Below are 56,012 nucleotides of genomic sequence, written 5' to 3' on the forward strand. Positions count from 1 at the left end.
GAAGAGCACCTCGGGGCGCAGGATGAGGCTGGAGATCAGGTCGAGGCGCCGGCGCATGCCGCCGGAGTAGCCGGTGACCTGCCGATCGGCGGCGTCCATCAGGCCGAAGCGTTCGAGCAGCTCGTCGGCCCGCCGGTGTGCCTCGCGCCGGGACAGGTGGTAGAGGCGCCCGAACATGCGCAGGTTGCCCCGGCCGGTGAGCTTCTCGTCCACGGCGGCGTACTGGCCGGCGAGCCCGATTCTGGCCCGCACCTGGCCGGCCTCGCGGACGACGTCGTATCCGGCGATGCGGGCGTGCCCGGCATCGGGGTCGGACAGGGTCGCCAGGATGCGTACCGCGGTCGTCTTCCCGGCGCCGTTCGGCCCGAGCACGCCGCAGACCGTTCCTTTCGGCACGCTCAGGTCCAGTCCTCGCAGTGCGTGGGTGTCGCCGAAGGACTTGTGCAGCCCCTCGGCGATCACGATCGGCTCCGCCATGTTCCCTCCACTGGGTACGTTGTACGCGGTTTCGGGTCAGGTTAGATTACTGGGTACCATGTACGCAACTGGGAGGAGGAGACGGTGGCCGACGCCGAGTACGTGAACATCTGGATGCGGCCCGAGCGCCCCGCGCGCGGGCCGAAGCCGGTCTACAGCCGCGCGCAGATCACCGAGGCGGCGATCCGGATCGCCGACGCCGAGGGGCTGGAGGCGGCCACCATGCGGCGGATCGCCGCCGAGATCGGCGCGGGCGCGATGTCCCTCTACCGCTATGTCCCGAGCCGCGACAACCTCATCGAACTCATGGCCGACCGGCTGCAGGGCGAGATCGACGTCACCGGCATGCCTTCGGGCGACTGGCGCGCCGACCTGACCCGCTACGCCGACGGGCTGCGGGCCATGTGGCTGAGGCACCCGTGGATCGCCGCGGTGCAGCGGTCACTGCCCAGCTTCGGCCCTAATCAGCTGCTCTTGGTCGAACGGCTGATGGGAGTGCTCGACGCCTTCGTCTCCATCGACGAGAACCTCGGCCTCATGGCCATTCTGGGCGGCTACGTCGAAGGCACCGTCCGCGAGGAGATCAGCTCGGCCGAGGAATTCCGCCGCAGCGGGCTCAGCGAGTCGGAGTGGATGGCGCGGAGCTCCTCGTACGTCGACCGACTGGTGAAGAGCGGGGACTACCCGATCTTCACCAAGATCGTGATGGAGGCGCGCCAGCCACACCTGAGCCGCGACGACCAGTTCCGGCACGGGCTCCAGCGCGTCCTCGACTGCATCGCCGCGGCCCTGCCCTAGCAACGCGTTCAACGCCCAACGGCTGTCAGACCGCCCGGGCGATGCAGATGCGGGCGTTCAGTCGCGGTCCCGCCTCGTAGAACATGTACGACACACCGTCCTGGGTGCCGAACGACGGCGCCGCCACCCTGCCGTTGTCCGAGGGAATCGGCGAGTGGAAGACGCCGAGGTGCGTCTCCTTGTCGAAGGCGTTGCCGACCTCCGTGATTCGCATCCTGCCGTCGTTGCCGTGATAGGCCACGTAGGTGGTTCCGTTGCGTTTGACCAGGGTGGCGCCGGAGATGTCGGTCACGCCGTCGGGTTCGGGGTTCACCAGCGGGGTCGCGCTGAACTGCCAGCCGTCCCAGCCGTTGGGCGACCAGCCGTAGAAGATGCGACGGCCGTTGCGTACCCCCATGAAGGTCATCACGTACTTGTTGTTCCGGCCGGGCAGCGCGTGCTCGAAGACCCGCGCGTAGGAGGTCTCCGAGGTGCCGGGCACCAGGCGGGTGCTCAGGATCGGGGTCTCGTCGGTGAAGGTGATGCCGTCGGTGGAGCGGGCCACGCGCGTGGTGTAGTTCTCGCCGTGGAAGTAGCAGAAGAACTGCCGGGTGGCGGCGTCCCAGGTCACGTGGGGTGAGGACACGTGTGAGACCGTGGTGGTCGGCAGGCGGTTGTCGATGATCGGGTTGCCCGAGTAGTCGTCGAAGGGGCCCGCCAGGGAGTCGGCGAAGGCCACGCAGATGCCGCCCGGATCCTCGTGCGGGGCGTAGTAGAGGTAGTAGCGCGATCGGGGGTTGCTGAGCTTGTCGTACACCCCTCTGATGCAGGGGAAGATGAACTCCCCCGTCGGGTTGTGGCTGAGCGGCAGGGACAGGGCGTCGCGCAGGTACCGGTAGGTCGGCATCCCGGCCGGGCCCGCCGCCGCGTTCGCGGCCGGTCCGAGACCCAGGCCCGCGGCCACGCCCGCTGCCGCGCCCAGTAACACAGTCCGCCGTCGGATCATTTGGACTCCTTCACGCTGCGTCGCGGTGCGGATTCACACGCTCTCCCCCGGCGGAGTGATGCGTCAAGATGCTAATGCGAATTAACTTGGGAAAATCCACGCTTGACAGCACGGGGTGCCGCGCGAAAGATAGGGCCCCACCAAGTTGCTAATGCGCATTGCCGAATCATGGGAGAACACGTACGGTGACTGGCTCAGGCCGACGTCTCACGCAGCAGGACATCGCCAAGATGGCCGGCGTGAGCCAGACGACGGTGTCCCTCGTGCTCAACAAGCGCGGCGACGCCGAGGTGCGGATCGCCCCCGAGACCCGCGAAAGGGTCCTGCGGGTGATCAAGGAGACCGGCTACGTGGCCGATCCCGCCGCGCGGCGGCTCGCCGACGGCCGCAACCGCATCCTCGGTGTGTTCACCTATGAGGCGGTCTTCCCCACCGAGAGTGCCGACTTCTACCACCCGTTCCTGGCCGGCATCGAGGAGTGCGCCGAGGAGATCGGCTGCGACCTGCTGCTGTTCACCAGCGCCAGGGCGATCTCGGGGGCGCGACGGCAGATCTTCAACGAGGAGAGCCGCGTGCGGCTGGCCGACGGCTGCCTGCTGCTCGGCCGTACGGTCGACCGTGACGACCTGGCCCGGCTGCTGGCGGAAGGGATCCCGTTCGTCTCCGTCGGCCGCCGCGACGACGCGGGCGGGCCGGTGCCGTACGTGGGGGCCGACTACCCGTCGGCGGTCCGGGCGCTGGTCGGGCGGGCGGTGGCACTCGGTCATCGGCGGCTGGCCTACGTCGGGGCGGGCACGGGCGGCGAGTCCAGGGCCGACCGTCTGCGCGGGTTCCACGAGGGTGTGGCGGCCGGCGGCGCCGACGGCCGGCACCTCCCGCCCGAGGCACCCCTGGAGGACCTGGTCGCGGCCGGGGTGACGGCGGTCTTCGTCGAGGAGTACGCCGACTGCGTCGCGCTCGCCAGAGCTGCCGGGGAGCGCGGCATGGAGATTCCGCGCGACCTGTCCATCCTCACCCTGGGCGCGTTCACCCGGCCGGTCCAGGCCGACACCGACTTCACGGGCTTCCGCATCCCTAGGCGCGAGATGGGCCACAGAGCCGTACAACTGCTGGCCGAAGTGCTGGGGAGGGGCGGGAGCCCGCAAGAACTGCTCCCTTGCGAGCTGATCGCCGGAAGCACGCTGGCTCCGGCCCCCGGAATGTGACAGGAGATTTCCCCAAGTGGTTGAGATATCGGCAGACGCGGCCATCGTCGGCGGCGGGCTGGGCGGCGTCGCCGCCGCGCTGGCCCTGCTGCGGGCCGGCCGCACCGTGGTCCTCACGGAGGAACACGACTGGCTCGGCGGCCAGCTCACCAGCCAGGCCGTCCCGCCCGACGAGCACTCCTGGGTGGAGCGGTTCGGCGTCACGGCGAGCTACCGGGCCCTGCGCGAGGGCATCCGGCAGTACTACCGCCACCACTACCCGCTCACCGAACGGGCGCGGGCGCAGCGGGAGTTCAACCCGGGAGCCGGTCACGTGAGCCGCCTGTGCCACGAGCCCAGGGTCGCGGTCGCGGTGATCGAGGCGATGCTCGCCCCCTATCGGGGCTCGGGCCGGTTAAGGGTGCTGCAGCCGTACCGGCCGGTGGGCGCGGAGGTGGATGGCGACCGCGTCACATCGGTACGGCTGGCACACCGCGACGATGACGCCGAGCAGGTCGTGGTGCGCGCGCCGTACGTGCTGGACGCGACCGAGACCGGCGAACTGCTGCCCCTGACCGGCACCGAGTACGTCACCGGATTCGAGTCGCAATGCGAGACAGGCGAGCCGAGCGCGCCCGCCGAGGCGCAACCGCTGAACATGCAGGCCGTCTCCGTCTGCTTCGCGGTCGACCACGTCGACGGCGACCACACGATCGACCGGCCCGCCTCCTACGACTTCTGGCGGGCGTACGAGCCGCCCTTCTGGGGCGACAAGCTGCTGTCGTGGCGGTGCCCGAACCCGCGCACCCTCGCGATCATGGAACGTTCCTTCACCCCCAACCCCGACGACGACCCCCAGCTCGTCGAGGCCGACCAGCGCGTCAACCCGGGCGACGCCAACCTGTGGACCTTCCGCAGGATCGCCGCGCGCCGCAACTTCACGCCGGGCGCCTACGCCAGCGACATCACCCTCGTCAACTGGCCGATGATCGACTACCTGGAGGGGCCGGTCATCGACGTGCCGGACGCGGACCGGCACCTGGCGGCCGCCCGCGAGCTGTCCCTGTCGGTGATGTACTGGCTGCAGACCGAGGCCCCCCGCCACGACGGCGGCACCGGATACCCGGGTCTGCGGCTGCGCGGCGACGTCACCGGCAGCGCCGACGGGCTCGCCCAGGCCGCCTACATCCGCGAGTCCCGGCGCATCCGGGCCCTGACCACCGTCACCGAACAGGACCTGTCCGTGGCGATACGCGGCGACAAGGGCGCCGTCTCCTATCACGACTCCGTGGGCGTGGGCATGTACCGCATCGACCTGCACCCGTCGACCGGCGGCGACAACTACATCGACGTCGCCTGCTCCCCGTTCGAGATCCCCCTCGGGGCGCTGGTCCCGCAGCGGATGACCAACCTGCTGCCGGCCGGCAAGAACATCGGCACCACCCACATCACCAACGGCGCCTACCGCCTGCATCCGGTGGAGTGGAACGTCGGCGAGGCGGCCGGCGCGCTCGCCGCCTTCTGCCTGGACCAGGCCACCACGCCGCACGCCGTGCGCGCGGACGACCGGCTCCTGGCCGACTTCCAGCAGCGGCTCGTCCGCGACGGCGTGGAGCTGCGCTGGCCCGACGTCACCGGCTACTGACGCCGTCATCAACGCCAGAAGGAGAAACCCCCATGAAAGCACCCGGGAAGCTGGCGGCCCTTTCGCTGACCGCCCTCCTCGTGGCCACCGCCTGCGGCAACGGCGGCACCGCGCCGGCCGCGCAGGGCCCACAACCGCTGCGCATGTCGATCTGGACCTCCAACGAGGCCCACCTGAAGCTGTTCAACGACATCGCCGCCGAGTACCGCAAGTCCCACCCGCAGGTCGGCAAGATCACCTTCGACCCTATCCCGTTCGAGAACTACACGACCACGCTGACCACGCAGATCGCCGGCGGCAATCCCCCCGACATGGCGTGGATCATGGAGAACTCCGCCCCGGACTTCGTCGGCTCCGGCGCCCTCGTCCCGCTCAAGAGCAAGATCGAGAACGTGGGCGAGCTGGTCCCGGCCGCCACCCGGCTGTGGGAGCGCGAGGGAGAGCTGTACGCCTACCCGTTCTCCACCTCGCCGTTCGGCGTCTTCGTCAACACCGACCTGGTCAAGGCCGCGGGCCAGAAGCCGCCGCGCGAGCTGATGAAGGCCGGCCAGTGGGACTGGGAGCACGCCAACCAGATCAACAAGGCCATCGCGGCGAAGGGCAAGAACGGCCTGACCATCCTCAACTTCGACTACAAGGCCTGGGACAACCTCGCCACCATCTGGCAGGGCTGGGGCGCCAAGGCGTGGAGCGACGACGGCGGCACCTGCCAGTTCAACGCGCCCGAGATGGTGGAGGCCATGACGTTCGTGCACAAGGCGATCTTCACCGACAAGTCCATGCCGGGGCCGGGCACCGCCGTCGACTTCTTCTCCGGTGACACCGCGATGGCCGTCGCCCAGATCTCCCGCGCCGCCATGCTGAAGGACGCGACGTTCAAGTGGGACCTGGTGCCGCTGCCCGCCGGGCCGAAGGGCAAGTACGCGGTCATCGGCCAGGCCGGGATCGGCGTACTGAAGAAGTCGCCGAGGGCCCAGCAGGCCACCGACTTCCTCGCCTACTTCGCCAACGCCGCCAACGCCGCCAAGCTCGCCGCGTACTTCCCACCCGCGCGCAGCTCGCTGCTGACCGCCGACACCATGGCCAAGACCAGCCCCATGCTGAGCGGCGACCAGCTCCAGGAGGTGGTGATCGACGGCATCCAGAAGGGCGTGGTCAAGCCCAGCCACACCGGTCAGGCCGAGCTCGCGCAGACCGCCAGGGCCGCCCTCGACCCGCTGTGGAAGCCGGACGCCGACGTCAAGGCGGTGCTGGACGGCGTGTGCGCGAAGATCCAGCCGCTGCTGGGCGGATGACGTGGTGGCTTCGGACCTCGGCGAACGGGTGGCCGCACGCGCCGCCACCCGGCGCCGCCCCTACTGGACCATCCCCCGGCGCGACGCCCTCGTCGGCTATCTGCTGATCTCGCCGCAGCTCGTGGGCAGTGTGCTGTTCGTCCTGGTGCCGCTCGGCCTGGTGGTCTACTACAGCCTCCAGGAGTGGAACGTACTGGCGGGCACGTTCGAGTACATCGGCGGCGAGAACTACGCCAAGCTGCTCACCGACCCGAAAATGGGGCAGGTGCTGACCAGCACCGTGCTCTTCTCGGCCGGTCTGGTCGTGCTCAACCTCACTCTCGCCCTCGCCCTGGCCATCCTGCTCAACCAGCGGCTGCGCGGCACCACGTTCTTTCGCACGCTGTTCTTCTCGCCGGTGCTGGTGTCGCTGGTCGCCTGGACGATCGTCTGGCAGTTCCTGCTCCAGCAGGACGGCGGCGTCAACGGCGTGCTCGGCGTGGCGGGCGTCGAGGGCCCCAACTGGCTGCGCGGCGAGAGCACGGCCCTGCTGTCGGTCATCGTCGTCCAGGTCGTCAAGAACGTGGGGCTGAACATGGTCCTGTTCCTGGCGGCGCTCCAGGGCGTGCCCCGCCAGCTGTACGAGGCCGCGCAGCTCGACGGCGCCGGTGCCTGGACCCGCTTCCAGCGCATCACGGTGCCGCTGATCAGCCCGACGATCCTGCTCACCTCGATCATCACCGTGGTCGGGTCGCTGCAGGTGTTCGCCCAGATCGCCGTGCTCACCCAGGGCGGGCCCGGCATGTCGACCACGGTCCTCGTCTACTACCTGTACCAGCAGGCCTTCCAGTTCCGGCACCTCGGCTACGGCGCCACCCTGTCGGTCCTGCTGTTCCTGATCGTCGCGGCGCTGACGCTGCTGCAGTGGCGGCTGCGCCGGAAGTGGGTCTTCCATGAGTCGTAGGGTCAAGCTCGCGCTATATGCGGTGCTGTGCGTGTTGTGCGTGCCGTTCGTGTTCCCGACCTGGTGGATGGTCACCTCGTCGGTGAAGCCGATCAGCGACATCTTCGCCTTCCCGCCCGCGCTGCTGCCCTCCAGGTTTGACTTCTCCACCTATGGCCGGGTCTTCGAGCTGCAGCCGTTCGGGCAGCAGTACCTCAACAGCCTCTACATCGCGGCCGTGGTGACCGTCGGCACGATGGCGGTGGCCGCGATGGCCGGCTACGCCTTCGCCCGGATCCGCTTCCCCGGTCAGAACGTGCTCTTCCTGGTCGTGCTCGTCGGCCTGCTGATCCCCAGTGAGGTGACGATCGTCCCGCTGTTCCAGATGTTCCACGGGGCGGGGCTGACCGACACGCACTGGCCGCTGATCCTGGTGCCGATCCTGGGCGCGCCCAGCGTGCTGGCGACGTTCATCATGCGGCAGTTCTTCATCACGCTGCCCGGCGAGCTGGAGGAGGCGGCCAGGGTCGACGGGCTCGGCCGCTTCGGCACCTTCTACCGGGTGGCGTTGCCGCTGGCCAGGCCCGCGCTCGGCGCCGTCGCCATCTTCACGTTCCTGCACTCGTGGAACCTCTACCTCGAACCCATCGTGTTCCTGTCCACCCCGTCGAAGTTCACCCTGCCGCAGGCGCTCACCCAGTTCGTCGACGCCTACGGCTCGCCCCTATGGAACGTGCAGCTCTCCGCCGCCACGATGACCGCCCTGCCCATCCTGGTCGTCTTCGTACTGGCCCAGCGGCAGTTCATCGAGGGGCTCGCGCACACCGGTCTGAAAGGCTGACCATGCTCCCTCCCCGAACGCTCCCTCGCCGAACGCTCTCCCGCCGCACCCTCCTCCGCGCCGCCGCGCTGCTCCCGGCCGTGCCCGTGCTCGCGCCCGGCACCGCCTACGCTGCCGTCCCCGACCTGCCGCCGCTGCCCGGTCTGGACCGCAGGTCGTTCGCCCCCCACGAGCAGCGTTTCGCGCCGTACCTGGCCACGCTCGCGCCCATGGTCAACGACATGGACGACACCGGCTTCTTCGCCGGCGGCTGGTGGCGGTCGCCGGCCGCGCCGTACAACGCCCGCGTGCAGGAGCACGTCTTCACGCTGGCCTGGTTCCACGCCAACGCCCGCCCGTGGAACCCGTACGCCGGGGACGCGAACCTACTGGCCGCGCTCGACGCGGCGCTCGGCCACTACCTGTCGCTCCAGCACGCCGACGGCTCCTTCCCCGAGTACAACCGGAACGAGCACGGCCTTGCCCCCACCGGATTCGGCCTCGGCTACCTCGCCAAGACGCTGCGGATCCTGCGCGCGACCGGGGCGCTGCCCGCCCGGCAGGCCCAGATCGCCGCCGCTTTACGGACGACGATGACGTGGTTCCTCGACCCCGCCAACCGCACGGTCTGGCAGGAGCCGCTCAACTACGCCAACCAGACCAGCTCCGGCCTGGCCGGGGCCACGCACGCGCTCAAGCTCGACCCGGATCCCGCGCTCGCCACGAGCCTGCGCGAGGCGTTCGCCAGGATCGCCGCGACCGGCGTGAGCTCCGCCGGCTTCTTCCACGAGGAGGGCGGCCACGACATGAACTACAACTTCGAGGTCATGCTGCCCGAGCTGGCCGACGCCTACCTCCACAGCCAGGACCCGCACCTGGTGGACATGGCCCGCAAGTTCACCGGCTTCCTGTCCTACAACCTGCTGCGCGAGCCCGACGGCGCCGGGTACATGGTCAACGTCGCGCCGTCGACCCGTACCAGTGCGCGCTGGTACGACGAGGTCCGGCCCGATCCCGACCGGACCGCGCTCAACTGGACGTTCACCCGTCAGGTGCCGCTGCTGTCGGCGTTCATGACCGCCCGCGAGGACCTCGCCGACGCCCGCACCGCCTGGGCCGCGTCCACCGAACCGGTGACACCGCTCGCCAAGCAGGACACCTCACCGCGCATCCTCACCCACGGCCTGTACGGCGAGGGCTTCCCCACCCGGCGGCAGCGCGCCGCCGCCATCGCGGACCTGCCCTACCTGCGCTCGCAGGACTTCGTCGAACTGCGCAGGGACAGGGGCCAGGACTTCCTGTACGTCCGCAAGCCCGGCCTGTACCTGGGCGGCTACTTCGGCGACCGCGCTTCCCGCGCCCGCACCGGCCTGACCTTCCTGTGGCATCCCGAGGCCGGCACGATCATCTGCGGGCTCAACGACAACAACTACGCCTGCTGGTCCACCGTCTTCCCCGGCCAGGTGCCCGACTCCAACGGCGACCTCCCGGCCGCCTACTTCCGTGGCGCCCCCGGTGGCAGCGAGTGGACCGGCGGCCCGCCCCCCGCCGCCTTCGGCATCCGGTACGGCAACGCGAACGTCACCACGGACGTCCTGGTCACTCGCCAGACGATCCGGCGTACGGTCAGGGCCAACGCCGCGGCCACCGAGCAGATCCCCCTCATCCTCCGGCCCGAAGACGTCCTCACCTTCACCGACGGCACGCGAGCCACGTTCGGCGGCTCGACCACCGCCACCGCCGACGGCTTCGACGTGCGCCGGGGCCGCACCACGATCCGCTTCCGCTGGGACACTCCCCTGCAGGCGACCGTCGCGGCCGGCAGCGTGCGCTACTTCCGAGACGGCGCCCGCCGCTTCCACGCCCTCCGCATCCCCCACCAGGGCACATTCGACCTCAAGGTCATCATGGGCTGACGCGAGGTAGTTGTGAGCTGGATCACGGTTGAGGTTGACCTTAGGTCAGGGTGCAAGCTCGTCGCAGCGGCGAGACGCCGAACGGACATAACAGATTTGAAGGAGCAAACCACCATGTCCATCACCCTTTCCGACCAGGACAAGAGCACCCTCCGGACTGCCGCGTACGGCGCCGTATCGCTGATAGCCGCAGCCACCGGCTCGCCCCACAAGACCGCCACGAATGCCACCATCGCCCTGACGTCGGCGACCGGCCTGGTCGGACACGTGCTCGCCGCGAAGACCAAGGACATCGACCTGAAGGGCAAGACCGTCGCCGAACTCGCCGACCGAGTGCTGCCGGCCCTGACTTCGGCCATGAAGCTGCTCGGCAAGCAGGCTCCGGCCGAAGCCGACAACTTCCGCGGCACCATCCTCCTCGCCGTCGAAGCCGCCCAGGTCCACCCGGACAAGCCCAGCACCGTCACGGCCGAGATGGCCCGCAAGATCGCCGCTGCCCTCGACACCGCCGGGCAGGATCGCCCGGAGCTGCAGAAGGCGATCGAGGAGGTCGTCGATTCCGGTTTCGTCGGGGTGTCGCTGCGCGTGCACGAAGAGCGGGGCGAATGGGCCGGCAGCGCCGGGGCGGCCGAGCTGGGCGGGGCCGCCAAGCCGCCGACGAACGGGCACATCCGGATCGGCAGCAACACCAAGACCTTCACCGCGACCCTGGTACTGCAGCTGGTGGCCGAGGGCAAGATCGACCTCGACACCCCGGCAGCCCGCTACCTGCCCGAACTCGGGCTCGACGAGCGGATCACGGTGCGAATGCTGCTGCAACACACCAGCGGGGTGTTCAACTACACCGGCGAGGTCTTCGACGACGGGACGATCGTGCTGGGGATCCCCATCCCCTACAGCACCACGGGCGGAGAGTGGCTGGACAACCGGTTCACGACCTACCGGCCGCAGGAGCTGGTGGAGCTGGCGTTGTCCAAGCCGGCCCGGTTCGAGCCGGGGACGGGCTGGAGCTACTCCAACACCAACTACGTGCTGGCCAGACTGCTGATCGAGAAGGTCACCGGCCGCTCGCTCGCCGAGGAGATGCGGCGGCTGATCCTGGAGCCGCTCGGCCTGTCGGGCACGATCGTGCCCGACGCCTCGCCGGAGATCCCCGAGCCACACGCCCACGCCTACTACCGCTACCAGGACAAGACGGTCGACGTCACCCGCCACAACCCTTCCTGGGTCTCCACCGGCGGCGACATGATCTCGACCACCCAGGACCTCCACACGTTCATCTCCGCACTGCTGGGCGGCAAGCTCCTGCCGCCCCCGCTGCTGGCCGAGATGTGCACCCCGCACCCGACAGGCATCCCGAACATGGACTACGGCCTGGGCGTGTTCGTGGTGACCACGGACGACGGCGGCACCCTCATCTCCCACAACGGCGCCACCGTGGGCCACGCGGCGCTGATGTACAGCACCCCCGACGGCAGCAAGACCCTCACCGCCGCGCTGAACTGCGTGGACGACGCCGACATGGCCATCGGGGCAGCATTCCAGAGCGCCCAGCAAAGGCTCCTCCACGAGGTGTTCCGCGGTGGGCGGGCCGACCCGGCTCAGCCGGCAGTCTGAGCACAGGGCAGGCTGGGCAGATGCGGAACGGAGTCACGATCGGGCAGGCGGCGGCATTCGTCGGCGTCACGGTGAAGACAGTGCGGCATTACCACAAGCTCGGCCTGGTCGAGGAGCCGGAACGCGACGGCTCCGGCTACCGGCGGTATGGATCGGCCGAGCTGCTGCGGCTGGTGCAGGCCCGGACGCTGGCCGCCGCCGGGGTGCCGCTGGCCGAGATCGGGTCCCTGCTCGACGCCGACGCCACGCTGTTCGCCGCCGCGCTCGCCGACGTCGCGCGGCAGCTCACCGAACGGATCGAGGAGTTGACCGCGCGGCGTGACACGCTGTACCGGCTCGCCGATGGTGACCGGGCCCTGCTGCCCGACCGCGCTGTGGCGCTGCTGGAACAGATGTCCGGCCACGGATTCTCCGCGGACGAGGTGGCGGCCACCAGGGAGGGCTGGGTGCTGGCCAAGGCCCTGGTCCCAGAAGGCTTCGACGACTACCTCGCCCATTTCGAGCACGCCCTCGAAGACACCCGGCTCGTCGCCTTGACCAGGCGCGCGGCCGAAGCGGTGTTCTGGGAGCCGGACGACCCCCGCATCGCTGAGCTCGCCACCGCCGCGGCCGACCACTACCTCGCCAACCCCGCACTGCTGAGGACCGTGACCGGCCTGCAAGCCCGTACCGAGGCCGCGGCCCGGTACACGCTGATCGCCCACCACGGCGAAGAGCGGACGCCGGCCGCGGCGCGACTGGCCGCGCTCTTCGAGGCCGAGCTCCGCGCCGCCGGCATCCACATCCCCAGACCGGACCCCCACTGACCGGCCGCCCGCTCCACCTGTACGGCTCTTCACGCATCACGCCTCCGCGATGTACGCTTCGTAAAGTACGTACTTGACGATAATTGCGGAGTTGGCGCCAGTGGAGCCTCAGGAGAGTGAGTTCGTCGATCGGATGGGGCTGGTCATGGAGCGTCTGGGCGGGACGCGCACGATGGGCCGCCTGTACGCATGGCTCATGATCTGCGACCCGCCCGACTGTTCGCTCACCGACCTGGCGGCGGAGCTCGGGGTGAGCAAGACCGCGGTCAGCACGGTCGCCAGGCAGCTGGAGGTCAGCGGGATGATCGAGCGCGTGCCCACGGCCGGCCGCGAGCACCGCTACCGGATGATCGGCGGCGGATGGGCGGAGGTCATGCAGGTCCAGCTCGCCGGCGTGCGGAAGAGCCTGGACACGCTGGACTTCGGGCTGTCGTTCCTCGGCGAGGAGCCCGGACGGCGCGCCCGGGTGGCGGAGACCCGCGAGTTCTTCGCCTTCGTCCTGTGGGACGGCGAGGGCATGCTCGAGCGCTGGGCGGAATACCGCAAGAAATCGTCCTGACGTACACCTCGACAGAGAGATCCTCAACCAAGGAGAGGCAATGGCCGACTTCGTCGAGCGGTACGACGTCCCGAAGCAACACTTCTGGCTGCACGGGCCCCGATCGGGCCCGCCCGTCGAGTTCGACGCGCAAGCCGGGATGTGGAACGTCTACGGTTACCCGGAGCTGCAGGAGGTCATCGGCGACCCCGCGACCTTCTCCTCCGACACGATGCGGATCGTCCCCAAGGGCATGCTGCCGGAGGAGGGCTTTTCGCTGGAGGGCTTCATCACCCAGATCGACCCGCCAGAGCACGGCAAGCTGCGCAAACTGGTCAGCAGCGCGTTCACCCGCAAGGTCGTCGCGGATCTCGAACCGCGGATCGCCGCGATCACCCACGAACTGCTCGACGCGGCGCAGGAGCGCGAGCGGTTCGAGTTGGTGCGCGATCTGGCCTATCCGCTGCCGGTCATCGTCATCGCCGAGCTGCTGGGGGTGCCCACCACTGATCGCGATCTGTTCAAGCAGTGGGCGGACGGGCTGTTCCAGCGGGACGCCAAGGTCTCGCTCAACCAGTCTGCCGAAGAGCGGAGCGCGAGCCTCGAAGCCACGATGAAGCCGTGGCGGGAGATGAGCGACTATCTCGCCGGCCACGCCGCCGAACGCCGCCGGCAGCCGCGCGCCGACCTGCTCACCAGGCTGGTCGAGGCCGAGGTGGACGGCGAGCACCTGCCCGACGATCAGGTGGTCAACTTCGCGATCGTGCTCCTGCTGGCCGGGCACATCACCACGACCATGCTGCTCGGCAACACGGTGTTGTGCCTGGACGCCTTCCCCGCCCAGCAGGACAGGGTACGCGCCAACCGCGACTCGGTCCCGGCCGTCATCGAGGAGTCGCTCCGGCTCCTCACCCCGTTCGCCGCCCTCGGCCGTGCCACCACGCGCGAGGTCGAGCTCGGCGGGGTGACGATCCCGGCCGATCAGATGGTCATGTGCTGGATCGCGACGGCCAACCGGGACCCCCGGCAGTACCCGAACCCGGGAGTGTTCGATCCTGATCGCGATCCCAACCCGCATCTCGCGTTCGGCCGCGGCATCCACTTCTGCATCGGCGCTCCCCTGGCCCGGCTGGAGGGGCGGGTCGCGCTGAACATCCTGCTCGACCGGTTCGATCCCCTGCGTACCGATCCAGCGGACCCTGTGGAGTTCATCCCCACGCCGACCATGAGCGGGGTACGGCGCCTTCCGCTCCTCTAGAAGCGCGTGGTTCGCTGGGGCGGGGCGCGCCCCGCCCCAGCGAACATGGAGCGGCGACGCGGGACCCCCGCTACCACGTCGTCCTCGCGACTCCCGGTGGCAACGACCTGATCTGCGACTCCGGTCTCACGCTGCGCAGCCAGGACACCATCGAGCGCATCACCGGCCCGCTCGACACCCTGGTGGTCTCCGGCGGCGTCGGGCACGAGGAGGCGGCCGGCGACCGGCGGCTGGTCGGGCACGTTCGCCGCCTGGCCGAGGTAAGCAGGCGGGTCGCCTCGGTGTGCACGGGCGCGAGCGTGCTGGCCGCCGCGGGACTGCTGGAGGGGCGGCGCGCCACCACTCACTGGAGGTACGCGGGCACGCTGGCGGCCCGGCATCCCGGGGTGACCGTGGACCCCTGCCCGATCTTCATCAGGGAGGGGAAGGTGTCCACCGCGGCGGGCGTCACCAGCGCACTCGACCTGACGCTGGCGTTCGTCGAGGAGGACAACGGCTCGACGCTGGCGCGTACCGTGGCCCGCGGTGTGGTGACCTATCTGCAGCGGCCGGGCGACCAGGCGCAGATGAGCATGTTCGTGGTGGCGCCCCCGCCCGAGCACCCCCTGGTGCGGAAGATCGTCGACCACGTCACCGGCCATCTCGACGGCGACCTGAGCGCGGCGGCGCTGGCCGTCCGGCTGAACATCAGCGAGCGGCACCTGACCCGCCTCTGCCTGGAACACCTCGACCTGACCCCCGGCCGGTACGTCAGGAAGGCCCGTACCGAGGCCGCCGCGCAGTTGCTCACCTCGTCGTCGCTGCCCACGGCGGAGGTGGCGGCACGGTGCGGGTTCGGCTCGGCGGAGAGCCTGCGGCAGGCGTTCGTGGCCCAGTACGGCCTCTCGCCGTCCCAGTACCGCCGCCACCGCGCGCACCAGGCGGGCTGACTACGTGCGCAGCCGCGCGTTGAGCCGTGCGGCCTGTCGCGTGAGGTGGTCGCGTTCGGGGAGGCTGGACGCCGATCGGGCGGCTTCGGCGTAGAGCCGGGCCGCGGTCACCGGATCACCGTCACGCTCGTGCAGGTACGCCGAGACGGCGGTGTAGCGGGGCAGGGCGGGGTCGAGCTCCGCCAGGGCGGCCAGGCCGGCCCGCGGGCCGTCGGCCTCGCCGACCGCGACGGCCCGGTTGAGCCGGGCCACCGGGCTGTCGGTGAGGCGTACCAGTTCGTCGTACCACTCGACGATCTGCACCCAGTCGGTCTCCTCGGCCGTCTGGGCGTCGGCGTGGAGCGCGGCGATGGCGGCCTGGGCCTGGAACTCGCCCAGGCGGTCGCGGGTGAGGGCCGTCTGGAGTACGTCGACGCCTTCGGCGATCAGGCGGGTGTTCCACAGGCCGCGGTCCTGCTCGGCGAGAGGCACGAGCCTGCCGTCGGGGCCGGTCCGTGCCGGGCGCCGGGCGTGGTGCAGCAGCATGAGCGCGAGCAGGCCCGCGACCTCCTCATGGTGGGTCTTGGCCGCCAGCTGGCGAGTGAGCCGGATCGCCTCGCCGGCCAGGTCGACGTCGCCGGAGTAGCCCTCGTTGAAGACCAGGTAGAGCACGCGCAGCACCGTGGCGACGTCACCGGGCTGGTTGAACCGGACATCCGAGACGGTCCGCTTGGCCCTGCTGATCCGCTGGGCCATGGTCGCCTCCGGCACGAGGTAGGCCCGCGCGATCTGACGCGTGGTCAGGCCGCCGACCGCGCGCAGCGTGAGCGCGACGGCCGAAGCCGGTGTCAGGGACGGGTGCGCGCACAGGAAGTACAGCTGGAGCGTGTCGTCCACCGCCTCGGCCGGGCCGGGCACGGGCTCGTCCTCGACGCGTACCTCGCGATGCCGCCGGGAGGTATCGGCGCGGGCGGCGTCGAGGAACTTACGCCAGGCCACCGTGACCAGCCAGCCCTTGGCGTCCCGCGGTGGGTCGTCCGGCCACACACGTACGGCCTCGACCAGGGCGTCCTGCACGGCGTCCTCGGCCGCCGCGAAGTCGGCTCCGCGACGGACGAGGACACCGATCACCGCGGGCACCAGCTCCCGCAGCAGCGACTCGTTCACTCGGTCACCGTGGGCGACTCGCCGTAGAACGGGCGCACCTCGAGCCACTCGTGGATCGGCTTCCCACCCGCGCCCGGAGCCGCGGACAGCTCGCCGGCCAGCTCGATCGCCCGCTCGTAGGTCTCGACGTCGATCACCATCCAGCCGGCGATCAGGTCCTTGGTCTCCGCGAACGGGCCGTCGGTGACCGGCGGCCGCCCTTCGCCGTCGTAGCGGACGAACGTGCCTCCCGGGGCGAGTGCCTGATGGTCGACGAGCTCGCCGGTGTCCTCGAGCCGGGCGGCGAAGTCACGCATGTACTGAATGTGGGCCGAGAACTCCTCCGGCGTCCACTGGTCCATCGGCACGTCGTTGACCGCTGCCGGTGCGCCTCGGTAGTGCTTGAGCAGCAGGTACTTGGCCATCGTGTTTTCTCCTTGGTGCGGTATAGGTCATGGTGTTTCTCTTCGGGGAGGGTTCTCGACATCCCACGCGCGGCGCTCAGGCGCGCTGACGCTCCTCCCGCTGCCGGACCAGCTCCTCGACCGCGCTCGGCAGGGTCGTCTCGAAGTCGATCAGCTTCGCCCACGTCGGGGTCACGACGATCCGGACCATGCCGTCGTAGAGCGAACGCACCTCCGCCTCCCACTCAACCCGTTGCTCGGGTGTCATCTGGTAGCTGCCGTTCATCTGGAGATACTCGTCCGGGATGCCCTCGACGACGTCCAGCTCGGCCCGACCGCGGATGAGCAAGATCTTGGGCGGGTGCACCTCGGTGTCGATCGTCAGGGCGACCATCGGGTTCTCGCGCAGGGCCGGGAGCTTCGGCGCGTTCGTCGACGTGCACATGACGACCTCCGAGCCGTTCCAGGTGAACGCGATCGGGACATTGCGGGGTGTGCCGTCCTTGGCGACGTAGGCCAAGCGGGTCAGGTCGCGGGCCAGCAGTTCCTGGCTGATCGGCCGGTTCAGGACTTCGATGATCTCGTTCGGTCGCATGGCTGTTCCCGTCCCTTAGCTGAGCTTCTCGCCGAGCGCGACGATGATGCCTTCGGGGCCGCGGACGTAGCAGAGCAGGTAGCTGTCCTCGTACCGGGCCACCTCACCGACGAGTTCGGCGCCGTGAGTGCGCAGGCGGGCAACGACGTCCTCGATGTCGTCGACGGCGAACATGACGCGGTGCATGCCCAGCGTGTTGTGCGGCGGGTTGTGCGGTCCGGCGCTGATCGCCGCGGGGGCGTGGTATTTCGCCAGTTCCAGCCGGCCGGGGCCGTCCGGGATCCGCATCATCGCGATGTCGCAGCGGACGCCGTCGAGTCCGACGGTTCGGTCCGCCCAGAGGCCCTCGATCTGCGCCTTGCCCTCCAGCTCCATGCCGAGTTCAACGAAGAACGCGATGGCAGCCTCAAGGTCGTCGACGACGATGCCGACGTTGTCCATCCGCTGAATCGTCATGGTGGTTCTCCTTCTTCGTCGCGCGGCCCGTCGTGGCCGCTGATGTCCCTGGGACGGAGCCCGACCTACGATCTCGACACGCTGAAGCGTGCTGATTTCTAGAACCTTCTTCTGGCTGCTACCCGGCCCGCCGACCAGTTCCTTTCTTCGCTGTGCCGGCCCGCTTGCTGTCCCGGATGACGGGAGCGCTTTCGATCTGCCGGACTCCCGGCAGGCTTCCTATGCCGCCCTCGAGGTAGTCGTACAGTGCTTCGGCGTCATGGCAGGCCACGAACACCAGCAGGTTGGTCGGACCGGTGGTGGCGGCGGCGAAGGCGACCTCGGGATGCGCGGCGATCGCCTCGGCGGCGCGGCGGAGCGCGGACGGCTCGACCGTCAGCCAGAGCATCGCGACCATCTCGAACCCCAGGTGAAGAGGGTCGACGTCCACGTCGAAGAACAGCGCGCAGCCGCCGCGCAGCTGTTCCAGCCTGCGCTTGGCCGTCATCTCCGACCAGCCGGTGGCCCGGGCCAGCTCCGGATACCCGGCGCGGCCGTCCCGGGCCAGAGCCGCCGCCAGCTGTTCGTCGCCTTCTTCCAGGAGGACCCGCCCGTGCTGTGCCGGCGGCGGGTGCCGCGGGCTGAGCGCGGCGATCTGTTCCGGCCCGAGAGAGTTGGCGCGGCCGTGCCAGCCGGTGGGACCGCCGGCGAAGACCCGCAGCAGGCAGTGAGCCGTCACCCCGACCACTCTTGGCGTTCGCGGCAATTGCCCAAAGAGCAGCGCATCACGCTCGTGCGGGCTGCGTGCCTGGATGACACTGACGATCTGCGTACCGCCTGAGGTGAGGCTGACCCAGGAGGTGTCCGGCCGGCGGGCCAGGGCGTCGGCGATGGGGATGGCCGAGTCGGGCGTGACCTGGATCCGCACGATCCACTGCACCCAACCCAGCCGTCGTGCGTCCAGCTGGCCGACCACGTTGAGCAATCCGGCGGAGCGCAGCCGGCGGTAGCGGCGCGCGACCGTCTGGTCGGACACGTGCAGCACCGATGCGATGCGGCTGAAGGGCGCGCGTCCATCCACGTGCAGCGCGTGGATGATCGCACGATCGAGCTCGTCCAGGACCGGGGCAACCACCGTGGTCAGATTAGCGTGACCTGGATGCCGAGGAAGGTGGTGACAAGGGTGTTCACCGGTCACACCGCCATGAAGGCCAGCGCCGCGCCGCGCGCCTGGGCGGCTCCGACGAAAAACCCGTCAGGAAGCTCGCGGGTGGTGAACCCGTTGCCTTCCACCAGGGCGCGGGCCGCGTTCACGTCTTTGACCGCCACGGTCTGACCGGCCATGTACGGCAGCGCGGGCACCGGCTCATCGGGCCGCATCTCCCGGAAGGCGGAGACCGCGACGATCTCCACCCTCCCCAGCGGGAGCGACAGCACGCGCAGCGACCCTTCGGCCGCCGGCTCGACGTCCAGGATGAGGGCGTAGCGGGCGACGGTGTCCTCCAGGTCGGCGTCGTCCACCGCGAGCAGCACGCTGTGCAGGTGGGTGGCTCCATTGGCGTGCTCGAGGTAGCGGGACTGGTGGATCAGCTCGGGCGTCAGATGGTGCGCGGCGTGGATCAGCCCTTCGGGCGTGCGGGCACGGTCCAGATGAACCGCCTGGAAGCGGGCGGTCGCCACCCCGTCGGGGGTCTCCACGTCTCGCTGCAGCGGCAGCACCCCGGAGGAGGACAGGCCGGCCGCGCGCAGCCGCTTCTCGGTGACCGCGACGTCGGGGCAGCCGAAGGAGTAGCCGTGCAGGCCCTCGTACTGCTCGATCAGCGGGCGGATGTTCCAGGGGTCGACCGAGCCGTCCCCGTACAGGCCGAGCAGTTCCAGGTAGGTACGGCCGAACAGGGCGCACCGGTTGCCCGCGCCCATGGGCCGGCGCTCACCGCCGGGACGGTCGGCGCCCATGTGCATGGACAGCGGGCTGAGGGTGAAACCGAGCGCCTCGTACGTCGCCGCGGTGGCGTCCATGTCGGTGGTGTAGAGGACAGAGTGATCGATCCGGTCGATGTCGTGAGTAGCCATGGAGGACAGGCTGCTGCCACGGCGGCAACGGGTTCCAGCCAGCGGCGTCCGATCGTTATTTTTCGACATCGAACGACCGGCCGTGATGGAATCCGACACTTTTCCATGGTTCAGCGGCTGTCGTAGCGGTGGCGGGCGGCTTCGATCTCGTCGTTGTGGTCGGTGGCCCACTGGACGAAGGCGTACGCGGTCTCGCGCATCTTCTCGCCCAGCGGCGTCAGCTGATATTCGACGCGGGGCGGCATCTCGGGATAAGAGGTGCGGGTGAGCAGGCCGTCGCGCTCCAGGTGCCGGAGGGTGAGGGTGAGCATCCGCTGGGAGATGCCGGGGATCTGGTCGTACAGGGCGCCGAAACGAAGAGGCCCGGCGGCGAGGATCCCGATGACGAGGATGGACCATTTGTCGCCGACGCGGTCGAGGGTGTCGCGGATGCCCTGGCCGTTGTCGGGCCAGGACGCGCAGGGGTGCGGTGGGGTCCGGGCCGCCACCATGCGCGGGTCTGGATCTTGGCTTGCGAACATCAATGTGCCTTTTGTACGGGTCGCAGGGGTTTCCTATCGTGAAGCTACTTACAGATCGTAACGAATGTGGGGTAGCTGCATGTCTTCCACCATCGCCGTCGTCGGTGCCGGGCCGGGTCTGGGCCGGGCCATCGCCCGCCGGTTCGGTGCCGCCGGGCACCCGGTCGCGCTGATCTCCCGTACCCGGGCCAAGCTCCAGCCGATCGCCGACTCCCTGGCCGCCGAGGGGATCACCGCCGGGGTCTACCCGGCCGACGCCACCGACAGCGCGGGGCTGACCGCCGCGCTGGAGGCCGCCGCCACCGACCTCGGCCGGATCGGGGTACTGTCCTACAGCCCGGCCCCGACCTGGGACCACAGCTCCGGCTCGATGCCGGACACCGCGGCGATGGGCTACACCACGGCGTTGGAGACCACGCCGGAATCGACCCGCTCCCAGGTCGACCTGATCGTCGGCGGCGCGCTGACCGCCGCGGCGGCGGTTCTGCCCGGGATGCGCAAGGAAGGCGACGGGGCGCTGCTGTTCACCACGGGCGCCTCGGCGATCATTCCGATGCCGATACTCGGCAACGCCGGGATCGCCCAGGCGGGCCTGCGGCACTGGGCGCGTTCCATCCAGGGCGACCTTGCCGGCGAAGGGGTCTATGTCGGGCACGTGTGCGTGGGCGTCGCGATCGTCCCCGGCGGAGGTGAAGGCGACCCCGACGCCATTGCCGAGCGGTGGTACCAGCTCGCCCAGGCCCGCGACACCTTCGAGACCACGATCGGCTTCTGACCGGTCGGCCCGCCGCCCACGACCCTGCCCGAGCGGGAAGGGTCGTGGGCGGGATGAGTGTCCGACAAGGCGGGCACGTACCTTCGCTAGCGATTTCCCAGCAAGGCGACGCTGAGCCCGCAGATCGCCTGGATCAGGTTCTCGCCCAGGCGGCGCCAGGACTCTTCCGCGGCCGCCGGATCGATACGCCCATGCGCCAGGTCGTACTCCACTTCGGCGCACATGTGCACAGTGAGCTGGCGAATCATCTCGTGATGCTGTGCGATCAACGCGCGATCATCATCGCGCCACTGCACCCGCCCCAACTCGTCCAGCCGGCGAACGGACGGCAGCTTCCCATGCGCCTGGATCGCGTACTCCCGCAGATTGGGCTCCACGATCACCTGAGCCAGGAACCGCCCGTACCAGGATGGAGTGCCCAGTTCGATGTGGTGCTCGATGTTCGGCTGGATGTGGCAGCGGATCCGCTCCTCGAGGGGCACCTCCCCCACCGCGCCCAGTGCCTCCACCATCGCGACCCGGTGCTTCTCGATCCTGGCCATATGCCGTTCCAGGATCGCGATGATGAGCTCGTCGCGGTTGTTGAAGTGGTACTGCACCGCCGACTTGTTGCGCTGGCCGGCCGCCTCCCCGATCTTCGTGACCGACACGCTCGCGAACCCGTGCTCGGCGTAGAGCCGCTCCGCGGTACGCATCAGCTTGTCCCTGGCAAGCACCGAACGGGGAGAAGCCATGGCGGCCGATGGGAAGGAGGTCATCCTGCCCTCCAACTTGGGAGACCTATTAGTAAGGCAATCACCTTACCGGCCTGCTGAGGCGTCTTCTGCCGGGCAGGCGGGTCAGTCGTCGATCGCCTGGTAGAGGGTGGTCCAGAAGTCGTGGATGACCCGCGCCGAATCCGGGGTGGACATCCCGGTCTGGGTGAGCAGGATGCCGACGAGCTGGTTGTGCGGGTCCGCGTATGTGGTGGTGCCGCTTCCGCCGTCCCAGCCGAACTGGCCGACGGGCGCGTAGTCGCCTCGGTAGGCGCGCACCGTCATCCCGAAGCCCCAGCCGCCGTGCTGCCCCTGGCCGTGTGAGAGGTGGACGACGCTGCGGGCCCAGGTCTGCAGGGCGGCCGTCTGCTCGGGCGTGAGGCGGTTGGTGGTCATCAGCTCGACGGCGGGCCGCGACAGGATCCGCTGGGTCCCGTGCGTCCCGTGGTTCAGCAGCATCCGGAAGTAGGCGTGATAGTCGTCGACGGTCGAGTCGAGTCCGCCGCCGCCTGACTGGAACGCCGGAGGCCGGCTGTGGTGTCCCCCTTCGACCTCGTCCTCCACGTGGAACTCTCCGGTCTGCCAATCGGGGGCGTACAGGGGCGGCAGCCGGTCGATCTTGTCGGCGGGCACGTGGAACCCGGTGTCCTTCATCCCCAGCGGATCGAAGATGCGTTCGCGCAGGAACGACTCGAACGACTGACCCGTGACCCTGGCCACCAGCACGCCGAGCACATCGTCGCTGACGTTGTACAGCCACCGCTCTCCGGGCTGGTACATCAGCGGGAGCGTACCCAGGCGGCGCATCCACTCATCCGGTCCCGGTCCCGGCAACATCCATCCGTCCTCCTGGCCGTAAACCCCCTGCTCGAAGAACGCGCTCATCATCGGAGCGGTCCGCGCCGTCATGTCCAGTCCGAGCCCGCACGTGGAGGTGAGCAGATCCCGTACGGTGATCGGCCGCCGCGCCGGCACGGTGTCGTCCAGTGGGCCGTCGGCCCGCTTCAGCACCTTCCGGTCGGCGAGTTCGGGCAACCACGGATCGACCGGGTCGTCCAGTCGCAGCCGGCACTCATCCAGCAGGACCATCGTCGCCGACGCTGCGACCGGCTTGCTCGTCGAGGCCATCCGGAAGATCGTGTCCCGGCGCATCGGCGCGCCACCGTCATGGCGCATCGTCCCGATCGCTTCGACGTGTGTCTCCTCGCCCCGGCTGACCAGGGCGACGAGCCCCGGAATCTTCCCGGAGTCGACATGTCGTGCCAGCACCTCGCGCAGTCTGCGCAGCCCCGCTTCGGAGAAGCCGCTGTTGCTCTGTCCCATCATGAAGCCCCTTACGTTTGATCTTGCGAGACCCGTCCCGGCGCGGCCCCGTTCGGCGTGGCACCCACCATCGCCGACCGCTCTGATACCGGGCCGTCGCCGTCCTGACACGGCCGCTGACAGGATCGCCAGGACGATGCCCTCCAGGGTTCCGAGGCCCGGCCTTGAGCAGCGCCGTCTCGACCACCTCAGCGTCCCGGTCCCGTGCCGAATCGCGGCCGCGCGGCGAGTTCGATCAGTGACGACGATCGCCGGCGAAGGCCATGTCAAGCCAGGTATGCGGGGCCTCGCTGGTGAGCAGGGTGCGCTCCCGGGCGGTGATGGTGTCCATGGCATCCCGGGGTACGGCCCCGCAGAACTCCTCGCCGCGTTCGATGTCCACCAGCAGGTAGACCGGCTGGTCTGGAAGCTCGGCCTCAGCGATGGCGACGAATCGTTCCAGGGAGCCGGGCACGCAGGTGAGGTTCCCGGTCGTCGCGGCGAGGTCGCGCAGGGGCGCGGCCAGAGACTGGAAGTGCTCAGGCGTCAAGCCCGCCATCGCCGGGTACTCCCGTTCGATCAGATTGCGGACCTGGCGGTCGAATTCTGCGGCTGCGTCGATTGTTGTCATGCGATCCTTTCGGCGCCGCGGTGGTCAGAGGGCGCCGGTTTCCAGCGCGGTCCAGGGCGCCGTCCGGGCCGAGGGTGATGGCGTGCGGGCGGGCAGTCCGGTCGGTGGGTCAGAGGCTCTTCTCCAGTCCGTGTTCGGCGGCGATGCGGGCGATGTCGGCCGGGGTGCCGGCCATGATGGTGCGGGCGTGCTCGGTCACCAGGTCGGCGGGCCAGTCCCACCAGGCGGCCCGCAGCAGCCGTTCGACGTCGGTGTCGGCGAAGCGGCGCCGGATGGTCCTGGCCGGGTTCCCACCGACGATCGTGTACGGCGGGACGTCGGCGGTGACCACGGCGCCGGCCGCGATGACGGCGCCGTCGCCGATGGTCACCCCGGGCATGACGGTGGCCTGGTAGCCGAACCACACGTCATTGCCGACCACGGTGTCGCCCCGGCTGGGCATGCCGGTGACGATGTCGAGGGTGCGTTCGGTCCACTCGCCGCCGAACATGGTGAACGGGAAGGTGGACACACCCATCGTCGGGTGGTCGGCGCCGGCCATCAGGAAGCGGGTGCCGGAGGCGATCGCGCAGTACTTGCCGATGATCAGCCGCTCCGGCCCGTAGGCGTACAGCACGTTGCGCTGCTCGAATCCGGTCGCGCCGTCGGGATCGTCGTAGTAGGTGTACTCGCCCACCGTGATGGTCGGCGAGCTGACCAGCGGTTTGAGGAAGACCACTCGCTCGTGGGCGGGCAGCGGGTGCAGGGTCATCGGGTCGGGCGCCAAGAGGGGTTCCTTCGTGAGTTGAGGTCAGCCAGGGCCTGGGGCTCAGCGATAAGGCCTGGTGATCATTTCGATGGCGTGCCCGGCCGGATCCTTGAAGTAGACGCCGCGTCCGCCGTGTTCGGTGTTCGTCTCGCCGCCGGCGGGTCAGCGGTGTTCGGGGGCGACCCATTCGACGAACTGGACGATCAGGCCGTTGGGGTCGGTGACCTGGAACAAGGCTTCGCCCCAGGGCTCCTGACGCAGCGGCATGGTGATCTGCGCTCCGGCGTCACGCAGCCGCTTTTCCTCCTCGGCCAGGCCGCCGGAGAGGGTGAAGGCGAGGATCAGACCGCTGGCACGCTGGTCGCGCTGCTCGGGCGGCAGCACCTCGATGCCGCGGACGAGCAGGACGATGTCGACCGCGTCGTCGCGCGACAGGGAGGCGAAGCCGTCGGCGGCCTGCTGCACGGTGTAGCCCAGGTAGGTGGTGAAGAACGCCTGGGAGGCGGCGACGTCGTCGACGGTCAGCGAGACGGTGGAAGCGATGAACTGCAAGGGATCTCCTCTGGTGCGGCGGGGTGGGGTGGGGGTCAGTAGCTGCGGCGCCGGGGGACGATGCGCGTCCCCCGGACTTGCTGCGATGCACGGATGCTGTGGTCGGACGGCGGACGACGCAGTTCGGCGCCGTGCAGCGGGGCCCGCTCGGGCTGCTGCGACCGGGGCTCAGGAGCGGCGGCGTCGCGGGGGTGCTTGCGCATGGGCGTCCTCTTTCAGATTTGGCGTTCCATCGTCATAAACTTACGACGGAGGTAAAGTTAGCCCAAGACTTCCAAGGGTGTCAACATAAAGATGCTACGAGGGTAAGATTGCGTCATGGCTACCCAGACTCCCGCCCCGACCGCCGGGCTGCGCGAGACCAAGAAGCACGAGACCCGGCAGCTCATCTCCGACCACGCGACCCGGCTGTTCATCGCCCAGGGCTTCGAGCAGACGACCATCGCCGAGATCGCCGCCGTCGCCCGCGTCGCCAAGAAGACCGTCACCAACTACTTCCCGCGTAAGGAAGACCTGGCCCTGGACCATCAGGAGGAGTTCGCCGCCTCCCTGGCCCGTGCCGTCACCACACGACGCCCAGGAGAATCAGCGCTGGCCGCGCTGCGCCGCGCGTTCGCCGACGCCGTGGCCACCCAGGACCCGGTCGCCGGATTCTCCGGCCAGAAGTTCGCCCGCATGATCGCCGACAGCCCCACCCTGACGGTTTGCCTGCGCGGCCTGCACGACCAGCGGGAACACCACCTCGCCCAAGCGCTCGCCGACATCACTGCCGCCCCGTCCGACGACATCTCCGTACAGACCACCGCCGCCCTGCTGGGCACCGTCCACCGCGTACTGTTTCACCGCATCCAGACCCTCACCCTGGCCGGACACCCCAACGACCAGATCGCCCACACCATCGCCGCCGAAGCCACCCAAGCCTTCGACCTGCTGGAGCCCGCCCTGGCCGACTACGCCTCCGCCTGATGTGAGTCATCGGGCCTGCTGCTGTTCGGGCAGGCTCGGCGCCAGGGCTGGCCGGGCACGTGGTCGGCGGGGATCTGGACGCGCAGCCGCTTGGCCGGCCGGGGGCACCTGGGTGAAGCGGCCGGTGCGGTAGGTAGGTACCGGCCCGTGACTAACAAGATCCACGAAAACGGCGCTGGCGATGATTTTGTCGGCGATGGCGAGCTATCCGGGCAGTTGGCCGATGAGTCTGGTAAACCCGGTGAGACGCTGAGGAGTTCCTCCCCGATGAGCAGTTGGCCGCGTACGGCTGCTACACCCGTCCACCGACCGTCGATGAGCTGGATCAGTTCTTCGTGCTCGACGACGAGGACCGGAACCTGATCGCGGACAAGCGCGGGAACGCCAACCGGCTGGGCTTCATGCTCCAGTTGACCACGCTTCGGTATCTGGGCAAGTTCCTGGACGACCCTCTCGATGTGCCCGCGATGGTGCTGGACGACGTGGCCGCCCAGCTCGGTATCGCCGACCCGTCGTGCGTGAAGGCGTACTCGCAACGGGTGAACACCAAGTGGGAGCATCAGCGCGAGATTCGCCAGCGGGGCCGGCTGGCGGGGCTATGGAGAGGGCTTGGCTGAGCTGGCGCTGTGGCTCGACCGGCGCTGCTGGAACACCGGCGAGACGAGCGCGCAGTTGTTCTACGGGGCGATCGGGTGGCTGCGGCAGCGCCAGGTCGAGCTTCCGGGGGCTGGCCCGGCTGATGCAGGACGTCAGTGGTACCCGGTCTGCCGCCGAGGCCCGGCTGCGGCATGAGCGGGTCAGTCAGATCAACGGGCGGCAGGCCACGTTCCTGCTGAGCTTGCTGGACGTGGACCGAAGACGAACAAGTCCGCGCTGGAGATCCTGCGGCGCCGGCCGGTCGAGCAGACGGCGACCGGGTTGATCAAGGCCCTGCGGCGGGTCGGTGAGGTTGCCGGCGCCAACCTGGGCGGTGTGGATGTGACCGTGGTCCCGCAGCGGCGGCGGCGGGAGCTGGCCCGCGACGGCATGATGCGCAACGCGACCGCGCTGCGCCGACACCGTCCGTACGAGTACCAGCTGGCCACGCTGCTGTCGGCCATCGTGTACCTGGAGGCGAAGGCGACCGATGACGCGCTGGAGCTGTTCGACCTGATCGTCACCAGTGACCTGCTGGCCCGGGCGGAGCGGGCGTCCAAGACGGAGAAGCTGCGCCGCTATCCGCGGCTGAGCCGTGACGCGGGCAAGCTGGCAGCGGCGGTGGAGGTGCTGCTGGAGGCCGTGGACTGGGGTGAGAACAGCACGCTCGACGTGGTGTGGGACGCGATCGAGAACGTGGTGTCGCGCTCGGAGTTGCGCGCGTCGGTGGCCTGGTGCTGCCGCCGGACGCCGACCCGGACGGCGAGTGGCGCGCCGCGCTGACCCAACGGTATCCGTTGGTCAAGAAGTTCTTGCGGCTGTTGGTGGAGACGGTGGAGTTCGGCGCGACCGCCGACTCGGCGAAGATCCTGATCGCGTTTCAGTCGCTGCCGGACTTGGTCGACGCCAACCCGACCAGACGGGTGCCGTCGGGATGTCTGGACGCCCGCAAGGTCGAGGTGGATGTGGTGCCCGCGGGATGGCGTCCCCTGGTGTTCAAGAACCCTCGCCCCGAGGGCACGAAGGTCCAGCCGTAGTTCCAGCGAAGAACAACGACAAGGGATTGATCTTTGTCTGGTGCGGCCTCCAACCTCGGCGCCTGTTCGGTGTCTACCGAGGTGAGGGGTAGTGGCTCCGGATGCACGCACAGTTCGCCGCTCACGCGCCGTTTGCGCCGTCGCTGCCGCCGCCGACTCGGGTGCGGTCAGCTTCGCAGGTAGGCCAGGACGGCGAGTACCCGGCGGTGGCCGTCGGCCTCGGGGAGGTCGAGTTTGGTGAAGATCTTGCCGATGTGTTTGGCCACCGCGGCGTCGCTGATTCCGAGCGTTCGGGCGATGGACGGGTTGTTGTGTCCTTCGGCCATCCGCCCGAGCACCTCCCGTTCCCGTGTGGTCAACCGGTCGAGTGGGTTGGTCGTGCGTGGGCGGTTCAGCAGCTGCCGTACCACGTCGGGGTCGATGACGGTCTCGCCGGCCGCGACCCGCGACACCGCGTCGGAGAAGTCGGCGACCTCGCCGATGCGGTCCTTGAGTAGGTAGCCAACTCCGGCCCGACCGGACGGGCCGAGCAGTTCAGCGGCGTACGCGGTGGCCGCGTACTGCGACAGCACGAGGACCGCCGCGCTCGGGTCGCTGGCGCGTAGTGTCACCGAGGCACGCAGCCCTTCGTCGGTGAAACTGGGCGGCATGCGGACATCGGTGATGACCAGGTCGGGTCGGTGCTCTCGGGCGGCCGCCATCATCGAGTCACCGTCGCCGACCGCCGCCACCAGGGTGTGGCCCAGTCCTTCGAGCAGGCTGACGAGTCCGGCCCGCATGAGCGTGGCGTCTTCGGCGAGCACTATTCGTAGCGACACGGCAGGTCGATCCGCACTGTGGTGGGTCCTCCTTGTGGGCTGCTGATCTCCAGGGTGCCAGCCACGACGGCCACTCGGTCGGCCAGCCCCCGCATGCCCGTGCCCAGTGACGGTTCGGCGCCGCCCCTGCCGTCATCGACGATTGTCAGCGCCAGCCGTTGCTCAGCGAGTCTGCCGCTGATCTGGATACGAGTGGCTGCGGCGTGTCGCACCGCGTTGGTCAGGGCCTCCGAGACCACGAAGTAGGCGGTGGACTCGATCTCGGGCGGCAGCCGGCCGGGCAGGTCGAGGTCGACCTCGACCGGAATCGGACACCGTTCGGCGAGTTCGCGTACCGCCTCGGCCAGCCCGAAATCGGTGAGGATCTGAGGATGGATGCCGCGGATCTGGTCCCGGAGGGTGGTGAGTGCCAGCCGAGCCTGCTCGTGGGCCTCGCCGACGAGTTCACCGGCGCGTCCGTCTGCGTCGGCCATATGCCGCTCGGCCAGGCCCAGCTTCATCGTCAGGAGCACCAGATGTTGCTGCGCGCCGTCGTGCAGGTCTCGCTCGATCCGACGGCGCTCGGCCTCGAACGCGTTGACCAACCGGCTGCGTGACTGGGCCAGTTCCTCGACCTGACGGTTCATCTCGGTGCCGGTGGGCGCGAGCAGCCACTTGGCGAAGGCTGCCTGGGCACCGCCGAGCACGCTGATTCCGTACAGGGTGACCACCGTCGCGGGCACCCCGGCCAGACCGGCGACGGCGCACGCCTGCCCGACGGTCTCGACCGTCCAGGTGCCCACCGCGATATGGACGTCCGCGCCCAACCCGACCAACAACGGCGGCGCCAGCAGGAGGAGGCAGATGAACAGGACGAACACCGCGGCGAGGTCGAGGAGCGCAAGCACCGACAGCAGGCACGCGCAATAGCCGAGTTCGCGCCAGGTGGCAGCCTCGGTCACCCGCAGCCGCACCCACGCCCAGCCGCTCGGGGGCGCGGGTGCGTGCGGGTCGGGGACCGCCAGCGGCTCCATGAAGCCGAGCCGGTGGCGCTCCAGCGCCCCGATCGGTATGCCGACGAGCAGCAGCAGCGGCGGAAACAGCAGCAGCGGCATGATGGCCAGCCAGGCGATCGAGATGACCGCCACGCTACTGACCACATAGGCCAGGCTGCGCCATGGCCATCGCGACAGGACGAATCGGATGGGGTTGCCCGCCATCGCCCGCCACACGCTCGTCGCCACGGTCACGACCCTACGTCGCAGCAGCTGGAGGAGCGGTGTCAGCCCGCACCGATGACGTCCAGCAGCGTGGTGGCGGGCTCGAGCGCCGAGAGTGCACTGGCCCCTGTCATGAGTAGCAGCAGGCATGCGGTCAGGGCCGCGATGACACCGAGTGTCCTGTGCATGAATCTGACGCGGGTGGCGCCCGGGTCGCCGGTGATACGCCGCTTCCAGAAATGGGCGCTCGCCAGGCCGGTTGCCACCATCAGCGTGGCGGAAATCGCCACCATGACCCAGTGGTATCGCTCGACCTCGCCGAGCAGTACCGTCAGCGCGGGGGAACCGGCATGCGGGCTGGCCGATTCCGTCAGCCCTTCGCGCATCTCACTCAAAACCTGTGCGAGTTTTCCGTCGGCGGTTCTACCGGGTAGCAGCCCCAGCAACGCGACCAGCGGTACGGCCGTCGCCTGGATGTTCAACATCAACACTCCCATGGCGAGAACCGTCAACACCGCTGCGGCCGTGGCGACCGCCGCGTACCAGGGCCGGGCTCGCAGGTATCTCCGCCACAGCGCGGTGGCGAGCAGGGCGAAGACAATGACCAACAACGAGCTGATCGCCACCTTGATCGCATGCCATTGGAACCAGTAGTCGACCAGCGTCGTCAGTCGGGCGGGGAACGCCGGGGTTCCGCTTCGCCAATACTCGACGAGAGCACGCCCGAGGGCGTCCTGTATCGCGTCACTGTCGTAAGCCCCGAAGGTTGGCCTCAGGAGGGCGGCGGGGGCGAACACGAACGCTGCCACCAAAGCTGCGCCGGCCGCCAGCAGCAACCCGATCACGGACCTCGAATGCAGTCGAACAGTTTTGCGGTCGGAACCTGGTGTTGGTTCGGCGGCACCAGTTGTCGTGATCGATCGAAATCGCATGGGACGACGGTAGAGAAGGGCCGCTCGGAGCGCGATGGCACATGAGCTAGCACAACCGGGTGAGGCTGCGCTACCCGTGCGGTATAGCTGGCTCTACCTCAGGTCGAGTAGCCGGGAGGAGTCTCACCTCCGGGCTATCCCAGATTTGGGCGTAACAGTCTCCCGTTGCCCAACTCCTGTCACCCTGTCTGCCGGGCGAAGCGGACCCACGCCCAGTGGTGGTCAGCAAGCTGAGAAAGCATCTTGTCGTGCTGCGATCCGGGCGTGGGCTGTCCGCTGCGGTCAAGCGTTGGCACCCGGTGGCGGGCGTCAGCGGGGCGCGGTGTCGAGGGCGCGGCTGAGTGTCCAGCGGGAGACGCGGAGCTTGGCGGCGACGGCGATTCGGGTTTGTCCGGCGCTGAGCAGGATGCGGGCGTCGGCGATCTGTTCGGAGGTCAGGGCGGGAGGGTGGCCGCCGACGCGGCCTCGAGCGCGGGCGGCGTCGGCACCGGAACCGGCGGCACCGGAACCGGCGGCCGATACGGCTCGATCTGCCGCTACATCAGCTGACGAACCCGCAGAGCGGATGAAGTGCGCGGGCCCGGCGGGGTGCGCAGTAGGGGCTTGGATGTGGTGGGGGTGGCCTTGCCGCCAGCCGCCCGGGGTTGTGGGGCGGCGGGCCGCCCATGTGGTACGGGTGGTCCGGACGGTGAGGTCGTCGCGCCGCAGCACGCTGTGGGGGCCGTCGCTGTCGAGGACCGCGAGGAGCGCGGCCAGGTCGTCGGCGGGCAGTTGGCCGTCGAGGTGGGAGCGCAGTTTCCGCAGGCACACCTGCGCGTAGCGGGCCGTGGCGGCCGGCAGCGGGGCGGGCAGATCGACGACGAACGGCCGCTTGGCTTCCAGCACGAATCCCGCGCGGGCCACGTGCTCGGTCCAGTCGACGGACGGGCCCGGGTTCAGCGCGGCGTGGACGCGCGCTTCCAAACCGGGGCGCCCCACGCCGATGTCATCGGGCAGGAATCGGGGAAAGAAGTCCATCTCGGTGACAGCCAGCAGGCCGCCCGGCCGCAGGTTGTCGAACGCTCCGGCCAGTACGCGGTCGGGATCGGCCATGTGGTGCAGAGAGGCGGCCGCCCAGAGCAGGTCGCTGGTCTCCAGGTGCGGCCAGCCCTCGTTCAGATCCGTCTGGATGCTCCGGATCCGGTCGGAGAGGCCGAGCGCGGATGTCTTCTTCGAGAGCCGGTGGAGCATCTAGGAGGAAAGATCCAAAGCCGTGATGCCGGCCTGCGTGAAACGCCGCGCGAGGGCGAGGGTGCCGGTCCCGGTCCCGCTGCCCAGGTCGACGATGTGACCGGGTTCCCGGTCGGACAGTTCGCCCAGCCAGTCGGTCAGCTCCGACAGGTAGGTCCGCAGGACTTCGGCATCCAGTTCCAGGAGCTCGGCCATCGCGACGGCATCGGCGTCGGCTCCACTGTGGTTCTGGTGCGGGTGAGCCGGACTGGTTTCGGAGCTGTTCATGCTTCGACCGTAATGCGGCCTTGCATGGATCACATACGCTCTTGCACATGACGCAAGAAGGCGATCTGGACAGCATGGTCCGCATGCGCATCCGGAGTCTGCGACAGGCACGCGGCTGGTCTCTGGACAACCTCGCCGAGCGCGCCCTCATGAGTCCCTCCAGCCTGAGCCGCATCGAGACCGGCCGCCAGCGCATCAGCCTCGACCAGCTGACCTCTCTGGCACGCGCCCTGGGTACCTCGATCGACCGGTTGGTGGAGACCGTCAATGACGACGACGTCGTGATCAGGCCCGAGCGCGACGATCAGCGTGGACTGACCACCTGGCTGCTGAGCCGCGGATCCGCGCCCGCCGGTGTCACCGTCGCCAAGATGCGCATCACCGACGAGCCGCGCGGACCCGGGGCCGATCAGCTCGGCGTGCACCCCGGCAAGGAATGGTTCACGGTCCTGTCGGGGACCGTCGCGCTGATCCTCGGCGAGCGCGCCATACGAGTCGAGACCGGTCAGGCCGCCGAGTTCTCCACCATGATCCCCCACGCCATCAAGGCACACGGCGGTCCGACGGAGATCCTCGTCATCCTCGACCACGACGGACAGCGCACCCATCTCCACCCCCCGGCGTGAACCCGGCCGACTCCCGCGAACTGCCCTGCTCACTCCTCGCCGCCGTCATCGTCGTCGAGGCCCCCGGCGACATCAGGCCAGATCGTCGACGTCCACCGGCTGCCCCTCGGCGGCCAGTTGTTGGCCGCGTCCGTGATATCGCAGGCGGGCGCCGCCATCCGACCCCTGGTTGTCGCTGACGCACAAGACGACCACTCGACTCCTCTACGAGGGCGGTGGCGCCTGGAACCGCTACGCCGTCGGCCGGAGCCCAACGCGTGACCGCGTCAGTAGGCGTATTCCTCGGCGACCTTCTGAGCGATGGCCTCCACCTTGGGGGTGTAGACCCGATAGAAGTCCTTGCCGCACTCCAGATCGTCCAGAGCGGCCTTGATCTCCTTGGCCAGGTACGGCTTGGCCTGGGCGGGCGTGAGCGTGGCGCCGAAGGTTCGCTTGGTCTCGCCCTTCTTGGGGGGCGACGGCACGTCGGGAACATCCTCGCGCTGCTTGCGGCCGATCTCGTCCTCCTGATCGGAAAACGCGTCGCGGCCGCGCGACGACAGTTGCGACGGCGTGGTGCCGGAGATCTTGTATCCCTTGCCCGTCAGGCACGTGGCCATGCTCGATGCCAGCTTGACCAGTTCGGCGTCGCCGTCGATCTCGCGCTCAGCCGCCCTGTCCGAAGCGTCCGCGGACTGGTCGAACAGGTCCGTATCGGAGCTCACCTTCTTGCCGAGGACCTGTTCGGCCGCGAGGACGACGCAGGCGCTCACGGCCTTCCAGTAGCTCTTGTGCTGAGCCGGGGAGAGCTTCGTCCAGATCTTCCCGTTGGGGTCGGCTCCTGAGAGGTCGGGCATGATGTCGGGGCTGTCTGGGCCTTTCGGGTAGACGTATGTCGCGAAGACCCCGAAGCCGTACTTCGCCCGCTGGGCCTTCAACGCCTCATAGTCGCCGGCCCTGCGCTTGAGCTCATCATCGGTGAGGGGATCTTCCTGCGGCACGTAGGCGATGTACTTGAAACCCTTCTGCTTCATGCAGTCCGCCTTGACGGATTCGAACTGGCGCCTCTTCTCCTGTGCCGTCGCGGCCGACTTCGAGGCAGGTGAAGAGGCCGTCCCAGCCGGCTCGGCCTCTCCCCCGCAGGCGCTGAGCACGGCCGTCGCGGCCAGGGTTAAGGCGATCTTTCTGATGGCGTTCATGGTCGGTCTCCCGTATTTCAACGTCACGCGCGCACGCGACCGCCAAGGCACCCGTACGGTTCGTGGTGGCGTCCGGCGCGCGTGATCTGCTTCTTCCGTGGCTCGCGTACGAGCCGGCTACCGTCCGATCTGGCAGGTTGTGCGAGTCCGGCCGCAAGCGACCCTTGCGGCTAGCGCCGAACGCTGCCGCGACAGTCACCCGCCTGGACGTGCTGCGGCCCGTCACCTGTGCCCCGGCCGAAGACCGTGGACGCGACTATCGCGATCAGTGCCAATGTGGATCTTCCTCGCATGCCCGGAAACAATACTGCGTTCAATGGAGTATGGTCAATCGTGGCGGCCTCGGGGTCGAGGAATCCAGGGCTTGTCGTCGTTCGATGGTCCACAGCGTGAGCGACCCAAGACCCCGACCATAGAGCGCTGCGTTATTCCAGGTCAGCCCGCGCGAAGCTCCGCCGCGACCGCCCGCTCGCGCAGTTGAGTAGCCTCCGCGCGAGCCGCCTCCAGCTGAACGCGGGCATCCTCCAGCCGAGCCCGCTCCAACCGCAGCTCGCCCCGCAGCCGATCCCGCTCGTCCGCCGTCTCGCGCGCCTGCGCGATCTCCGCGGCGGCCAACTCCCGCGCCTTCGCCGCGTCGTTCAGAGCGACGGCCCGTTCCCCCTGCGCCTCCGCCGCGGCACGTTCGGCGCTCTCCGCCCGCGCGACGGCCCGTTCCCGCTCCTGTCCGGCCGCCTCCGCCCTGGCCTCCGCCACCGCCAGGTCCCGCTCGGCCCGCTGCCTGGCCCGCTTGGCCTCCGCCGCCTCCTCACGTGCCCGCTCAGACTCCGCCTTGGCCTCCGCCGCCTCTTTCCGTGCCTGGTGGGCGCGCGCCTCCCCCTCCTTTTCCGCCCGTACGGCCCGCGCTTCAGCTTCTTTCCGCGCCTGTACGACCTGCGCCCCCGCCGCCTTCTCCGCCCGTGCCGCCCGGGCTTCCGCCTCCCTTTCAGCCCGTACGGCCTGCGCCTCAGCCTCAGCGGCACGCCCGTCGGCCACCTCGACCCGCTCCGCCAGCTCCTGAACCGCCTGATCCCTGGCCCGCTCGGTCAACTCCGCCTGCCGAACAGCCTCCTCCGCCCGTCGCTCGGCCAGATCAGCCCGGCGCCCCGCCTCCTCGGCCGACAGCAGCGCCTGCCGTTCGGTGCTCGCCGCCTCCCGCAACGCGGCCAGCGCCTGCTCGCGAGCCCGCTCCCCATCAGCCTGCGCGGTATCCCGCTCCGCCTCGGCCTCCTCCACCCGCAACCGCATCGCACCGGCCTCCCGGCGCGCGTGCTCGGCGGCCTCCCGCGCCAGCCGTACCTGCTCGAACGCCTGCTCCCGCTCGGTACGCGCGATGGCGACCCGGGTATGCGCCTCAGCTTGTACGGCACTCAGCTTCGCCTCGACCCCGGCCGGACTCAACTCCTGCGCCAGCGCCCTGGCCAGCGGCTCGATCGCGGCCGCCAGCCCGCCTTCCATCCGGTCGTACAACTGCTCAGCCCTGGCCAGCGCCCCCTCCAGCCCAGGCGTGGCGCGCCGCATCTCCCGCTCCCGCTTGGCGGCGGCCTGGCAGTCGCCTTCCGGGCAGTACGCCTTGGGCCGCCCCCTCCCCCGCCGCTGCTCGATCAGGGTCCCACAGTGCATACACGGCGTCACCGCGCCCATCTCAGCTGTCACGCTCAGACTCTAGCATTTTCTATTTTCTAGAAATTCAAATTCAATAATTATGATCTGTTGCGTGGCGGGAGATCTCACCAACTTGCGAGAAGGCGGAATTCTCGCAAGTTACCGACCGAAGGCGTTCTCCAGGCTCGAGAGGCTGACCGTGCGGATTGCCACGAAGTTGTCCTGGGGTTATGCCACTTGGTGTCAGTGGGAATGCCACGAGGTGTCAGCAAGATCCTTTGAGTAGGCCGCTTTGAGGGGGCGCCCTCCCGGTGCCCAGAGGATATTTTCGCAGGTGAGTGCCATGTTGGGGGCGGAAGTCGCGTTGTAGCTTGCCTCCGTGTCATCCGCCCGCCGTCTGCGCCCGCAAGCGATGGCCTCGCAGTCCCGCCGCGTTTCGACAGCGAGATCTGTGCGCTTGAGACTTTCGCTCCGCTGACACATTGTGGCGATAATGCCATCTGCTGACATTACGATCGAAAGGATGACCTGGCGTTTTGCCATGGGATGTCAGCAAGAGGTGCCAGTGGATGTCAGCACGGGCCCAGGACACCCAACATGGACCGTATGCCCCTCGAGAGGGGGCACCGCGTGGCGTCTGTCCGCCGTGCGATCAGGGGGCGTGGGGCTGGATGCACCCAGAACTTTTCATGGTCGCAGTCGCCCACGCTGTGCGGAAAGCAATCACCAGGTAACGGCAGGTGGCTTGACGGACCTGGCCGACTCACTGGTACCGTTCATGTCGATTCCCCTACCCGCTTCGGTGGGTAGGTGCGGGCCCCGCCTAAGTACGGGCGGGGCCTTTGCGTTGTCACCATCTCCCTGGTCAGTGCCTTTTCCCGATTGCTGAGCTAAAGCCGTTTGCTGCTGGTCCGGATAGGCCTGGGGTGCGTCAAAGTCCGACGTTGCGTATGGCGTTGTCCCGCCAGCGGTCCACGGCGCGGATGTAGCGCAGGACGACGGGTGAGGCGGGCGCCCAGCGGCCGTGTTTGGCGATGACGGCGATCGGGACGCCGGCGGCGTAGGCGACGGTGGCGCCGCCGCAGCCTGTGCGCGGTGACGGTGTTTGCGTACGGCACGCGGGCGCGCATGGCCAGGTCGCGGACGACGACGTTGACCGCGTCCGCGCCGAGCGAGGGGCCGGTTGACCCGCAGCAGCAGCCGACCAGTGGCGTGTCCGGCCTGGTCGAGAACCTTCAGCCAGTTGCGCCAAGCGGCGACCGGGTCGGTGAGCGGGTGGCTGCCGCGCGGGATGGCGATGGTCTCACCGCGCGAGTCCTTGTCGGTCTTGGAGGTGCGGATGGTCACCTCCAGGCCGTCCGCGACCTCACGCACGTCCTCCCTGGTCAGCGCGACGAGCTCGCTGCGCCGGCCCTTCAGCGCCAGGCCGAGCACGAGCAGCAGCCGGTCGCGCCGGCCGATCGGGGTGGTCAGGTCGCAGGCGGCGACCATGGCGCGCAGCGCGAAGGGGCGCCCTCAGGCGGGTGGCGGGGCGGTGACGGCCTGTAGGGCGGCGCTCAGTGCTCGGGCCTGTGCCGGCGACTGCGGAGCGTTGGCGAGGGGGATGGCGCTGTCGTCGTAGTGCAACATCACCACGCCGTCCTGCAGGGTGACGGCGTGGAAGGCTCCGCCGGGCAGCCGCACGCCGGGCCGGCCGTCGACGTCGGCGAGCGGCGGCACCACCAGGCCGGTGGCCGCCTGGGCGGCGGCGAGCTGGCGGCGTAGGGTCTGCTGCTCGCGTTCGGCCATCTCCAGCCGGGTTTCGGCGGTGGCTTGGCCCAGGCGGGCCTGGTCCCGCTGGGCCTGTAGCCGTTCGCGTTCTTCGTCGGAGCGGCGCTGTCGTTCGGCCAGCTCGTCGCGTACCGCGCGGGTTTCGGCGCGGGCCTGCTCGGCGCTGGTGGTGGCCTGGTCGAGCTGTTGCCGGGTGGTGGCCAGGTGCGCGGTGGCCTGCTCCAGGTGTTCGGTCAGGCGGCGGATGTCGGCGCGGGCCTGGTGCAGCTGACGGTCGCGCTCGGCCAGGGCGGCGGCGCGCTCTTCGGCCAGGTCGGTCGCACGGGACATCTTGGCGCCCAGGGCGCGCAGCTGCTCGGCTTGGCGCCTGGTCAGGGCCTGCTCGTCCTGCAGCTGGGCGGTGAGCTGGCCGATCTGCATGCCGAGGCGTTCGGCGTTGGCGCGGGCTTCGCCGTGGATGCGGTCGCGGTGCTCCTCGGCTGTGTGCTGGGCGTGCAGGGCCTCCTGCCGGTCGTGCAGGGCGGCGTCGCGTTCCTGTTCGGCCGTCTGGCGCGCTGCTAGGGCGGCGCGCATCGAGGTGCGGGCCTGTTCGGCGTCCTGGTCGGCCTGCTGCACCCGCTCTTCGGCCTGGCCTAGCTGGGTGGTGATGGCCTCTGCGACCTGCGCGAGGTGTTCGTCCAGCTGGCGCAGGTCCTCGCGTTCGGCGGCCAGATGGGCGTCGCGCTGGTCGAGCCGGGCGCGGATTTGGCCGGCCTCGGTGGTGAAGGCGCTGACCGCGGTGTGCGTGGCCACCGCCGCGGGTGCGGTGTCGGCGGCCCGGCTGGCCTCGTTGCTGCACAGCTTGCAGCAGTACTTGCTGGGCCGGCCGCCTTTGCCGGGTTCGCGTTCGGGCTTGGCGCGGCCGCAGCCGGGCCGGGCGCATTGCCGCAGCACGTCGTCGGTGTCGACGGCGAGGCAGTCGCGGGTGTGGCCGCGGCCGCCGCGCGGCGGTGCGTCCGGGTTCGGCCCGGTGGGCGCCGGGGGCCGCTCCCACGGCTCCGGCTGAGGCCCGGCCGGCGGCGCCAGCGGGCCGGTGGCCGGTTCGGCGGCGCCGGGGTGGTCCCGGCTCGGCGTGGGGGTCGGCTCGCCCGGCTCGAAGCTCATCTCCGTCACACGAGCGAATTTAGCATCAGCACATGCTCTGTTAATGATGATTACGCATATCGCGTGTGCGTTTCTTTTATGATCACTGAGAAGTGGAGTTCTCAAAGATCATTTCTGTTAGGGTGGATTCCGTGACCGAGTCCGCCACGGCCCCCGGGCCGGATTCCCGCCCCCTACCCGCGACCGCCTTCCCCGCCTTCCCCGCCTTCCCCGCCTCCGCCGCCGGACTGGCGCCGGGTGCCGCTGCGGCGGTCGCGCCGGCCCGCGACCCGTACCTGCTCTATCTGGGGCGCCTGGGCAGCACCGACTCCCGCCGTGCCATGCGGATCTGCCTGGACCACATCACCCGGATGCTCGCCGGCGACCGGCTCGATGACGCCACCGTCACCGGCCAGGGCCAGCCCTGGCATCATCTGCGCTACGAGCACACCGCCTGGATCCGCGAACAGGTCGACCAGATGGACTGGTCGCCCGCCTACCGGAACAAGCACTTGGCCGCGCTGCGCGGCGTGCTCAAGGAGGCTTGGAAACTCGGCCTGCTCAGCACCGACGACCACCTGCGGGCCGTTGCCCTGGCCCCGTTCGGCGGCCACCGCGAACCGGCCGGCCAGCACGTCCCAGACACCGTCATCGGCGCCCTCATCGCCGCCTGCGACGCCGACCGCTCCCCCGCCGGCGTCGTCACCGGCGCCGGGCTGCGGGACGCGGCCATCATCGCCGTGCTGGACGCCTGCGGCCTGCGCCGCGCCGAACTGGTCGCCCTGCAGTACCCCGACTACGACCGGGCCCGGCGCATGCTCACCGTCATCGGCAAGGGCGACAAACAGCGCCGCATCCCGGTCAACTCCTTCGCCGCGCGCCGCCTGGAGGCCTGGCTCGCCCGCCGCGGCACCCACCGCGGCCCGCTGTTCCCCCGCCTGACCCGCGGCGGCAGACTGCGCACCGCCCCCGACGGCCGCCCCTGGCGGATGAACCCCCAGGCGGTGCGCGACATCCTCGCCAAACGCACCGAACAGGCCGCCACCACGGCGGTCCGGCCGCACGACCTGCGCCGCACCTTCATCTCCAACCTCCTGCCCCAGGCCGACGCGATCATGACCGCCCGGCTGGCCGGCCACGCCAGCCCCAGCACCACCCTGCGCTACGACGTGCGCCCCGACGAAGAGGCCCGGGACGCCGTCGAACGACTCCGTGTGCCCACCGTCGCGCCCCTGCTGCCGGACATGCCCGCTGACCAGCCGCCTCCCGCGGCGCCGTGAGGCGGAGGGGCCTGCGAGACGGGTCTCCCGGGTGGGAGAACGAGGCCGAGAAAGTTCGGCGGCCGTCGAACCGTTCGATCGGAGTGCAGCCGGAACTGGATCGCGCCAGGGGGCCGGTCAGGTCTGCCAGAATCGCTGCGTGGCGGCATCTCCCAACGTGACGACATTGCGGCGCCCTGCTCCAGGGCGCCGTCCGAACCATCGGCGACAACTCCACCCATGCGCTCCTGCCGGAGTTTTGCCGACGGCTCGGCCTGCCCGAACCACCCGAGGACGCGGGTGCCAAGTGGAGGCGGGCAGTCACAGCCTGGCGGCGTTTCGTGCGCTGGGTACGACAGGGGTGGTCAACGAGATCCGTGACCAGCTCCGTCGCGCCATCCGGTTGCGCAAGCGGCCGCTGTCCCAGCGCGGTCACCCTGATCATCGATTCGCAGTCAGTGAAGGGATCGGAGACCGTCAGCAAAGCCACCCGCGGATATCACCCCGCGAAGCGCATCAATGGCAGGAAGCGACATCTGGTGGTCGACTCGAACGGGCTGCAGGTGATGGTCATGGTCACCCCGGCCGACATGGCCGACCGGGACTGCGCCCGCGAACTGCTGTTTCGGTTGCGGCTGACTCACCCCGAGATCACCCTCGTCTGGGCCGACTCCGCCTACGCGGGATCGTTGATCGAGTGGGCGCCCACCTTCCTGAACCTCACCGTCAAGGTGGTCTCCCGACCGCGCGGCGCCCAGGGCTTCGTCGTGCTGGCCAAGCGCTGGGTAGTGGAACGCAGCCTGTCGTGGGTGCTGCGCGCCCGCCGCAACATCCGCGACCACGAACGGCTGCCCCAGAACAGCGAAATCATGATCATCTGGTCGGCGATCATTCAGATGACACGCCGTCTCACCCGCGGCGCCCGCGCCAGATCGTCCTGGGGAAAGGTCTCGTGACCGCGCTGCTGCGGGTTACCGTGTCTCGGAACCCACCAAACGAGACAACCTGAACCGCAGCCATACGGCCACGAAACCCCATGGTCAGTGCCCCTCATGGGATCTCGAACCGGGCAATGCTGAACTGCGAGGCACCATGGCCCCCGCCCATCGCCCGCGGCGGCCGGCCTCACAAGTACTGCTCCGACGCCTGCCGGTGGGTCTTCGGCCGGATACGCGCCAGGCGCTGGTGTCCGCTCACCCAGCGGCACCAACGTCAGGACGACACCCGCAAGCAGCGCCGCCATCTCCGCGACCAGGCCGAACACCTCGCTCAGACAGCCGGGAAGCTGGCCCTCGACCTGCACGCGGAAGACCTCGCTTCGCCCGCCCAGCAGACCGGCTGGAAACCCGGCGCCATCGCCGACTACACCGCCACCGCGCTGCCCCTGCTCGCCCAGGCCCGCGCCGTCCTGGCTGCAGCCGTCGCCGCCGACCGAGCGGTGGCGCCACCTGGAACGAGATCGCCGCAGTCCTGGATGTCAGCCCTGACACCGCCGCTCGCCGCTACCGCAGCTGACGGCATGCCAGCCACGCGGCTCAGTCGAGAAGAAACGAGTCGCCGAGAGTGATTTCAGGACGAGATCCGGTCCTGCCGCGCGCCAACTCCATCTCGACCAGCGACGCCACGCAGGATTGATCATAGGCGGGACTGTGACATAGGTCACCGCTGAGCGGTGGAGCGATGAGTTCAGGGCCACCGCGACGTTCCAATAGACGTGAGTACGCACGAGGCGTTCATGGAACGCATAGGCCGGTACCGCGCGGAGTTGCACGTGCACTGTTATCGGCTGCTCGGCTCGTTCACCGACGCCGAGGACCTGGTCCAGGAGTCGCTGCTGCGGGCGTGGCGCAGCCCGGGCGAGTTCGAGGGGGAGGCGGGCCTGCGGGCGTGGTTGTATCGCATCGCGACGAACGCCTGCCTGGACGCGATCCGGCGCCAGGCACGCCAGGCTCCTGTGGTTGCTTCCTTCGCCGATGTGCCATGGCTGGAGCCGTACCCGGATCTGCTGCTGGACGAAGTCGCGCCCAGTGAGGAGGAGCCGGACGCGGTCGTGGTGGCGAGGGAGACGATCGAGCTGGCCTTCCTGGCGACGATTCAGCTCCTGCCGGCCCAGCAGCGGGCGGTGCTGGTGCTGCGCGACGTGGTCGGCTGGTCCGCCCGGGAGACGGCGGACGCGCTCGGCACCAGCGTGGCCGCGGTGAACAGCGCCCTGCAGCGGGCGCGCGCCACCCTACGCGAGCGCTTGCCGGACCGGCGTCTGGACCTGCCCGCCGGCGAACTGACCGAGCAGGAGCACGACCTGCTCACACGGTACGTGGACGCGCACACCCGCTGCGACGCCGCCGCCTTGGCCGCGCTCGCGCATGAGGACGTACGGGTCACCATGCCGCCGGACCCGCACTGCTACCAGGGCCAGGCGGCGCTGGGACCGTTGTTCGAGCGGGCCTTCGGAGCCAGCCGCATGGGCGAGTGGCGGCTGCTGCCGACCCGGGCCAACCGCCAGCCCGCCGCAGCCTGCTACCTGCGCCGTCCCGGCGACAGCGTCTATCGGGCGTACAAGCTCGACGTGCTGCACATCAGGGACGATGCGGTCGCGGAGTTCACCACATTCGGCGACCGCTTGTTCCCGGCCTTCGGCCTCCCCACGACACTTTGAAGGAGTACAGATGTTTTATTCCGCGACCGAGGCGGCGGAACTGATCCGCCGCAAGGAGATCTCCTCCCGCGAACTGACCGAGTCGCTGTTCGCCCGGATCAACGCCGTCAACCCCGAACTCAACGCCGTCGTCCAACTGCGGCGGGCGCAGGCCCTGCAGGAGGCCGCAGCCGCCGACCAGGCGATGGCACGAGGTGACGAGCTCGGCCCGTTGCACGGCGTGCCGATCACGATCAAGGACTGCTTCAACGTCGCCGGATCGCCCACCACCTGGGGCAATCCCGCGTTCACCGGCCATGTCGCCGACACCGACGCCACCGTCGTGCGGCGGTTGAAAGAGGGCGGCGCGATCGTCGTGGGCAAGACCAACGTGCCGTTCATGCTGGCCGACTACACACACACCGCCAATGACCTGTACGGCTTGACCCGCAACCCGTGGGACACCACCCGGACGCCCGGCGGATCCAGCGGCGGAGCGGCCGCGGCGCTGGCGGCCGGGCTGACCTTCCTCGACTACGGCACCGACCTGGTCGGCTCGATCCGGATCCCGGCGAGTTTCTGCGGCGTCTACGGTCTGAAGCCGAGCACCGGCATCGTGCCGCTGACCGGATTCCAGCCGCCGGGACCGCCGGCCCCTCCGAGCGACATGACGTACATGTCGGCCGCGGGGCCGCTCAGCCGTTCGGCCGGTGACCTGCGAACGGCGCTCGCGGTCACCGCGGGGCCCGAAGGCCAGGCGGCCAAGGCCTACTCCTGGCGGCCGGCCCCACCCCGGCATACCCAGCTCAAGGAGTTCCGGGTCGGATTCGTGCTGGACCACGACCAGGGCCCGGTATCCAGCGAAGTGTCCGCGCAGTTGTCCGACACCGTGGACGCGCTCAGCCGCGCCGGCGCAACGCTCGTCGAAGGCTGGCCGAAGGGCATCGATCCGGTCCGCTCCGCTGAATCCTTCGGCTTCCACGTAGGCCTGTACTTCGCCTTCATCGAAGGCGGCCAGGACGGCGGCCGGGACTTCGCGCCGCTCTCGGCGGCCATCGAGCACGAGACCAGGCGCATGGCTGCACGCCAAGCCTGGAACGATCACTTCGCCGACGTCGACGTGTTCCTGTGCCCGACGACCGCCACGCCCGCCATCCGCCCCGGCGACGGCACGGACGTTGAGCGCATGCCGTTCTGGATCACGCACGCCTCCCTGCCCGGCCTGCCTGCGGTAGACGCACCCATCGGGATCACACCCGGCGGGCTCCCGCTAAGCGCGCAGATCGTGGGACCCCTCTACGAGGACGACACAGCGATCACATTCGCGGAGCTGCTCAGCGAGATCGCCGGAGGCTACACCCAGCCGCCGCCCGACAGCGACCTCCGATGAACCGGATTGTCGACCCCCTGACATAGCCCGACCGGCCCTGTCATCAGGAGCCGAACATGATCCAAGAAACAGCTCTGCGCTCCCAGCGGCAACAGACCGTTTTCAAGCTCCGGGCAAAGCCGAGATCAATTACCCCGACACTCTCTCACGCCCTGACCATGATCGTTCTCACCGATAACCGCTGTACCGATGTTCCCCGAGGCCGTTATTCCAGCGCCGCCAGCCGTTCGGCTACTTTGTCGCCGATGGTGACGAGCATCGCCATCTCGGTCGCAGTGAGATGATCGATGAGCACGTCGCGGACGTCGGCCACGTGCTGAGGAGCCGCGACCTTGATCAGGTCGCTGCCCCGGGGAGTGATGGCGACTACCGCCCCCCGTTGGTCGGCGAGGCACCGCTCGCGGGACACCAGGCCGCGATTTTGCATCCGGCCCAGGTGCTGCGACAGGCGGCTCTTCTCCCAGCGCAACAGCCGGCCGAGTTCGAACGACCTCAGCCGGCCTTCGGGCGCCTCAGAGAGATGGGCCAGGACCTGGTAGTCAGCGCCGGACAGCCCGCACCGGTTGCGCAGCTGCCGCTCGATGAACTCCGACAGCCCGTCCTGCATCTTCATCAAGCTGCGCCAGGCCTGCTGTTCTCGCTCGTCCAACCACCGCGGCTCGGTCACGCACACCACTTTACCGTCTGGTTGACATGGTAACCAAATGCGACGTACTTTCTGGTTCACACATTAACTAAATGTGGGATGTCGACGACACAACCCGTTGACAACGACGGGGTGGGCATGGCGTCCTATCCAGCTTCAGAAAGCAGGCACACCCATGAGCAGCGTCAGCATTATCGGCCTGGGGAACATGGCCGGCGCCCTGGCCGCACGCGCGGTCGCCGGGGGCCGCGCCGTCGAGCTCATCGGCCGCGACCCGGCCAAGGCCAAGGACCTGGCCGCCGCGCTCGGCAGCGGGGCTACGGTCGGGACATTCGGCGCCGTCCCGGTTGGCGACATCGTCGTCCTGGCCGTGCCATACGCCAGCGCCGTGCCGGTCGTCGCCCAGCACAGGGATGCACTGGCCGGCAAGTTCATCATCGACATCTCCAACACGTTCAACGCCGACGCCACCGGGCTCGTCATCCCTGAAGGCACGTCCGGTGCGCAGGAGATCGCCAAGGCAGTCCCGGCGAGCGCGCATGTCGTGAAGGCGTTCAACACGGTCTTCGGCCACGTGCTGGCCCAGGGGCGTCCGTTGGACGTGTTCTTCGCCGGAGATGACGCGCGGGCCAAGGCCGACGTGTCGGCGTTCATCGAGAGCCTCGGACTGCGCCCGCTCGATGTCGGCGGCCTGGAGATGGCCCGCTGGCTGGAAGGGGTCGGGCCGCTGCTGATGGGCCTGGCCCGCAACGGCGCGGGGACCTTCGACATCGCCCTCGGCGTCGACCTCCCCGGCTGAGCGCACCCCTGCAAGTAGCCCGCGGAGCTCCCGCCGCGGATTCTCACGAAGGAGTCATCGTGCGTCTGATATGGCAGCTCTTGGCGGTTGTGGCGGTCTGGATCCTCGGCAATCTGGGCACCGCGGCGGTGAAGGACAACCCCTGGCTGGCGCTCGTCGCCAGCCTGCTGACGGCCGTCATCGCGGTCCTGGTCTACGGCTGGGTGGTGCGGCGCACCGAGCACCGGGCCCCCGTCGAGGTGTCGCTGAAGGGAGCAGGCGCGGGGATCAGCTGGGGCACGCTGCTCGGCATCGCGCTGTTTGGGGCAGTCATCGCGAACATCGCCTTCTTAGGCGACTACACGATCAACGGCCTGGGCACGCCGGCGAGCGCCGTCGGCCTGCTCGGCATCATGGCGGGTGCCGCCGTGACCGAGGAGCTGGTCTTCCGCGGTGTCCTGTTCCGGAACGTCGAGCACTGGGCCGGAACCTGGATCGCGCTCGTGCTGACCGGCTCGCTGTTCGGCCTGATCCACCTGCTCAACGCGAACGCCACCCTGTGGGGCGCCATCGCTATCGCCATCGAGGCAGGCGGGATGCTGACCGCCGCGTACATCGCCACCCGCAAGCTGTGGGTGCCGATCGGTCTGCACTTCGGCTGGAACATTGCCGCGAGCGCCATCTTCAGCACCAAGGTGTCCGGCGGCAACACCCCGCAGGGCCTGCTGGACGCGACGATGTCGGGTCCAGCGCTGGTCACGGGCGGCGACTTCGGACCGGAGGGCAGTGTGTACGCCGTGGTGTTCGGCGTGGTGGCCACCGTCGTGTTCATGTGGCTGGCACACCGGCGTGGTCACGTGGTCCCCGTCCGTCGCCCGGCCCGGGCGGACGTGGCCGCTAGGCTCGCCAGGTGATCGAACCCCCGCCGGCGCGCACGTCGTGAAGGCGTTCAACACCGTCTTCGGTCACATGCTGGCGCAGGGCAACCCGCTGGACGTGCTCATCACCGGCGACGACGCCGAGGCCAAGGCGACTATGGCGGCATTCATCAAGAGCCTCGGGCTGCGGCCGATGGACACCGGCCCCCTGGGAATGGCGCGCTGGCTGGAGGGAACGGGCCTGGTGATGATCGGCCTGGGCCGCTACGGCGCGGGGAGCTTCAACTTCACCCTTGGCGTCAGCACTCTGCCTGAGCGCGCCCGCACCACCACTTCTCGCGCCACATCAATCACAAGGACCAGTAGCATGCGCGTTTTCGTCACTGGCGGGACCGGCCATTCCGGTTCGTACATCATCCCCGAGCTCATCGCCGCCGGGCACGAGGTCACCGGCCTGGCCCGGTCGGACACGGCCGCGGCGGCGCTGTCCGCGCTCGGCGCGAAGGTGCGCCGCGGCGACCTCCAGGATCTCGACGGGCTCAAGGAAGCGGCCACGGACTCCGACGGCATCATCCACGTCGCGCACCGGCAAGACCTGCTTTTCTCCGGCGGGATCCACGCCGTGGCCGCCGCCGAGCTCCCGATCATGCTCGCCTACGGCGAGGCACTGGCGGGAACCGGAAAGCCGCTGGTCGCGACGGGGAGCATCGGCTCGCCCGGGCAGGGATTCCTGGGCCGGACGGCCACCGAGGAGGACCCGGCCCTTCCCAGTGGCGATGAGCACAAGGGCACCCTGCGGGCTCGTAACGTCGTGGAAACCGCCGTAGTCGGCCTCGCCGAGCAGGGCGTGCGGTCTTCGGTCGTGCGGATCGCCAACATCGCGCACAGCACGACCGATCGTGCCGGCTTCCTCCCGACGCTGATCGCGCTCGCGAAGGAGAAGGGCTTCATCGGCTACCCCGGAGACGGCGCGAACCTGTGGAACGCCGTGCACATCCGCGATGTTGCCTCCTTGTTCCGCCTGGCGCTGGAGAAGGGCCCGGCCGGCAAATACTGGCACGCGGTCGACGACGGGGGCATCCCGTTCCGCGAGATCGCCGAGGCCATCGGCAGCCGCCTGGGCCTGCCCGCCGTGAGCGTTCCCGTCGACGAACTGGTGCTGCCGGGATACTTCGGGTTCCTCGCGAACATCGTCACGCAGAGCTACCCGGCGTCCAACCTCGTCACCCGCCGGACCCTCGGCTGGGAACCCGCTCAGCCCCGCCTGCTCGCCGATTTGGACAACGGCCATTACTTCCCCGCCAGCTGATGGCAGGGACCCGAATCGCAACGGGTCCGGCGAATGGCAAGGATACGGCTCTTCTAAAGGGACGCTGAGGATATGACGACTGTGGGATTCATCGGAAGCGGATACATCGGCAGTACCATCGCGCGGCTCGCCATCGAGGCCGGGCACCAGGTCGTGCTCAGCAACTCGCGCGGTCCCGAAACGCTCGCGGACACGGCCGCGGAACTGGGCCCGCGGGCGTCCGCGGCGACGAGCGGGGAGGCCGCGGCGACCGGTGACATCGTCGTGGTCACGGTGCCGGTCAAGGCGTTCCCCAACTTGCCCGCCGTTCCACTGGCCGGGAAGACGGTCATCGACACGTGCAACTACGGCCCCGAGCGTGACGGGCACATCCCCGGGATCAGCGGCTGGGCAGCTGCCTGCCAGCCAAATCACCTGCCCAACGCAACCTGTGGGAGCTCTACCACGAGATCCACGGCCCGGCCATCCAGGGGCTGCCCGCGCTTCTCCCGGAGATCTGGCTGCACTGGGATGCCAAAACCGTCGAGCAGCGAGGACGGGACGCGCTCCTGCGTCTACGGATGGACTTTCTGCTGCTCATGCCCCACAACTGCCGGGTGGTGCTCGAGGTCGACGGGTCCCACCACTTCGCCACCGCAAACCGCCCCGACCGCCACAAATACGCCGCCCAGATGCGCGGCGACCGCGACCTCAAGCTCGCCGGGTATAAGGTGTTCAAATTCGGCACCGCCGAGCTCGAGAACCGCACCGCTGCCAGCCCGCTCCTCGAGGAGTTCTTCACCGACTTGTTCCAGCGGTTCCACGTGCACGCTGTCTAATCTCGTCCCTTCTGGCACTTGGGGAGGCTGGTAGCGTGATTCGCGTTGTACGCCGAACATTTGCACCGAGCCTAAATACGTGCGGCAGCCACCCGCCAGGGAGGATGGTGGTCCCTACGACGGCCAATGTGAGACTCGCCGACTTCGCGGACTTGGCGGTGTCGTGCCGCGAGAATCTCCTTCGCTTCGAAAGGTTCCGTACGAATGCCATGGTCAGCTCGCTACAGTGGCCGGACGACGTCGTTGAGCAGTTTCTCTACGACCACGGAGATAATGATGCGTTTCTGCGCGACTACGGGGATATTGATCTCTCCAGGGTGCAATGGGATGTCGAGATAGTTCCAGTCGGCGAACTCGTCGAGATGCCGACGGGAGCATCTGATAGCGGCTGCATCGAGGAGTATGCCGCCGATCCAGATCACTGGGTCCGGGTGCGTAATCGCGGAATCCACATGGGTGTCGCTCAATGCTGGGAAGCACATGGGACATGGAAGCGCTGGCCGATTCTGATCGACCGAGGACTGCTCGATCTGCCTGGAAGTGGCCTCCAAATCGTGGAGGGTAGGACACGTATTGGTGTATTGAGAGGTCGCCATCGCCAAGAAGCTTTTGTTGCAGAGCGGCACCTGGCGTGGGTCGGGCGTTCGCTAGCGTGAACAGCACGATGTTCCCCGTTCGGGCGAGCCGAGCGGCGGACCGTACACATCACGGCGGTACCGACGCGGCTCTTGACTGCGGTGTCACCCGGCTCACCGCACTTGCGGTATCGCAGATATGCCGTCGCAGCCGCCTTGGGTGAGGTCTTGGTGCCGGACGCGCAGGTTGCGTACAGCTCAACTCATGTCGGCGCAGTCTGAACGAGAGGTCAGACGCGCGGCGCGCGCTTGTGCGATCTGTTCGGTCTGCGCCGTGATCCGTTCCCGGGTCCGGCGGACGCGTGCCTCGGCTCGGGCGGCGCCTGTTGGATCGTCTCGATAGCGCTCATCCCAGAGCTGTTGGACCATCCGATGCGCTTCCTCTGCTTGACGGCGGCGTTCGGTCAGCACGGCATCCGCTGTTCCTGGACCACACAGACGGTCGACGACCTCCCGAAGTTCCTGCCGGGTCATCGGGCGCAACGCTTCTGTGAGGTGGTCCTGGAGGGCCTTTCTCTCCACTTCCAGGGACAGCTCTCGTGCCTGGTCGTGAGACCGCTCAATCGTCATTCGGTCAGCCTATGCTCGCTCCGTGTGATCAACACAGGTTCCTATCCATCGGCGCACGGGCTCTCGGGGTGCCTATGCGTGCACGATCACGTGCAGAACACTGTTGGCCGTGTCCATCGCGTAGACCTCGGCGCAGGCCAAGAGGTGAAGCTGGTCGTTGGACACGCGAGCCTTCGATACCCCCGGCTGCACGATGGTGATGGTGAACTTCGGCTGGAGGAGCGACGCTTGCTGAGCCAGGTCGTGCAGGGTGCGATCAGTCCCCTTCTCCAGCCCGGACCGTCCCTGCTTGCGGCGGTGGCCTTCCCTGCGGACGAGGTTGTGGAACAGGCGCGCGGGCCGATGCCGCCATTTCGTGGACTTGTGCACCTGGCCGCAGACCTCGTAGAGGTCGGCCACACGGGCGCCCGGTGCACCGTGGGCGTACTTGCAGTGGACAAGGTTCACGTGCAGGTACCCATCCTCGACGCGGGCAGCGACGATGTCGGCCACCTCGCCGGCGCCGTCGTCGTCGATGACGAGATCCCAATCGGCCTGAATGAGCAGGTGCTGAATGGTCCTGGCCTGGATCGAGGTCGGGTCGCGGTCGGCACCTTGGGATTCCTTGCTGAGGTTGATGCCGGACCAGTCGATGATCTGCAGACGTTCCGGGCTGAAGGGCGGAACCGTATCCCCGGCCGGACGGATGAGCAGCATGTCCGGCTCCAGGATCGCTTCGTCCTCGAACATGATCCGCAGGCCCTGCTGATGCAGGAAGTCGCTGAAAGGCATGACTTTGCGTCCGGTGAAGATCATCGGCTCAGTGCTGTCACAGGTGAAGGCGATCTGACCGTCGGCGATCACGATCTGGTAGCCGACGCTCCAGCACGGGGTGCTCACCGTAAAGCCGATGGCGCCATCGCTGGTGAAAGTGGTGACGGTGAGGTCGGCGTCGATCAGCGGCCAGCTGAAGGCGTCCAGCTTGATGGTGATGCTCTCGCCGGCCTCCAGGAAAAACTGCGTCGGCCACTCCAGCGTCAGCGGCACAAGTTTGGGCCGGTCGTGCACTTCTTCGGGAATGATGAACCCCTTGAGGATCTCCACCGGATCAAGGGTTGCGTCGGTGAGCTTGGCACCGACGTCGTCACACCAGTCGACCCAGTGCTTGAGTGTTGGAGCGGCACCATAGTTCCAGACCCGCCCCTTCAGCGACGCACCGACGTTGACGCGTTCGCCACCCTCAAAGCCGCTGACAAAGATGTTGGTCTGGCTCTTGTTGCGTTTTTCCGCCTCGGGGTAATCGAGGAGCACGTCGGCCCCGACCGCGAGCTGGAACCGGCGGCTGCGGTTACGGGCATCCAGCGTCCCGACATTGGTCGGCACGCACCGTCTGATCTTCGCCATGATGCGGTAGACGACCGGTCCCTTGATCAGAGCAGCGTCCTCGCCGGCCACCGCCTGCGCCAGTTCTGGGTGCACACTCTCGGTGTTGGAGCTGTTGATGTAGAGCAAGCCGTGTGCGCGATCCCAGTACAGCACGTACAGGTCATGGGAGATGTCCTCCAGGCTCCGCACCGTTCCCCACGCCACGGGTCTGCGCTCCTCGGCCACCAGCCAGGCGATCAGGTCGCGTTCGTTCACGGCGACCGGATCGGTCAGCAGCCGATCACCGAAAAACGGAGCCAACGCCTCGGGCGCCCACCGCAGGGCGCTGGTCCGGTACACCACGGTGCTCATCCGAGGCGCGAGGTTGCGTAGCGAGATCTCTTCGGGCAAGAAGGCGAACGCCTCCTCGAACTCGGTCAGATCCTCCTGCTCGCCGACGGCGCGCGCGGAGAGGACCTCGATGATGTCGTTCCAGTCGGCGTCCTCGGCGTACAGCTTCTTCAGATTCTCGTCGAACTGGGGCTCGGTCCTGTTGACGACAACGGTCGCCTGCCCGATGGATGCTCCGGACACACGGGCGAACCTGCCGATGAACTGCAGTGTGATCCCGATGCTCTTGTGCTGATCGTGAATCGCGGCCACCTTGAGGGCCGGCAAGTCGAAACCCTCGCCGAGCATGTCGACGCACACAACGATCTTGCTGGTGCGCGCATGTAGCCCTTCCAGGGCCAGACGGTTGTCCTTTTTCCGGCCCTTGCTGTGCAGGATGACCGGGTTCAAATCGGGCGCGAGTTCTTGATAGAGCGGCAGGACGTCGTCGATGGCGCGGCCGATCCGTTTGACGCGGGCCATCAGGATATGGTCATGGCCGGCCGCCAGGTCCGCGCGGAGCAACTCGACGGCCCGCTCGGCCACGGCCCGGTCCGGATCGAACAGATCGACCACCGGCGCATATGTGATCTTCGAGAAATAGCCTTGGCGGCGTGCTTCCTTGAGGGAGAGCCCGAACACGACCCGGCCGCCCAGATCTGCGCCGTCACTACGGAACGGGGTGGCGGTGAACTGGACAATGTGCTTACCGGCGAATTGATCGCGGATGTGGCGCCATGTCGGCGCCGCCACATGATGTGCTTCATCGATGAACATATGGCTGCACGCGTCCATGAGCGCGTCCCGCGCCTGCGGCGAGAAGTGCTGAAGCACCGACGTGGTGGCCACGATCACGTTGCAATGCTCGGCGAATCGGCGAGCCAGTTCCGGATCCTGCATGCCACGCTTGACCCGCCCGACGATGGGCCGCAGCACTGCGGCGGTGACGACACCGAGGGCTCGCAGCAATCCCAGTCGCTCGAACTTGCCGGCGATTTGGTCGCGTAGCGCATCGGAGGGGACGATCACCAGCAGCCGGTGCACTCGTCCGGCCACCAGCAGCGCGACCATCGTCTCGGTCTTGCCCGTCCCCGTTGGCATGACGACGGTGGCCGGCTGCATACGCCGCGATGCCCAGTGGCCCAAAACCGCGTGCACAGCCCCGAGTTGCGGCTCGCGCAACCCCTGCAGGTTGCTCGCCGGATCTTCTTGCCGGAATCGGAAGGCGTCCTCGAATGACGCCACGACCTTGCTGAGATTGACGTCGCCCGCCATCTCCCATGTAGGGGGCTTCAGCGCCTGGGCTGCGGTACGGCTTTGGCCTGAAACTCTCAGTACGGGATCCGAGCCGTCGTGAGTCTCTCCCTGAAAGAGGATGCGCCAGATGCCCGTGGAGGTCTCCGCCCACGGGTATCCCTCCCGGTCGACCAGGTCCGCAGAGCCTCCGAGAGTCACCAGGCGTCGGGCCGTGTTGCCGCCGATATCACCATGCACGAACCACAGGTCGGAAAGTTTCATTCTTGGGAGGCTCCACGTAAACTTTTTCCGCTATAGGCGGCGATCTTTGCGAATGTCGGGAGGACTCTATCAAGGGCCATGCCATTTCTGGCGGCATAAACTGCAGATCAGCGCCCGACTATTCGCCCCTCGCGTGGTAAGAGTCGAAATATTGTGGTTCGTAGCGTTTCAAGTGATTGTTGCTCGTGGCCATCGAGCAGGGCGGTATTGCTCTCTTCTCACGTGTATGCACGATCCTGCGGGACATGGAGATTGGCGAACGTGTGGACATGCTGCCCGATGGACCCGATCTCCTGCGTAGGACGGCGCTCAACGTTGGCTGGTTCTACGGGAGGTCGTCTCTTGCTGACGTTGTGCTCCGAGCAGCTTCTGTCGGCCTTGAGATAATCCAGAGGCGGAGCCTCGTTCCCATGCTTCAGCGATGTCGCTCGGGCGAGGGATGCTGCCGGTTTCCCGGCGTGCCTGCCGGCGTTGCCGTGGCAGATCTTGTGCGCCAGCCGGTGCCCGGACTCCTGGATCAACGTGGCGCGGCCTGCTAGCGATCGGCTGCAGCGCTCATCCGGGCGAAGGCGTCCGGTGTCACGATGGGGATGTCGTAGGCGCGGGCCTTGCGCGCCTTCCCCGACATGGTGTCGGGATCTGCGGCGACCAGCAGCCGGACCTGCTTGGTGACGTTGGAGTGTGCGGCGTAGCCGGCCTGGCGGGCTCGTTCTTCCCACAGTTCGCGGCCGCCTGCCATGTCCCCGGTGAACACGACGAGATCACCCGGCTGCAGGCGGAAGCCGCCGACGGCAAGGTGCTGAGGCGGGGCGGCAGCGGCCAGGGCTTGCTCAACTGCAGCGGGCGGCAGGCCGAGCAGGGCGGCGACGAGGTCGAGTTCGTGGCGTTCCGCAGGTGTGACGCCGTCCGCATTGGCCGCGTGAGCCAGGGCGTTCAGGTAGTCGTGGTGCAGACGGAGCGCGTCGGCGCGGCTGAGGTCCAACCGTGCGGCCAGGGCGATCAGCGTGTCGGCCTCGGTCGCCGAGATGTGATGGTCCAGGAGTACCTGGTCGAGCAGAGCGAAGTACGGGTCGGCCCGGACGGTGTCGGACGCCCGCGGCAGGCGGTCCAGCAGCCGGGCCAGGAAGTGGTTGTCGCGCTCGCCCGACGCGCCCCGCCGTACCGGAGTGGCGGCGCTGCGGGGAATGACTGGCCAGGCGAGTCCGGCGGCGGCCGTGAGACATGCAGTCCACGGCGAGGTTGGGTGGGAGATCCTGAGGTAGTGGCGCAGGAGCGCGGCGGCGGCGCGGGCGTCGATGAGCGCGTCGTGGTGGTTGTCGAGCGAGATGTCGGCGACCGCGCAGCAGCCGGCGAGTGTGCGTGGGGCGGCGGGCAGGAAGCGGATGGCCTCGGTCATCGTGCAGATGCCGATGGGACTCAGGTCGGGGATCGGCGTGCCGGCCCGCGCGTACTCGTCGTGCAGGAAGCCCAGGTCGAAGCGGAGGTTGTGGGCTACGGGCACCCGGCCGCGCAGCAGCTCGGTGAGCGCCCCGGCGATGTCCTTGAAGCCGGGGGCGTGCCGGACGTCGGCGGCGCTGATCCCATGGATGTGTTGCGGCCCCAGGTCTCGTTGGGGGTTGACCAGGGTGCTCCACTCTCCGGTGATCCGCCCGAGCGGGTCGAGCAGGACGACGGCGACCTCGATGACCCGGTCGTGCCATGATGGCCGCAGTCCCGTGGTCTCCAGGTCGATGACGGCGTAACCGTGCTGGCTGCTGTCCATCTGATGCCCCCTTTTCGTGCCCTGTAGGGACCATCGCGGGTGGGATCTCTGCGGTTTCGGGCCGCGTACGCATTGTGATGGGTTCGTGACAGAGGAGTCGCAGGCGACGGGTGGAGGCGTATGCTCGGGCGTCGTCACGCCGACTGGGCCCGGTTGTGCCGGGGCGAGGTAGCTGGTGAGGGTCGCAAGCAGGCAACACACCATCTGCCATGGATTACGGATTCGTTAATCACTAAGGTGAAGGGGTGCGTGGAGCGGACCTGGATGACATCCGTGCGGTCTCTGCCTGCATGTTCGGCAACCGGTATCGGCTGGAGGTGCTGGAGGCGTTCGCCAGCGCACCGGATGGTCAGGTGAATCTCGGGAGGCTGGCCATCCGGCAAGGCGTGCAATCGGCGGTGTACTACCCCGTGGTGCGCGATCTGCTGGCCCTGCGGATGGTGACCAGGGTGACGGAGGTTGGGCGGGACCGGCGGCGCTGGTATCGCCGCGCAGGCGGCGATGCCCTTTGGGAGCCTCTGGGGCGGTTGGTCGCGGGCCTGCGGGGGCATTACGACCTGATCACGGGGACGGAAATGAACGCTATGGGCGAGCAGAAGAGGGTGAAGACGTGACCGGCGCCGCAGAGGCTTTTCCTCAGGCCCTCGCCGACGCGCCGGAGTTCACCCTGAACCGGGGTTCATGTTCACGCGTGGTGCTGCAGGGCACCTCGCTCTTGCTGCACTATGAGCCGAACCAGATCGAGATCGAACGGCGGCGGCGCACCGGCCCAGCGGCCATCACCGCGCCGGACGCGCTGCGAGTGCTGCTGGATCTGCCGGTGAATGCGCCACTGCCGCTGTCGGCCGTCGAACGGGCGGCTTCCGATGCCCTGCGCCGACTCCCGAGCGGCGCGATACGCATGGACCAGGGCTGCGTGACCCGCCTGGCGGTTCCCCCGATCGAGGCATGCTTGGCGGTCGTGCCGGCCCGATCGTGGCGCGTGGGCCTGGAGCGGGCGGGCCGGTTCGCGCCGTTCTGTTCACGCGCGATGCTGCTTCCCGCGCCGCCGCGTGATCTCCATGCGCTGCGGATGGAAGCCGACTTCTATGGCATCGGCGTGATCATTGACGCCGACGGCGAATCGCATGTGATCGTCCCGCCGACGCCCTTCGAACTCCGCAGATTCACCGCCGCGAGCTGGCTGTTCTTGGAGGAGGCGTACCAGCAGATCAATCTGCTGCCGGCGAGGGTGTAATGGCCCGATTGTCGATGCTGAGTGGCAGGCTGGCCCACTTCTCCAGCGGCCTGGGCGGCTTGAAGTGGTTGGGCTGCTTGATGCGGGTGTTCTCCATGGCGTGCGCGTTCACGGCCTGCTTACAGCGGGCGCGCCACCAGATCTGCCGGTCGGCCAGCGTGGGCTGCTCCAGTAGATCGGGTAGCCAGGCGTTCCAGGTGGCGCCGTTGTGCGCGTGCGCGGCCGCCTTCACCGGGTTCGTGAGGCCGAGAAAATCGTCCAGCGGCCTGCCCTGGCAGCGGCTGCAGGTGCAGCGGGGCGGGGCGGCGTTGGCAT

General features: G+C 68.7%; 58 protein-coding genes and 2 pseudogenes (2 of these 60 cut by a window edge). 32 read left to right on the forward strand and 28 right to left on the reverse strand.

Features of this window, described 5'->3' with window-relative positions; genetic code table 11:
- Positions 1-477, reverse strand: partial view of an ATP-binding cassette domain-containing protein gene (locus KME78_RS12235; protein ID WP_219528952.1) — the 5' portion only. Its footprint begins 468 nt before the window's first position; the window shows 477 of its 945 coding nt (coding positions 1-477); its start codon is at positions 475-477; the stop codon falls past the left edge of the window.
- Between the two features lie 84 nt (positions 478-561).
- Here KME78_RS12235 and KME78_RS12240 point away from each other — a divergent pair, with 84 nt between their 5' ends.
- Positions 562-1,275 carry a TetR/AcrR family transcriptional regulator gene (locus tag KME78_RS12240; protein ID WP_219528953.1) on the forward strand — a complete coding sequence of 238 codons (714 nt, stop codon included), beginning with the start codon at positions 562-564 and terminating at the stop codon, positions 1,273-1,275.
- A gap of 25 nt (positions 1,276-1,300) precedes the next feature.
- Here the strand turns inward: KME78_RS12240 and KME78_RS64170 are convergent, their stop codons facing one another.
- Entirely contained in the window at positions 1,301-2,260 is a 960-nt protein-coding gene (locus KME78_RS64170) for a glycoside hydrolase family protein (protein WP_246650929.1), read from the reverse strand.
- A gap of 185 nt (positions 2,261-2,445) precedes the next feature.
- Between KME78_RS64170 and KME78_RS12250 the strand changes: the two genes are divergently transcribed.
- The 11 genes from KME78_RS12250 to KME78_RS12300 all read left to right on the forward strand — a co-directional run bounded on the left by KME78_RS12250 (position 2,446) and on the right by KME78_RS12300 (position 15,190).
- Positions 2,446-3,465: a LacI family DNA-binding transcriptional regulator gene (locus tag KME78_RS12250; protein WP_308126909.1), complete on the forward strand. Its 1,020-nt coding sequence runs from the start codon at positions 2,446-2,448 to the stop codon at positions 3,463-3,465.
- A gap of 16 nt (positions 3,466-3,481) precedes the next feature.
- Positions 3,482-5,089, forward strand: coding sequence for an FAD-dependent oxidoreductase (locus KME78_RS12255; RefSeq protein ID WP_219528954.1), 1,608 nt, complete (start codon positions 3,482-3,484; stop codon positions 5,087-5,089).
- Between the two features lie 32 nt (positions 5,090-5,121).
- The gene (locus KME78_RS12260) at positions 5,122-6,384 is read left to right on the forward strand and encodes an ABC transporter substrate-binding protein (protein ID WP_219528955.1); all 1,263 of its coding nucleotides are present in this window, start codon (positions 5,122-5,124) and stop codon (positions 6,382-6,384) included.
- Between the two features lies 1 nt (position 6,385).
- Entirely contained in the window at positions 6,386-7,327 is a 942-nt protein-coding gene (locus KME78_RS12265) for a carbohydrate ABC transporter permease (protein WP_219528956.1), read from the forward strand.
- Positions 7,317-8,147, forward strand: coding sequence for a carbohydrate ABC transporter permease (locus KME78_RS12270; RefSeq protein WP_219528957.1), 831 nt, complete (start codon positions 7,317-7,319; stop codon positions 8,145-8,147). Before KME78_RS12265 ends, KME78_RS12270 begins: the two co-directional genes overlap by 11 nt.
- Positions 8,148-8,149: 2 nt before the next feature.
- Positions 8,150-10,042, forward strand: a complete 1,893-nt coding sequence (locus KME78_RS12275; RefSeq protein WP_219528958.1) for a hypothetical protein — start codon at positions 8,150-8,152, stop codon at positions 10,040-10,042.
- 114 nt (positions 10,043-10,156) lie between these two features.
- Positions 10,157-11,659, forward strand: a complete 1,503-nt coding sequence (locus tag KME78_RS12280; protein WP_246650930.1) for a serine hydrolase domain-containing protein — start codon at positions 10,157-10,159, stop codon at positions 11,657-11,659.
- A 20-nt stretch (positions 11,660-11,679) separates the two neighbouring features.
- Complete coding sequence (locus KME78_RS12285; RefSeq protein ID WP_219528959.1) at positions 11,680-12,465, forward strand: MerR family transcriptional regulator; 786 nt, start codon at positions 11,680-11,682, stop codon at positions 12,463-12,465.
- A 100-nt stretch (positions 12,466-12,565) separates the two neighbouring features.
- Complete coding sequence (locus tag KME78_RS12290) at positions 12,566-13,024, forward strand: GbsR/MarR family transcriptional regulator (RefSeq protein WP_308126922.1); 459 nt, start codon at positions 12,566-12,568, stop codon at positions 13,022-13,024.
- Between the two features lie 40 nt (positions 13,025-13,064).
- Positions 13,065-14,261 (forward strand): cytochrome P450, encoded by a 1,197-nt coding sequence (locus KME78_RS12295; RefSeq protein ID WP_219528961.1) that lies wholly within the window; start codon positions 13,065-13,067, stop codon positions 14,259-14,261.
- A gap of 14 nt (positions 14,262-14,275) precedes the next feature.
- Positions 14,276-15,190 carry a GlxA family transcriptional regulator gene (locus tag KME78_RS12300; RefSeq protein WP_219529078.1) on the forward strand — a complete coding sequence of 305 codons (915 nt, stop codon included), beginning with the start codon at positions 14,276-14,278 and terminating at the stop codon, positions 15,188-15,190.
- Here the strand turns inward: KME78_RS12300 and KME78_RS12305 are convergent, their stop codons facing one another.
- The 7 genes from KME78_RS12305 to KME78_RS12335 all read right to left on the reverse strand — a co-directional run bounded on the left by KME78_RS12305 (position 15,191) and on the right by KME78_RS12335 (position 20,343).
- The gene (locus KME78_RS12305; RefSeq protein WP_219528962.1) at positions 15,191-16,336 is read right to left on the reverse strand and encodes an RNA polymerase sigma factor; all 1,146 of its coding nucleotides are present in this window, start codon (positions 16,334-16,336) and stop codon (positions 15,191-15,193) included.
- Complete coding sequence (locus KME78_RS12310) at positions 16,333-16,740, reverse strand: YciI family protein (protein WP_219528963.1); 408 nt, start codon at positions 16,738-16,740, stop codon at positions 16,333-16,335. The genes KME78_RS12305 and KME78_RS12310 overlap by 4 nt, the downstream gene beginning before the upstream one ends.
- A gap of 76 nt (positions 16,741-16,816) precedes the next feature.
- Positions 16,817-17,314, reverse strand: coding sequence for a pyridoxamine 5'-phosphate oxidase family protein (locus tag KME78_RS12315; protein WP_219528964.1), 498 nt, complete (start codon positions 17,312-17,314; stop codon positions 16,817-16,819).
- Between the two features lie 15 nt (positions 17,315-17,329).
- A complete protein-coding gene (locus KME78_RS12320; RefSeq protein WP_219529079.1) occupies positions 17,330-17,755 on the reverse strand; it encodes a VOC family protein in 426 nt (141 codons plus the stop codon).
- A 133-nt stretch (positions 17,756-17,888) separates the two neighbouring features.
- On the reverse strand, positions 17,889-18,884 hold the full coding sequence (locus KME78_RS12325; protein WP_219528965.1) for an Lrp/AsnC family transcriptional regulator: 996 nt from the start codon (positions 18,882-18,884) through the stop codon (positions 17,889-17,891).
- A 59-nt stretch (positions 18,885-18,943) separates the two neighbouring features.
- On the reverse strand, positions 18,944-19,822 hold the full coding sequence (locus tag KME78_RS12330) for a VOC family protein (protein ID WP_219528966.1): 879 nt from the start codon (positions 19,820-19,822) through the stop codon (positions 18,944-18,946).
- Positions 19,823-19,932: 110 nt separating this feature from the next.
- Positions 19,933-20,343 (reverse strand): winged helix-turn-helix transcriptional regulator, encoded by a 411-nt coding sequence (locus tag KME78_RS12335; RefSeq protein WP_281428695.1) that lies wholly within the window; start codon positions 20,341-20,343, stop codon positions 19,933-19,935.
- Positions 20,344-20,422: 79 nt separating this feature from the next.
- Here KME78_RS12335 and KME78_RS12340 point away from each other — a divergent pair, with 79 nt between their 5' ends.
- Positions 20,423-21,118, forward strand: a complete 696-nt coding sequence (locus KME78_RS12340; protein ID WP_219528967.1) for an SDR family NAD(P)-dependent oxidoreductase — start codon at positions 20,423-20,425, stop codon at positions 21,116-21,118.
- A gap of 86 nt (positions 21,119-21,204) precedes the next feature.
- Here the strand turns inward: KME78_RS12340 and KME78_RS12345 are convergent, their stop codons facing one another.
- The 5 genes from KME78_RS12345 to KME78_RS12365 form a co-directional block, all read right to left on the reverse strand.
- Positions 21,205-21,852 (reverse strand): TetR/AcrR family transcriptional regulator, encoded by a 648-nt coding sequence (locus KME78_RS12345; RefSeq protein ID WP_219528968.1) that lies wholly within the window; start codon positions 21,850-21,852, stop codon positions 21,205-21,207.
- 105 nt (positions 21,853-21,957) lie between these two features.
- Complete coding sequence (locus KME78_RS12350; protein WP_246650931.1) at positions 21,958-23,199, reverse strand: serine hydrolase domain-containing protein; 1,242 nt, start codon at positions 23,197-23,199, stop codon at positions 21,958-21,960.
- Between the two features lie 232 nt (positions 23,200-23,431).
- Positions 23,432-23,806: a DUF5701 family protein gene (locus KME78_RS12355; protein WP_219528969.1), complete on the reverse strand. Its 375-nt coding sequence runs from the start codon at positions 23,804-23,806 to the stop codon at positions 23,432-23,434.
- A 109-nt stretch (positions 23,807-23,915) separates the two neighbouring features.
- The gene (locus KME78_RS12360) at positions 23,916-24,572 is read right to left on the reverse strand and encodes a CatB-related O-acetyltransferase (protein WP_219528970.1); all 657 of its coding nucleotides are present in this window, start codon (positions 24,570-24,572) and stop codon (positions 23,916-23,918) included.
- 144 nt (positions 24,573-24,716) lie between these two features.
- Positions 24,717-25,106 (reverse strand): VOC family protein, encoded by a 390-nt coding sequence (locus KME78_RS12365; protein WP_219528971.1) that lies wholly within the window; start codon positions 25,104-25,106, stop codon positions 24,717-24,719.
- A 318-nt stretch (positions 25,107-25,424) separates the two neighbouring features.
- Between KME78_RS12365 and KME78_RS12370 the strand changes: the two genes are divergently transcribed.
- The 4 genes and pseudogenes from KME78_RS12370 to KME78_RS12385 all read left to right on the forward strand — a co-directional run bounded on the left by KME78_RS12370 (position 25,425) and on the right by KME78_RS12385 (position 27,745).
- The gene (locus KME78_RS12370) at positions 25,425-26,072 is read left to right on the forward strand and encodes a TetR/AcrR family transcriptional regulator (protein ID WP_219528972.1); all 648 of its coding nucleotides are present in this window, start codon (positions 25,425-25,427) and stop codon (positions 26,070-26,072) included.
- A gap of 269 nt (positions 26,073-26,341) precedes the next feature.
- A pseudogene (locus KME78_RS12375) lies at positions 26,342-26,689 on the forward strand (DUF4158 domain-containing protein); the annotation flags it as partial.
- A gap of 301 nt (positions 26,690-26,990) precedes the next feature.
- A complete protein-coding gene (locus KME78_RS12380) occupies positions 26,991-27,491 on the forward strand; it encodes a hypothetical protein (RefSeq protein ID WP_219528974.1) in 501 nt (166 codons plus the stop codon).
- The gene (locus KME78_RS12385) at positions 27,443-27,745 is read left to right on the forward strand and encodes a hypothetical protein (protein WP_219528975.1); all 303 of its coding nucleotides are present in this window, start codon (positions 27,443-27,445) and stop codon (positions 27,743-27,745) included. Before KME78_RS12380 ends, KME78_RS12385 begins: the two co-directional genes overlap by 49 nt.
- 167 nt (positions 27,746-27,912) lie before the next feature.
- Here the strand turns inward: KME78_RS12385 and KME78_RS12390 are convergent, their stop codons facing one another.
- The 5 genes from KME78_RS12390 to KME78_RS64180 form a co-directional block, all read right to left on the reverse strand.
- On the reverse strand, positions 27,913-28,524 hold the full coding sequence (locus KME78_RS12390) for a LuxR C-terminal-related transcriptional regulator (RefSeq protein WP_219529082.1): 612 nt from the start codon (positions 28,522-28,524) through the stop codon (positions 27,913-27,915).
- 23 nt (positions 28,525-28,547) lie between these two features.
- Positions 28,548-29,786, reverse strand: a complete 1,239-nt coding sequence (locus tag KME78_RS12395; protein ID WP_308126910.1) for a sensor histidine kinase — start codon at positions 29,784-29,786, stop codon at positions 28,548-28,550.
- 38 nt (positions 29,787-29,824) lie between these two features.
- Complete coding sequence (locus KME78_RS12400; RefSeq protein ID WP_219528976.1) at positions 29,825-30,607, reverse strand: hypothetical protein; 783 nt, start codon at positions 30,605-30,607, stop codon at positions 29,825-29,827.
- A gap of 396 nt (positions 30,608-31,003) precedes the next feature.
- Complete coding sequence (locus tag KME78_RS66085) at positions 31,004-31,924, reverse strand: helix-turn-helix domain-containing protein (RefSeq protein WP_281428696.1); 921 nt, start codon at positions 31,922-31,924, stop codon at positions 31,004-31,006.
- Complete coding sequence (locus KME78_RS64180) at positions 31,925-32,191, reverse strand: hypothetical protein (RefSeq protein ID WP_246650932.1); 267 nt, start codon at positions 32,189-32,191, stop codon at positions 31,925-31,927.
- A gap of 47 nt (positions 32,192-32,238) precedes the next feature.
- Here KME78_RS64180 and KME78_RS12410 point away from each other — a divergent pair, with 47 nt between their 5' ends.
- A complete protein-coding gene (locus KME78_RS12410; RefSeq protein WP_219528977.1) occupies positions 32,239-32,817 on the forward strand; it encodes a helix-turn-helix domain-containing protein in 579 nt (192 codons plus the stop codon).
- 72 nt (positions 32,818-32,889) lie between these two features.
- On the opposite strand, the gene KME78_RS66090 is transcribed toward KME78_RS12410, so the two are convergent.
- The 3 genes from KME78_RS66090 to KME78_RS12420 form a co-directional block, all read right to left on the reverse strand.
- Positions 32,890-33,012 carry a hypothetical protein gene (locus KME78_RS66090; protein WP_281428697.1) on the reverse strand — a complete coding sequence of 41 codons (123 nt, stop codon included), beginning with the start codon at positions 33,010-33,012 and terminating at the stop codon, positions 32,890-32,892.
- A 71-nt stretch (positions 33,013-33,083) separates the two neighbouring features.
- The gene (locus tag KME78_RS12415; protein WP_219528978.1) at positions 33,084-33,995 is read right to left on the reverse strand and encodes a hypothetical protein; all 912 of its coding nucleotides are present in this window, start codon (positions 33,993-33,995) and stop codon (positions 33,084-33,086) included.
- A gap of 435 nt (positions 33,996-34,430) precedes the next feature.
- On the reverse strand, positions 34,431-35,687 hold the full coding sequence (locus tag KME78_RS12420) for a hypothetical protein (protein WP_308126911.1): 1,257 nt from the start codon (positions 35,685-35,687) through the stop codon (positions 34,431-34,433).
- Between the two features lie 1,044 nt (positions 35,688-36,731).
- Between KME78_RS12420 and KME78_RS12425 the strand changes: the two genes are divergently transcribed.
- The gene (locus tag KME78_RS12425; protein ID WP_219528979.1) at positions 36,732-37,184 is read left to right on the forward strand and encodes a hypothetical protein; all 453 of its coding nucleotides are present in this window, start codon (positions 36,732-36,734) and stop codon (positions 37,182-37,184) included.
- Here KME78_RS12425 and KME78_RS12430 read toward each other — a convergent pair.
- Positions 37,152-38,558, reverse strand: a complete 1,407-nt coding sequence (locus KME78_RS12430; protein ID WP_219528980.1) for a coiled-coil domain-containing protein — start codon at positions 38,556-38,558, stop codon at positions 37,152-37,154. The two genes, KME78_RS12425 and KME78_RS12430, sit on opposite strands and share 33 nt — an antisense overlap.
- A 122-nt stretch (positions 38,559-38,680) precedes the next feature.
- Here KME78_RS12430 and KME78_RS12435 point away from each other — a divergent pair, with 122 nt between their 5' ends.
- From KME78_RS12435 to KME78_RS12455, 5 genes are all read left to right on the forward strand, one after another.
- Positions 38,681-39,808 carry a tyrosine-type recombinase/integrase gene (locus KME78_RS12435; protein WP_308126912.1) on the forward strand — a complete coding sequence of 376 codons (1,128 nt, stop codon included), beginning with the start codon at positions 38,681-38,683 and terminating at the stop codon, positions 39,806-39,808.
- A gap of 356 nt (positions 39,809-40,164) precedes the next feature.
- Positions 40,165-40,743: a transposase gene (locus tag KME78_RS12440; protein WP_219528981.1), complete on the forward strand. Its 579-nt coding sequence runs from the start codon at positions 40,165-40,167 to the stop codon at positions 40,741-40,743.
- Between the two features lie 116 nt (positions 40,744-40,859).
- Positions 40,860-41,354 (forward strand): hypothetical protein, encoded by a 495-nt coding sequence (locus KME78_RS12445; RefSeq protein WP_219528982.1) that lies wholly within the window; start codon positions 40,860-40,862, stop codon positions 41,352-41,354.
- A gap of 147 nt (positions 41,355-41,501) precedes the next feature.
- A complete protein-coding gene (locus KME78_RS12450) occupies positions 41,502-42,443 on the forward strand; it encodes an RNA polymerase subunit sigma-70 (protein WP_308126913.1) in 942 nt (313 codons plus the stop codon).
- Positions 42,444-42,453: 10 nt separating this feature from the next.
- Complete coding sequence (locus tag KME78_RS12455; protein WP_219528984.1) at positions 42,454-43,812, forward strand: amidase family protein; 1,359 nt, start codon at positions 42,454-42,456, stop codon at positions 43,810-43,812.
- A gap of 205 nt (positions 43,813-44,017) precedes the next feature.
- Here KME78_RS12455 and KME78_RS12460 read toward each other — a convergent pair whose 3' ends face one another.
- Positions 44,018-44,479 (reverse strand): MarR family winged helix-turn-helix transcriptional regulator, encoded by a 462-nt coding sequence (locus KME78_RS12460; RefSeq protein WP_219528985.1) that lies wholly within the window; start codon positions 44,477-44,479, stop codon positions 44,018-44,020.
- A 154-nt stretch (positions 44,480-44,633) separates the two neighbouring features.
- On the opposite strand from KME78_RS12460, the gene KME78_RS12465 reads away from it, so the two are divergent.
- The 6 genes and pseudogenes from KME78_RS12465 (at position 44,634) to KME78_RS12490 (ending at position 48,897) form a co-directional block, all read left to right on the forward strand.
- On the forward strand, positions 44,634-45,257 hold the full coding sequence (locus KME78_RS12465; RefSeq protein ID WP_219528986.1) for an NADPH-dependent F420 reductase: 624 nt from the start codon (positions 44,634-44,636) through the stop codon (positions 45,255-45,257).
- Positions 45,258-45,316: 59 nt separating this feature from the next.
- Positions 45,317-46,150, forward strand: a complete 834-nt coding sequence (locus KME78_RS12470) for a CPBP family intramembrane glutamic endopeptidase (protein WP_219528987.1) — start codon at positions 45,317-45,319, stop codon at positions 46,148-46,150.
- A 25-nt stretch (positions 46,151-46,175) separates the two neighbouring features.
- Positions 46,176-47,423, forward strand: coding sequence for an NAD-dependent epimerase/dehydratase family protein (locus KME78_RS12475; RefSeq protein ID WP_308126914.1), 1,248 nt, complete (start codon positions 46,176-46,178; stop codon positions 47,421-47,423).
- A gap of 72 nt (positions 47,424-47,495) precedes the next feature.
- Positions 47,496-47,759 (forward strand): annotated as a pseudogene (locus KME78_RS12480) (NADPH-dependent F420 reductase); the annotation flags it as partial.
- Positions 47,760-47,983: 224 nt separating this feature from the next.
- The gene (locus KME78_RS12485; protein ID WP_219529093.1) at positions 47,984-48,241 is read left to right on the forward strand and encodes a putative endonuclease domain-containing protein; all 258 of its coding nucleotides are present in this window, start codon (positions 47,984-47,986) and stop codon (positions 48,239-48,241) included.
- Between the two features lie 128 nt (positions 48,242-48,369).
- The gene (locus tag KME78_RS12490; protein ID WP_219528988.1) at positions 48,370-48,897 is read left to right on the forward strand and encodes a hypothetical protein; all 528 of its coding nucleotides are present in this window, start codon (positions 48,370-48,372) and stop codon (positions 48,895-48,897) included.
- Positions 48,898-49,074: 177 nt separating this feature from the next.
- Here the strand turns inward: KME78_RS12490 and KME78_RS12495 are convergent, their stop codons facing one another.
- The 3 genes from KME78_RS12495 to KME78_RS12505 all read right to left on the reverse strand — a co-directional run bounded on the left by KME78_RS12495 (position 49,075) and on the right by KME78_RS12505 (position 54,460).
- On the reverse strand, positions 49,075-49,446 hold the full coding sequence (locus tag KME78_RS12495; RefSeq protein WP_219528989.1) for a hypothetical protein: 372 nt from the start codon (positions 49,444-49,446) through the stop codon (positions 49,075-49,077).
- Between the two features lie 72 nt (positions 49,447-49,518).
- Positions 49,519-52,698: a DEAD/DEAH box helicase gene (locus KME78_RS12500; protein WP_219528990.1), complete on the reverse strand. Its 3,180-nt coding sequence runs from the start codon at positions 52,696-52,698 to the stop codon at positions 49,519-49,521.
- A 535-nt stretch (positions 52,699-53,233) separates the two neighbouring features.
- The gene (locus tag KME78_RS12505) at positions 53,234-54,460 is read right to left on the reverse strand and encodes an exonuclease domain-containing protein (protein ID WP_219528991.1); all 1,227 of its coding nucleotides are present in this window, start codon (positions 54,458-54,460) and stop codon (positions 53,234-53,236) included.
- A 245-nt stretch (positions 54,461-54,705) separates the two neighbouring features.
- Here KME78_RS12505 and KME78_RS12510 point away from each other — a divergent pair, with 245 nt between their 5' ends.
- Together KME78_RS12510 and KME78_RS12515 are read left to right on the forward strand one after the other, a co-directional pair.
- Positions 54,706-55,074 carry a hypothetical protein gene (locus tag KME78_RS12510; RefSeq protein WP_219528992.1) on the forward strand — a complete coding sequence of 123 codons (369 nt, stop codon included), beginning with the start codon at positions 54,706-54,708 and terminating at the stop codon, positions 55,072-55,074.
- Positions 55,071-55,697 carry a hypothetical protein gene (locus KME78_RS12515; RefSeq protein ID WP_219528993.1) on the forward strand — a complete coding sequence of 209 codons (627 nt, stop codon included), beginning with the start codon at positions 55,071-55,073 and terminating at the stop codon, positions 55,695-55,697. Before KME78_RS12510 ends, KME78_RS12515 begins: the two co-directional genes overlap by 4 nt.
- On the opposite strand, the gene KME78_RS12520 is transcribed toward KME78_RS12515, so the two are convergent.
- Positions 55,672-56,012, reverse strand: the end of a protein-coding gene (locus KME78_RS12520) for a hypothetical protein (protein WP_219528994.1). 847 nt of this gene lie beyond the right edge of the window; the window shows 341 of its 1,188 coding nt (coding positions 848-1,188); its start codon lies off the right edge, out of view — the gene reads right to left on this strand; its stop codon occupies positions 55,672-55,674. The genes KME78_RS12515 and KME78_RS12520 overlap by 26 nt on opposite strands.

Source organism: Nonomuraea guangzhouensis (assembly GCF_019396345.1).
Classification (GTDB): Bacteria; Actinomycetota; Actinomycetes; order Streptosporangiales; family Streptosporangiaceae; genus Nonomuraea; species Nonomuraea guangzhouensis.

What these genes read in the sequence shown, in the direction of transcription:
- KME78_RS12500 (WP_219528990.1), bottom strand. Translation starts at nt 52,698, where the DNA reads ATGAAACTTTCCGACCTGTGGTTCGTGCATGGTGATATCGGCGGCAAC.
- KME78_RS12505 (WP_219528991.1), bottom strand. Translation starts at nt 54,460, where the DNA reads ATGGACAGCAGCCAGCACGGTTACGCCGTCATCGACCTGGAGACCACG.
- KME78_RS12315 (WP_219528964.1), bottom strand. Translation starts at nt 17,314, where the DNA reads ATGCGACCGAACGAGATCATCGAAGTCCTGAACCGGCCGATCAGCCAG.
- KME78_RS12415 (WP_219528978.1), bottom strand. Translation starts at nt 33,995, where the DNA reads ATGAACGCCATCAGAAAGATCGCCTTAACCCTGGCCGCGACGGCCGTG.
- KME78_RS12350 (WP_246650931.1), bottom strand. Translation starts at nt 23,199, where the DNA reads ATGATGGGACAGAGCAACAGCGGCTTCTCCGAAGCGGGGCTGCGCAGA.
- KME78_RS12280 (WP_246650930.1), top strand. Translation starts at nt 10,157, where the DNA reads ATGTCCATCACCCTTTCCGACCAGGACAAGAGCACCCTCCGGACTGCC.
- KME78_RS64170 (WP_246650929.1), bottom strand. Translation starts at nt 2,260, where the DNA reads ATGATCCGACGGCGGACTGTGTTACTGGGCGCGGCAGCGGGCGTGGCC.
- KME78_RS12465 (WP_219528986.1), top strand. Translation starts at nt 44,634, where the DNA reads ATGAGCAGCGTCAGCATTATCGGCCTGGGGAACATGGCCGGCGCCCTG.
- KME78_RS12295 (WP_219528961.1), top strand. Translation starts at nt 13,065, where the DNA reads ATGGCCGACTTCGTCGAGCGGTACGACGTCCCGAAGCAACACTTCTGG.
- KME78_RS12275 (WP_219528958.1), top strand. Translation starts at nt 8,150, where the DNA reads ATGCTCCCTCCCCGAACGCTCCCTCGCCGAACGCTCTCCCGCCGCACC.
- KME78_RS12310 (WP_219528963.1), bottom strand. Translation starts at nt 16,740, where the DNA reads ATGGCCAAGTACCTGCTGCTCAAGCACTACCGAGGCGCACCGGCAGCG.
- KME78_RS12345 (WP_219528968.1), bottom strand. Translation starts at nt 21,852, where the DNA reads ATGGCTTCTCCCCGTTCGGTGCTTGCCAGGGACAAGCTGATGCGTACC.
- KME78_RS12270 (WP_219528957.1), top strand. Translation starts at nt 7,317, where the DNA reads ATGAGTCGTAGGGTCAAGCTCGCGCTATATGCGGTGCTGTGCGTGTTG.
- KME78_RS12455 (WP_219528984.1), top strand. Translation starts at nt 42,454, where the DNA reads ATGTTTTATTCCGCGACCGAGGCGGCGGAACTGATCCGCCGCAAGGAG.
- KME78_RS12390 (WP_219529082.1), bottom strand. Translation starts at nt 28,524, where the DNA reads ATGCGGGCCGGACTCGTCAGCCTGCTCGAAGGACTGGGCCACACCCTG.
- KME78_RS12355 (WP_219528969.1), bottom strand. Translation starts at nt 23,806, where the DNA reads ATGACAACAATCGACGCAGCCGCAGAATTCGACCGCCAGGTCCGCAAT.
- KME78_RS12285 (WP_219528959.1), top strand. Translation starts at nt 11,680, where the DNA reads ATGCGGAACGGAGTCACGATCGGGCAGGCGGCGGCATTCGTCGGCGTC.
- KME78_RS12260 (WP_219528955.1), top strand. Translation starts at nt 5,122, where the DNA reads ATGAAAGCACCCGGGAAGCTGGCGGCCCTTTCGCTGACCGCCCTCCTC.
- KME78_RS12330 (WP_219528966.1), bottom strand. Translation starts at nt 19,822, where the DNA reads ATGGCTACTCACGACATCGACCGGATCGATCACTCTGTCCTCTACACC.
- KME78_RS12445 (WP_219528982.1), top strand. Translation starts at nt 40,860, where the DNA reads ATGCTGAACTGCGAGGCACCATGGCCCCCGCCCATCGCCCGCGGCGGC.
- KME78_RS12495 (WP_219528989.1), bottom strand. Translation starts at nt 49,446, where the DNA reads ATGACGATTGAGCGGTCTCACGACCAGGCACGAGAGCTGTCCCTGGAA.
- KME78_RS64180 (WP_246650932.1), bottom strand. Translation starts at nt 32,191, where the DNA reads ATGAACAGCTCCGAAACCAGTCCGGCTCACCCGCACCAGAACCACAGT.
- KME78_RS12335 (WP_281428695.1), bottom strand. Translation starts at nt 20,343, where the DNA reads ATGTTCGCAAGCCAAGATCCAGACCCGCGCATGGTGGCGGCCCGGACC.
- KME78_RS66085 (WP_281428696.1), bottom strand. Translation starts at nt 31,924, where the DNA reads ATGCTCCACCGGCTCTCGAAGAAGACATCCGCGCTCGGCCTCTCCGAC.
- KME78_RS12370 (WP_219528972.1), top strand. Translation starts at nt 25,425, where the DNA reads ATGGCTACCCAGACTCCCGCCCCGACCGCCGGGCTGCGCGAGACCAAG.
- KME78_RS12410 (WP_219528977.1), top strand. Translation starts at nt 32,239, where the DNA reads ATGACGCAAGAAGGCGATCTGGACAGCATGGTCCGCATGCGCATCCGG.
- KME78_RS12340 (WP_219528967.1), top strand. Translation starts at nt 20,423, where the DNA reads ATGTCTTCCACCATCGCCGTCGTCGGTGCCGGGCCGGGTCTGGGCCGG.
- KME78_RS12320 (WP_219529079.1), bottom strand. Translation starts at nt 17,755, where the DNA reads ATGGACAACGTCGGCATCGTCGTCGACGACCTTGAGGCTGCCATCGCG.
- KME78_RS12485 (WP_219529093.1), top strand. Translation starts at nt 47,984, where the DNA reads ATGGACTTTCTGCTGCTCATGCCCCACAACTGCCGGGTGGTGCTCGAG.